We start from the raw sequence: 57671 nt of genomic DNA, 5'->3' as shown, positions 1-57671 counted from the left end.
TGTCCCTGTTTCACGCCCGCCTGATCGCCTGGCCCACGGGCATTGCTTTATGGTATTCGGTGGCGGTGCTGTACAGCCCCAGCACGCCCGATGAAAACATTTACCATGCCTTATGGAACATCCCCATTATTGGCGTACTGGCGCTGGGAACATGGACGGTAGTGCATTTAACCATCAAACCGCAAAATCCGCTAAAACTGTTAAAAGCGGAGATCGCCATGCAATTGGCGACGGTGGAATACATTTTCAGCGCGCGTCTGGCCGATGCCGGTGCGTATAGCCCCAGACCTGAAGCAGCCATGCACGCCGCTGCCGGCAGCCTTGGCAAACTGCTGGGTTTACTGGCCAACGCCGAATTGATCCATCCTGCTTTACACGAACGCCACCTGACTTATCGGGCGCTGTTGCTGGAAATAGACGGTTTGCGCCAGTTGGCGGACTGGCTTAATCAAGTGTTGGCTGCGGAATATAGGGCCCAGCCGCTGACGCCGGAAAAACTGCATGTATATCGGGCTTTACAAAGCGCCTGTGCCAGATTACGGCAAGGCGTGGCGGAATCGCGCGACGTGTCCGTAGAAATCACCAGCTTGCTAAGCGATGAGGTATTGCAAAACTATGCGCGGGAAGCTAATCCCTCGCTGTTAACCGCCTTGTGGCGGGCTCTGCAACGCATTGCCGGCTTGATGCATGATTTGCATCAACCGATAGCCGCCAAAGACAGTAAAAACATCAACGCTGAATCCGACGACAACCCTGAACATGGCTGGCTGCCAGCCTGGTTTGCTTACGAGTTTTGGGCAAGCTATGCCGACAGTTTGCAATTCGGCATTAAATTTTCCCTGGGCGCGATCCTGTGCATGCTGATCGTGGAAAGCCTGGGCTGGCCGGACATCAACACCGCGATTCCCACCTGTCTGGTCGCGGCACAAACCAGTCTCGGCGCCGACTACCGGCTCTCGCTGTTACGGGTGTCGGGCGCCGCCGTCGGCGGGATCTGCGCTTATTTTTACGTATTGGTCTTTCAATCTCAGCTCGATACCATCGTCGGCTTTGCGTTTGCCACAGCGCCATTCTGGGCGCTGGCAGCCTGGATTACCGCCGGCAGCGAACGCATCGCTTATCTGGGCCGGCAACTTGGTTTTTCATTTGCGTTGTTTGTGCTGCACGATTTCGGTCAAGTCACCGACCTATATCTGCCGCGCGACCGGGTCATAGGTATTTTGCTCGGACTTATCGTGATGGGCGTTATCGATTATGCGCTGTGGCCGCGGCGCTCGATTGCACTGGCCCGCCACCACAGCGTAGCGGCGTTGCGCACACTTGCCAGCTTCACCAAGCGCTTACCCGATGTCAGTCACCTGCTCACTTACACCTTACCCTTACGGCTATCGGCGGAAAAAGAGCTGGCCGCCGCTCAAGACTTGTTGGCACACGCGGTATTGGAACCCGATGCGCGCTTGGCCGAGAAAGTGCATGAACGAGCGGCGCTGCGGACGATTGTGAAGGACGCCGGCCATTTATCCGGCTTGTTACAAGTCCGCAAACGCTATCGCTTACTCAGCGGCCAGCGCTTCAGCCACTTTCCTGATGAATTGCAACAGCTCAGCCGGGCGTTCGATGCCGAGCTGGCAACCGCCCTGGAATATGCCGCCAGCCTCCTGCAAGGCAAACAAGCCGGCAACCGGATCGAGCTTGCCAATCATCAAGCGCGTCTAAAGCAAAGTTATATCGATCATCATCGTATCGACAATCTGGCCGACGATTTGGCCGTAGAGTGGGAGCTACGCTTTATGCTGGACCAACAAATTGTGGAGCTGATAGCCCACATCGAAAAAGCAGTGCTGGCTGCCAGGTCATATCCGCAACAATCCGGCCCGGACCTTGATCTGCAATAAGGCCGCGCAGTGCATCCAATATAGCCCCTGGGCTCCCGCCTGCGCGGGAGCGACGATATTTACTAATCCAGCCTGTTTATCACGGGTATTCCGTTGAGGTTGAGTGTGGCGAAGCCCAGGCTGGTGTGCCCTTCGACAGGCGAAGGGTAGTTAAGGGCCGGGTTAATAATCAGCAGCACCGATATACGCCAAGTTGCTCAAAATATGTTCATCTGAAAATCCAGACTTCGTTCCGCTAACCAAACCAAAGCCACGGCGACGATGGATGCTGAACCGGTTTTCATTACGACTAGCGGATAATAGCGATAGCGGCTAAAGCCGACTATCAAAGGCAAAACCGCGCCGACAATCGCCAACTGCCCTGCTTCCACACCCAAATTAAAGCCCAATAGCGGTAACAGCCGCTGCGTGTCCGGCAAGCCCATGTCCAACAACACGCTGGCGATGCCCATGCCGTGGATCAAGCCGAAAGCAAAGGCAAACCAGGTGCGGCGTTTTACCAACACCGGATAAATATTATTCAACGCTGCCAACACCACGGAGGCGGCAATGACCGATTCTACCCAGCGGGACGGCAGACAAATGTATTGCAACACCGTAAGGCTCAGGGTGAATGAATGTGCCAACGTGAAGGCGGTAACCACACCTAGCACGTCGAAAAATACCGGTCTAAAGCCTGGTTTTGGCTGCCAAGCACCCCGCTCCCACGCCAAAGCCGCCGGCAGCAACAGACTTAACAAAAATAGAATATGGTCAAAGCCGATCCAGATATGCCATAGCCCGGCGTAGCCGAATCGCGCCACGGTCCGCCACCCGGAATAATCAGCGTCCCGCACAAATTCGCTACGTTGGTGGTCAGGACTAAAGATCGCGGTATCGGTTTTAGCGGCATGAATGACGCTTATCAGCCCGCGATGCTGCGGGTCGAGATCGAAAAGCAAGCGATAGTCTATCGACAACGGCGTGGACGCAGACGGACAAGTCGCCCGGAAACTTAATACGGCGTAATGACCATCGCTGTGTTCGTCCACCCGTAAATCCCCTGCTTGCAGCGAACAGACTTGCTTAGCCGTCGTCATTTGCAAACGACTCAGCGCATAGGCATACACAATATCCCGACTATTTCGCAACTCCGCCCAGGTAATATTACCGTCGTCGTTTGCATCCAAACCCAAGGCGTAATCCAGGTCGCGCAAGGCAATATCCCATTGCCCGGAGATCTGCCACCCATCAACCTGCACCGTCATGTAACTATCGCTGGCCTTATGGGCAAAAACGCTAAAACTTGCAGTCAGCAGCCAGACCATGATTAACCCGACCCAAATGATTCCGCGCATTCGGTTCGAGCTTAACCCGTCTAAGCTTGGCGGGGCCTGCCCGTCGACAGGCCTGCCCTGAGCGCAGTCGAGAGGCCCAGGGCAAACAGTATTTAAGGGGTGAAGGAATTTTGCCGGCCCGTTCATATTCCGCTCCCCCCAATTTGCGCGAGTAGCGTTTCAAGTCGCGCATCTTGCAATTTGGACTCGGTTAAAAAAGCCAGCAGCGGCTGCGGATTTTTGCCGGCCGCCAGCGCTGCTTCCAAGAAAATGCGCGCATCCCGCGGCTCGCGCTGCACGTCCCAGTTTTTTTGCGCCAGCGCCAGCGCCGATTCAGGCTGATCAAGCACATGCAATAAAAAGCGCGCCTCATCGCCTTGATGACTGCTATCGCCGCGCATGCGGCTGGCGGCAAAGCGAGCAGTCAGCGCATCTATGTGGACAGCGGCAGTCGGCAGCCGCAGTGCTATTTCGGCTAAAGTCAGGCGCAGTAATAAGCCATCGGCGCGCGTATCGTTGGCTAATAATTCCACCACTTCTTGGAAACGATTCCGGTCCAATAAATAATCGGCATAGGTAGCCAACAGATAACCATTGCGGCGCGGTATGTGTAGCGCCTGCCGGTAATAACGGTCGGCCGCATCGGTATTGCCCATGCGCTCGGCCATTTCCGCCAGCGTGGTCAAGGCCCATTGTTGATCTGCCGGTACGGGACTGTGCGCAGTGCTTACTGCGCGCGCCAACTGGCGATAAGCAGCGTCGAGCTGGCCGGAAACACTCAGAATGGAATTCAGGCAAACTTGGCCAATCAGCGGCTCGGCTAATTTTAGTAAGGGTATACAACTGTTCAGCGCTTCGGCGTGTTGGCCTTGCACTTCCAAAATGGCCGCCCGCGTCAACCAGGCTTGCGCCAAGCGCGGCTGACGCGCCAAAGCCCGATGCAAATAGTCCAGGGCCGCCGGAAATTCGTGGCGATTTTGAAACAAGGTCGCCCGTAAGGTCAGAACCTCGGCACTCGGTTGCGCGACTGCCAGCCAAGGTGTTAGCGCCGCTTCGGCATAACCGAAATAGCGCGGATCCGATTCAGCGCGGCCCAGTTCTATATAGCGCCGGACTAAAGCTAAAGCCGGTTCCAAGTCATTAGGCTGAGCCGCGACTTGTTTGCGCAAGTCACGAATTTCCAGCCAACTGTCGCCCCTGGCCGGCAAGACTTCGACGATTTCGTCATCGGTCTTGGGTAAATAAGCTTGTGCCCCGGCGTCACTGAACATAGCAACAGACATCAATAAACCTAATCTAAGCCAGTGTTTCATCGGCTCCTCCTTCGGATGCTTAGCGGACAGGGGGCGAGCACAGCCGCCCCCCTGCCCTCTTCTAGTTATTTGGACAACTACCCATAACCAAGGAAACGGCATCGAAACAACCGGATTCGCCTGGATCGACATGGCGGCTTTGCCGGCCGCTATTGGCAAAAGCCACATAAGGAAATACTTCCTGATAGCTTCTGTCGTTGGTGTTAACGCCATCGGCGACCCGGTTATTCGGGAAGCTGTTGAATGCCGGATTCAACACCCCGACCACCGCTTGCGCGGCAATATCGGTCACATCATCGGACACCCGCCGCCCGTTCGGAAAGCCAGCGCTATCGCCCGCCAGAAACGCCATGCGTTTCCGGGCACTTAAAGGTGCGGGGCCGATGCCGGTGTTCAAGCGCAGCAAGTCCGCCACCGGTCCACGTTGCGTGGGCGAACAACCAGGGCAAATGGGCGCGGCATAAAACACCAAGGGACCCAGGTCAAAACTGGGGTTGGCCGGATTTACCCTGGGCGGCGCCGGAATCGGCACCGCACCACCGTAAGCAGCATTGACGACCCTGGCCAATAACGGATCCAACACATAACCGGCAAAACTAGCGTCGTCCTTGGGTTCGCTCATACTGAACCGGTCTTTGTCGCCGGTACCGATTAACACCTCATTGACCAAGGGATTACCCATGCGCTGAATCTGCACATAGGCATTGGCGAGTTTAGGCTTGCCGCCGGGTCTGTCGGCATACGCTTTGGTGCGAGGCCGCGAAGTAGTGGCATAAGTCCCGATCACCGCCAAGGCCTCGCCGGCGGTATGTTGCTTGCCGTCCTGGGTGAGCATGGCGATAGGCAATTCGATAGCGATGGAATTGACGTTGTAACCGGCCACATCGTCGGACGCGAAGTTTTGGTTTTCCGCGTCATTTTGGTTCTCGGCAAACACACCCGGCACACCGGCGCCGGACGCACCGGCTCTAAAGTTAAAGGTATCGAAAGTCGTGCCCAAATCGATGTAAAACGGATCGTCGACGGTGCCGGCAAACACGCTAACCCCGCCGCCTAAGTCGTAAATCCCTTGGCTCGCCAGATTTTGATAGTTGGGCATGGTGCGCGGACCGACGTTGGAGGGCACGGCATATAGCTTTTGCTGATTGGTTAGATCGATGACTTGGCGATTGACGCCCTTGCCCTTGATCAGCGTCACCGTGTAACTCTGCCGCAAACCCAATCCTTCCGAGCCAGGGCCATCCAATGCGGTAATCGCCGGCGGCACGATCAAGCTGCCCGGCGCGACCGGAGCCGGCGAATTGGCCGGGGCGACAATGCCGGTGCCGGCGCCGACAAAACCGGTAAACACGCCGGGCAAACGGTTCTCGGTTTTAAACCTGAACTGCAGCGTAATGTCTTCGTCGGCGTCGAAATTATTATCCACCTTCATTTCATACAGAACTTCCGGATCGAATGGAAAATAATTCGGGCCGTTGCTGGGTTCCAGCAAGGGATCGACATTCAATATCATCGTTACCTTGCTGGGATCGTTATAGCTAACAAAAGCGTACCAATCGGTGATGTCGGCCTTGGTATCCAATGCGGTTAACGGTGCTTCGCGGTGATTGGCAGCATCAACGGGCGGTAGGCCGCCCATCAACAATAAAGCGCTGGCGAACGTGGTCAGCGGCCAACGGCTGTAGTGGTGTAAGTCTTTCATAATCAAATTCCTCTTTAGTTAATGTCACAGCTTCAGCCAGCTGCGTTAGGGAATACGCGGAAAATCGGCAAACGGATGCGGGTAAATGGAATTTATGCCAAGCGGACCGGGCTTGCCGCGTCGGCTCGCGCCGTGGATCTAGCCTTGCCCAGCCGGCCTCCAAGCAAAAACAAGCCGGACAAACTTAGCAGCATCAGGGTGGGCGGCTCCGGCACACTGACGATCTGGGCATTGGCGACGTTGAGAATGTGTAGATCCCAAGCCGCCGTGCGATTCGGTTCCACCGGATCGCCATTGCTATCGGTTAAAGATCCCTCGCAAAACCGACCGTTCGAACAACCGAAGGCGGCGGTAAATTGCGGATCGGCATCCCGTAAAAATCCGTCGGCCAGCGCGGCGCTTACCGAAAAATTATCGTATTGAGTCAAGGTTGCCAGGTAATTCCCGGCGACAAGATTGATGGCTAAATAACTGTCGAATTCGCCGTAATTGAAATTAACCCCGTTCGACAATTGGCTGCCGCCCAAGCCGCCGTCATCCTGCTCGGCCAGTTGGTTGCCTAAGCCGTCCCACAGCGTCAAAATCGGATCGAAGCCGCCGCCCAGCCAGGACGAGGTAAACAAGGTCACCGTGCCCGGTGAACCGAGTGAAAAGGCAAAGCTCAACTTATCGTTATCGTTGGCAAAGTTGCCGTTAAAATCAAAGTCAGCGGCCTCAACCGCCGTCGCTACGGTCAGGCAGGCGCCCAACAACGCAACCGGAAATAGCTTTTTCATCGTGGTTTCCTCTCAGTCTGTGGTTAGAAATGGCAAGCCGGCGACGGATTCCAGATGCGGATGGCGATACTCGGCATTCGCGCCGGCTTGCGATGACTGATACGCGGCAAACTCGGCAGTGGATGCAAAACAGGTAAAAAATATTGGTGGCAGTGTTTATACAACGGGATTGGTTCGTACTTGGCACATCAGCATCTTTCGATAGCGAACCACACGAGTCTTAACCTCTTGCAAAATCGGCCGCTTGACTGTTTGCCATAGGCAAACCGCTGTTTTATAGTGAGCCACCCCCACTCTCTGCGCCCCTTAGATGCGGCTACCAAATCTCGGCAAACCAAGAAAAGTCCCTATGCCTTATGTCGCTTGATTCACAGTTTAAGCGTTATCCCCACATTGCCGTGCATCCAAACCAACCGATGCATCGTATAGCTTTCTAAAGGGATACGAGAGCGATGGCGGATAGCGATTTGAACGATGACGAGAACCGACAACCAATAACACCTGCCGACGAAGCCTTATTGCTGGAATGGCTTGGCCGCGTCGTGGACCAGGATCAAGCCGCGTTGGGTAAGTTGTACGACACCTTGGTGGATCAGGTCTACGGTCTGGCGTTGCGGATCACCCGGCGGGCGCAGTGTGCTGAGGAAGTGGTACAAGATACGTTCTGGCAGATCTGGCGGCAGGCGCCGCGCTTCGATGCCGAACGCGGTTCGGTAAAAGCCTGGGTGATGACGATGGCTCGCAGCCGCGCACTGGACGCCTTGCGGCAGTTGGACGGCAATCTAAACGAGCTGGAACCGGAGGCTCTGGCGCTAATCGAAGCCCCAACCGACCAAATGCCGCCGGATTTACTATCCGCAGTGCAGCAAGGCCATCGCTTGCAAACGGCCCTGGCGGCTTTGGAACCCTTGCCCCGACAATTGCTGTCGTTGGCGTTTTTCCGGGGTTTGAGCCACGACGAAATCGCCGTTTGCAGCGGTTTGCCCCTGGGCACTGTGAAATCGCATATCCGCCGGGCTCTACAGACTATGCAGCAATTATTGACAGCCGATGCCGGCGAGGTTAACTAAACAATATGACTGACAAATTCCCGCCCTTGGATAGCGCAGATGCCACCGACTTGCAGCAACTCGAAACGCTGCTGGCCGACGGTTTGGCGCCGATTCCGGTTGCCGGCGCACGCCGCAATTCGTTACGCCAAGGCCTGATGACGCAAGTCACGGCCAGCCTTGCCAAACAAGCCGGCATACTCACCGTGCGCGCCAGACACGGCGTCTGGCAAGCCCTGAAAACCGGCATCCGCATCAAACCACTCTGGGACGGCGGCCTGCAAGGCCATTCGGTTTTGATCGAATTCGCCCCCGGCGCCAGCCTGATAGCGCATCGGCACAACTGTCTAGAAGAAGGCATCGTCTTGCACGGCGATTTGCAGATGGGCGACTTACGGCTCGGTCCCTTGGATTACCATGCAGCGCCGGCCGGCAGCCGGCACGGCGGGATAAGTTCGACGAATGGCGCCCTGGCCTATTTGCGCGGTACATCGCTGGGCGATAACCGCGAGGTATTGCGGGAAGTGTTGGGCGGTCTGCTGCCGTTTGGCAAGGCTGAGTCGTTTAGCGTGTTTACCAAGCAAATAGACGACTGGCAGGAAATAGCCCCCGGTGTCTGGAAAAAACCGCTGTGGCAGGACGGGGAACGCGAATCCAGTTTTTACCGCCTGGAAGCCGGCGCCAAATGCCCGGCACACGACCATCTCCTGGAAGAGGAATGCATGATGCTGGACGGCGATTTGTTTATCGACGACTTCTTGCTGCGCGCCGGCGACTATCAACTAGCGCCGGCCGGCAGCGCACACCGCGAAGTCTATACCGACGTAGGTGCGACGCTGTTCGTGCGCGGCGGCAGAGATTACTGACCGATTTATCCGCGCCGGAATACCCTGGCGGCTTAGCCTTAGTTGATGTCTTGACTGTTTAAATAGTCTTCGTAATTACCGCTGAAATCGACGATGCCGTTCGGGGTCAATTCGATGATGCGGGTCGCCAGTGAGGACACAAACTCGCGGTCGTGGCTGACGAAAATCAGCGTACCGGGATAATTTTCCAAAGCCGCGTTCAACGATTCGATCGATTCCATATCCAAATGGTTGGTCGGTTCGTCCAATACCATCACATTGTTTTTTTGCAGAATCAATTTGCCGAACAGCATCCGGCCCTGCTCGCCGCCGGAAATGACTTTGACGGATTTGTTGATTTCATCATTGGAAAACAGCAAACGCCCCAACGTACCGCGAATGGTCTGATCGTCGTCGGTTTCCTTGCGCCATTGGCCCATCCATTCGATCAGCGGCATGTCTTCGGCAAAATCTTCGGCGTGATCCTGGGCAAAATAGCCGACGTCGGCGTTTTCGGCCCATTTCACTTCGCCGCTGTCCGGCTTCAAATCGCCAACCAAAGTTTTCAATAAGGTGGACTTACCGATACCGTTGGGACCGATCACCGCCACCCGTTCGCCGACCGCGATCATCATGTTCAGATTTTTGAACAACGGTTCTTCGCCATAACCCTTGGCCAGATCCTTAGCCTCCACCGCCAAACGGTACAATTTTTTAGCTTGATCGAAACGAATAAACGGATTGACCCGACTGGACGGCTTGACTTCATCGAGCTTGATTTTCTCCAACTGCCTGGCCCGCGACGTAGCCTGCTTAGCTTTGGAAGCGTTGGCCGAGAAACGGGCCACGAAAGTTTGCAACTCGGCGATCTGGGCTTTTTTCTTGGCGTTGCTAGCCAACAATTGCTCGCGCACCTGGGTCACCGCAGTCATGTAATCGTCGTAATTACCCGGATACACCCGCAATTCGCCGTAATCCATATCGGCCATATGGGTGCAGACGCTATTCAAAAAGTGCCGGTCATGCGAGATGATCACCATCGTTGAGTTGCGCTCGTTCAGCACGTTTTCCAGCCAGCGGATGGTGTTGATATCCAGGTTGTTGGTCGGCTCGTCGAGCAGCATGATGTCGGGGTTGGAGAACAAAGCTTGCGCCAACAGCACCCGCAGTTTCCAGCCCGGTGCCACCGCGCTCATTAGGCCGTTGTGTTGTTCCAGCGGGATGTCCAAACCCAGCAATAACTCGCCAGCCCGTGCTTCCGCGGTATAGCCGCCAAATTCAGCGAACACTGTTTCCAAATCCGCGGCGCGCATATAATCGTCTTCGCTGGCCTCCATATTGGCATAGATGGCGTCGCGTTCCGACATGGCTGCCCACATTTCCGCGTGGCCCATCATCACCACGTCCAGCACTCTTTGCTCTTCGTAGGCAAATTGGTTTTGGCGCAAGATACCCACGCGCTCGTTGGCGTCTATGCTGACGTTGCCCGAGGTGGGTTCCAAGTCGCCGCTAAGGATTTTCATGAAGGTAGACTTGCCGCAGCCGTTGGCGCCGATCAAGCCGTAACGGTTGCCGTTGCCGAATTTGACGGAAACGTTTTCAAACAGGGGCTTAGCCCCGAATTGCATGGTGATATTGGCGGTAGAAATCAAGAGAGTGTCCGAAGATTAAGAGTAAAAAGAGCGTCGCCGCCGCTTGAAGCTTGTGACGAAATAAATGAGTTGGCGCGAAAATCGGTTATTTTACCAGACTTTAATCGACGATCATTTACAGTAATGTGTCACTGACTATCCCCACATGAACACACCGCCCGCCACCACAGAACAAATTTACCCCATCTTGTATAGTTTCCGCCGCTGTCCCTATGCGATGCGGGCACGTTTGGCCATTGCCGTATCGGGATTAAGCGTCGCGCTCAGAGAAATCGAGCTCGGCAATAAGCCGAAGACGATGCTGGCTATTTCGCCGAAAGGCACGGTGCCGGTGCTGTTGTTGCCCGAGGGCCGAGTCATCGAACAAAGTCTGGATATTATGCTGTGGGCCTTGGCGCAACACGATCCGCAAAACTGGCTAAACCAAGCGCCGGAAGATACGCAGCGATTAATCGACTGGAACGACGGCGATTTCAAATACTATTTAGACCGTTACAAATACGCGGACCGCTATCCGGAACAAACACCAGCCGATTATCGTCAACAAGGCGAGGTGTTTTTAGCCGAGCTGGAAACCCGTTTGCAGCGGCACAAATTCTTATGCGGCGATAATTTCAGCCTGGCAGATGCCGCCACGCTACCATTTATCCGCCAGTTCGCCGCAGTGGATAATGCGTGGTTTGAAAATTCGCCGTATCCAGCCCTGCAACAATGGCTGAACACTTTTTTAAGGTCCAATCTGTTTGCAGCGGTTATGCAAAAATACCCGCCCTGGAACGTTGACGACCCGCTAGTCCTTTTCAGGTACGAGACCGGCCTCGTCCCATTTCAATAGGTGCCCGACATGTTAAAAATTTACAGAAAAACCATCCGCATCGACGGCTCCGGCGCACATCCCCGCCTCGAGTCACCGCCGCAGAGCAAGCTATACAATCTGCTGAGCATTCCGGCAATGATCGCCGGCGCGATATTGGGCACCGTGGTGTTTTCGGCGTTTTTTGCCTTACTGCTGATTCCGGTAGCGATAATCGGCATCAGAGGCTGGTGGTTGCTGCGAAAGCTGAAAAATGCCCAGGTTGACGGACAAAGTCTGGAAGCTGAATATACCGTGGTGTCAGACCCGGCAAAAACCTCCAAGTCGGACTGAGAAATCGCCTGCTTAGGTACAAAAAAAGCCCCCACCTTGAGCAGGGTGGAGGCTGTGGAATGTGTAGCTTTACAACGAGGAGGTACTACGAAAAAACTTAAAATCGGACCGGTTTAGCCGCTTCGATATTGCTAAACAGCGAAGCAGCGCCAAAAAACAGAGTGGAAAGAACAAACTGACCGGACAGGAAGCTGAACATACCGGTTGCAAAAAACAATCCGGTGACAATGTCTTTATACAGATTGCTTGACTTGTTCATTTTTTCCACCTTGACTGGGTTTCAGTCGATTCATTGAAGACGGTTTAACTATAAACCTCTGCTGTTTATTTACAATAAGGCATTTATTGCATGATTTGTTTCTTATTTTGAAACAAATTTAGTTACACACCACCCTTCACCAGCCAAATTGAACCTCAACTCGGTTCAAACTTAAGCTACCGATATTGATGCAGGAGGATGTAGTCATGAGCCACCATTTAAATCTACTGCGCGCCATATTCCAGGATCCGCTTAGCGGTAACATCCATTGGCGGGAAATAGAATCGCTGTTGCATCACCTGGGCGCCAACCTGCAACCCAGCCATGGTGTGCGCTTTCGCGTGATGCTGAATAATGTCGAAGGCGTGTTGCATCATCCAAACCACAGCGGCATATGCACTAAACAGGAAATCAAACATCTGCGCGAATATCTGGCAAGCGCCGGCGTCAGTCCTTCCGCGTATGAAGAACAGCGCAACAAACCACATTAGCCCAACGCCTGCCCTAAGGTTTTTAAGCATTTAACACGACCATGGTCCACAGCAAGGATTGAACAGAACGCCCGATGAAATGGATTACAAAAAGCGTATTGCTGGCGGTGTTGCTATTACCTGTATTGTCGGGAATGGCGCTATGGCTGGCAATTGATGACAAGCCAAAATTACAAACCCGAGCCGACCTGACACCGGAACAAATTGCCCGCGGCAAATTGATTTTTCGGCAAAACGATCCGCGCCGTCTAAAATCCGGCGCGATCGCCCGAGTGGCACTGGATCAACAGGAATTGGACCTGGCGATCAATTATCTTGCCAATCAATACGCTAACGGCGTAGCGGGTTTACGGCTCTATCAAGGCCGCGCCCACATCGACGCCAGCTTGCCTTTACCACGAAATCCTGTAGGCCAATATCTGAATTTGACGTTGGCGCTGAAGCAAACCAGCGACTTACCGGAAGTGGACCACCTGTCTTTGGGACAACTCCGGCTGCCCTGCATGCTAGCCAAACCCTTGGTAAAATGGGCACTCAACACTTTGCAACCGGCAGCGGATCGGCAAGCCTTCGCCGATATTGTCAAGCATGTGCTGTTTCAACCCCAGCGCCTGACGCTAACCTATCGTTGGCAAGCTGACTTGCCCGGCAAATTGCGCGGCGCCTTGCTAACGCCTGATGATCAGCAGCGTCTGCAGGCTTATCAGCGACATTTAGCGGAACTAAGCCGGACAGATAACAAAAGCCTCAGTCTCACTGATTTCAGCAAGCCGCTGTTTCAGCTGGCCGCACAACGAAGCGCCAGCAACGACCCGATTCAGGAAAACCGGGCATTGATTCTGATATTGACACTTTATGCCAATCAACAGCGCCTGACGAAAATTCTCCCGGAATCCAGACTTTGGCCCCGCCCGATTTGGCGCCAAATAACGCTGAACGGCCGCGACGACCTAGTGAAACATTACCTGGTTTCGGCGATGCTGGCGGCCTATTCCGGCACCCCGTTGGCCGACGCGGTGGGTTTGTTTAAGGAAATAGAAGATTCGCGCGGCGGCAGCGGTTTTTCGTTTAACGACCTCGCCGCCGACCGGGCCGGGACGCGCATGGGAGAACACGCTGTCGCCAGTCCGGCGCTGGCACGGAAAATCCAATCAATATTAGCCAACGCCGATGAAAATCAAATGATGCCGGCTACCGCCGATTTACCGGAATCACTAAGCGAAGCCGAGTTTATCCGCCGCTTTGGCGGCACCGATGGCGAAGCGTACAAACAACTGATGCAAGACATAGAACGGCGTATCGCGGCCTTGCCGGTGAATCGGGAATGATGGGTGAGCGAAAACCTGGCTAGCCGGCGAAGCCGCCGCAAACGGTTGATGACTAACCCACGGCCACTTTTGCTCGCGCCAACAAGGCCGTAAACTCGTCGGCGGCCATCGGCTTGCCAAACAGATAACCCTGCGCCTCGTCGCAGTCGTTTCTTAACAAGTATTGCGCCTGCTGCTCAGTCTCCACGCCTTCGGCTATCACCTTGAATTTCAGGATCTTGGCGATGGAAATAATCACCATCACAATCGCGGCGGCGTCTGCGTCGTCGGGTATGTTCGCCACAAATGAGCGGTCGATTTTCAGCTTGTCAAAGGCAAACTGCTTGAGTTGGTTCAAGCTGGAATAACCGGTGCCGAAATCGTCTATCGAAATTTGCAAGCCGGCTTCCCTGAGCTTGGCCAATATAGCCCGCTTCCGTCCCGGATTGCGGATGAACAAACTTTCCGTCAACTCCAATTCCAGGTATTCGGCGGGCAAGCCGGTTTCATTGACGATGTCGATAACTTGCGCGACAAAGTCTTCCTGATCCAATTGCCGCGCCGACACGTTGACCGCCATCGTGAACGCCGGATAGCCGCTTTGCCGCCAAATTTGGCTCTGCCGGCACGCCTCGCCCAACACCCACGCACCTATCGCCTCGATCAGGCCGATTTCTTCGGCGACCGGAATGAATTGATCGGGCGGAATCAAGCCCAGCTCGGGATGTCGCCAGCGAATCAGGGCCTCGGCGCCGACGATCCGCCCGGAATCCAGATCGATTTGCGGCTGGTAGTGAAGAAAAAATTCGTCGCGTTGCAGCGCCCGGCGTAAATCGCTTTCCAGGCGCAGCTTGGTCGACACGACAAATTCCATATTATCTTCATAAAAACAATAGGTATTGCCCTGCTCCTTGGCGCGGTACATCGCGGTATCGGCGTGTTTGATCAGCAAACCGCTGTCGGCGCCGTCGGCGGGATACAGCGAAATGCCGATACTGGAGCTGACGTAAAACTCTTGCTCCATTAACGCGAATGGCTGGGCGATAGCGATACGGATCTTGTCGGCGACGGCAGCGGCGACTTGCGGATTGCTGATATTTTCCAACAGCAGCGTAAATTCGTCGCCGCCGAACCGGGAAACCATGTCTTCCCGCCGCACACAGCCTTGAATCCGCTCTGCCGCGGCTTTCAACAACTGGTCGCCGACATCATGCCCCAAGGTGTCGTTAGTCAGCTTGAACCTATCCAAATCCAGAAACAGCACGGCATGCAGCTGATTTTGATCAGCGCTGACGGCGATCACCGAGTTCAGCCGGTCGATGAATTGCGTGCGATTGGCCAGATTGGTCAAGGGATCGTGGTAAGCCAGGCGATTCAAGGTCCGCTGGGTCAGGCTGGCTTCCAACAAATGCGCGATACGTTTACGCAATACCGCGAAATGAATCGGTTTGGGAATGTAATCGTTAGCCCCTATCGAAAAAGCCAATTCCACCGAATGGTCGTTTTCCAAAGCGGTAATCATCAGTATCGGCACCTCCGCCCCATGGGGCAGCGCGCGAATTTTGCGGCAGGCCTCGAAACCGTCCATTTCCGGCATCATCGCGTCCATCAAGATCAAATCCGCCATTTGCCGCTGGCACAACGCCAGCGCCTGCCGGCCGGTGCCGGCCAAATCCACCCGGTAGCCGTCCTTCTCCAAAACATCTTGCAAGGCAAACCGCATGGCTCTGTCGTCGTCCGCCACCAGAATTCTGGGGCCGGCCTGCGGGAGCGGATCAGCAGCCGTTTCCGCGCCCATTTCCAAACTCAACAGTTGTTCGATGAACCGGTATTCGTCGCGCAATTGCTGCAGTAAGGCCTCGCCGTTTTCAATCTGCGCTTCAGCCGCCTGCTCTTCCAGTTGCCGGGCGATCAGCGCCAGCTTTTCTGCGCCCAGGTTGCGGCTGGCACCTTTCAGGCCATGGGCCGATTCGCGTAATTGCGCGTGATTGTCCGTCGCCAGCGCCTGGGCGATTTGCTCGATTTGCGCCGGCGCGTCTTCCAGATAATAGCCCACCATCTTCACAAAACCCTGGCCGATTTCCTCGCGCAATTGGCGTAAAACCGCGTGATCCAGCGCCTCCAGCGACGGCTCCGGCGAGAGCGGCTCGGCGGTCAGGCACGGCCTGCCCTCGAACCAACTCAGCAGTTTTTCCCGCAACGGCTTCAGCTTGATCGGTTTGGCCAGATAATCGTCCATCCCGGCCGCCAGACACAAATCGCTATCGCCTTGCTGAGCGTTGGCGGTCATCGCCACGATGGGCAGCCGGCCCACGGGCTCGGGCAGCAGCCTGATGCGTCGAGTCGCCTCAAAGCCGTCCATAGTCGGCATGTGGCAATCCATCAGGATCAAATCGAAAGCCTGATGCTCCAGCCAGGACAAGGCCTCGACGCCGGAGCCGGCGATTTCGTAGCGGCAACCCAGCCGCTCCAGCATGCCCGCGGCCACCATTTGACTGGCACGGTTGTCTTCGACGATCAATATGCGCCGCCCGAGCACGACGCTTTGCTCGACCTCGGGCGCCAAGTCGGCCGCGGGTTCCTGATAATCCTGACCGGCGGTCAATATGAAATCGTATAGTTTGGAAACCTGTACCGGTTTCGCCAACTGCGCGGCCACGTTTGGCAAGCGCGGCAGATTGACGGCATTAACGGGGTCGGACAGCAACACGATTTTGACATCGGCCAGCGCCGGATCGTCAACGATCATATCCACCCAAGTGGCATCGCCGGCATCTCTCAGATCGATGATGACAAAATGATATGCCTGGTCCTGATCATTGGCGGAACGCAACATATCCACGGCTTTAATGCCGTAGCCGCTATGCCGGTAGTGAATTTTCCAACGCGCCAGACTTTGCGCCAAAAACTGGCGCATTTTGTCGTTCTCGGTCACGACCAATATCCGCAGATTGGCGAAATAGGCTTGCCGAGCCTCAGAGATGCCCTCGGTACCGCGCGGCGGATTGAAGGGTACGGTAAACCAGAACGAACTACCTTGCCCTTCCCGGCTTTGGACGCCGATTTGCCCCCCCATCAGTTGCACCAATTGCCGGCAAATCGCCAATCCCAGGCCGGCGCCTTCGTGATGACGGGTCCTGGAGCCGTCGGCCTGGACAAAGGCATCAAAAATACTGGTTTGCGCCGCCTCGGGTATGCCCATTCCGGTATCGGTCACACAAAACCGCAACGGGATGGTATCGCTCTCCGCCGCTTCGGTTTGCACATCAATGGTGATGCCGCCTTGTTCGGTAAACTTCAGCGCGTTGCCGACCAAATTAATCAGCACCTGCCGCACCCTGGACGCTTCGCCGTTCAACACCAGCGGTATATCGTCGGCTAGCGAGTAGGTGAGCTGCAGATTTTTTCGGTGCGCCTGCGCAGACATCAACTCCACGACTTCGTCCAAGGTTTCGTAAAGCACGAAGTCGACCGGCTGCCGCTTCATCATGCCGGATTCAATGCGCGAGAAGTCCAGAATATCTTCGATTAACTTCAACAGCGCTTCGCCGGCGTTGCGGGCTACCATCGAGTATTCCAACTGCTTGGGCGTCAACCCCATGTCCTGCAGCAACTCCAGCATACCCAGTACCGCATTCAGCGGCGTGCGCAGTTCGTGGCTGACATTGGCGGCAAACTCGCCCTTCAGGCGCGCCGATTCCAAAGCCGTGTCACGAGCTCGCTCCAATTGCTTTTCCCGGGTTTCCAACACCGCCATCATGGTGTTGAAGGCTTCACCCATTTCGATGATGTCGCGCGACCCGCTCAAGCGGGCCCGCACGTTTTTCGCGCCGGCCGAGGCCTTGCGCATCCTCAGCGCCAGTTGTTGAATCGGCAAAGTCAAACGCCGCGACATCGCCAATAGAAACAGCAGAAATACCGTGGCCGAGCCGCTGGACGCCATCAAAGTGGTCCAGCGAATTTTTTCTTTCATGACATTCAGCGATTGCTTGCCCATCACCAAGCGCACATAGCCGACCAATTCCGGCGTCGGCGTTTGCGCCTCGAACGGTGACGCCTCTTGCTCAGCGGTGTTACGCGCGTATACCGGCGCGGCAAAATACCAGGCTTGTTCGTTCTCATGCACCAAGGCCAGAGATTCCGGCCAGCGCGCCGCGTCGGCAGCGGGCATGGCAGGTTCGCCGCGTTCGAATAAGGGCTCCAGGGCGTTGTTATAAATGGCTACGCCGTGCACATCGGGAAACGCCAGGAAGCGTCGGGCCGGCTCCTCGGCGTTCTCCCGGCTGGCATACAGCAAAGCCAGCGTGCTCTGTGCCGCAAAGGCTTCCGTGGATTGGAGGCCTTGAGCGACCCATTTATCGCGGACGATGTAGTAAGACAGCGTGGAAATGCCGAATGCCGACAGTATCGAGATCACTACCAGACCGAAACAAAAGGTCACGGCCAGCTGTTGCAGGAAGCTCGCCCGCTTGAACCTGGGCCATCGCAAACGCTTCATTGCGTTTAAGGGACCGGGAAAACCATCGCGAATTCGCGGCGTGTCTGACTGGAAAAACGCAAACCCAGATGTTCCGCGGTTCGTAAATTGACAGCCACCAGCAAATCCCGCAGCAATTCGACCGATTCAAACTTGCCGCCCGCCTGTACTTGCTGGACGGCCAGACCGGCCAAACTGCGGCCCATGCTGAAATTGTCCGGGTATAAGGAAAATAATGCCCCTTTGCGCACATGGTCGAGATTGCTGGAAAACACCACGAAATTTTTCTCCCAGGCTTCGCGCAGTACTTCCGGTAACAAGGATTGCTCGTCCATGGCGGCGTTTTCGCGCGGCAGCCAGAGGGCAATGGAGTTGTCTTTAATCTCCAGCAAAATCTGCCGGAACTGATCCGAGGAATCGTGTAAATTGCCGGTCGGTTGCGCCACCAGCGTCAAGCCACGTTCCAGAGCCGCCCGTCCGGCACGCTCGATCTCCCAGGCGGTTTGCCGAGGATCGTAGATCACGGTAATTTTTTTCACCTCCGGCACCAATTTTTTCAAATGGTCGAACATCGCTTCCGGGGCCGGCGTCAGACTGATACCGGCCAAACCTTGCACCTCATCCGGCCGGATCATGGTCGCGCCGATCACCACCGGAAATTGGGAAGATACCGATTTGGCGACCGCCAAACCGGCGCGGCCCAAAGTCACGACCACATCGATCCTGTCGTTTTTCAGGTCCTGAATCAATTTTTCGACGGACTTGTCGCGCTCACTCAGCAGGTAATGCCCAACCGGCTTACCCAGCTCCTGTTCCATACCGCGCGCGATCTCCATGAACACCGAGCGGTAGGGCTCGCGCACATCGGGATAAACGATGGCAACGGTCGGCGCTTGCGCCCAGGCGCCGCCGCAAAAAGGCCACAGCAGACATAAGGCCAATCCGAGCTGAAAAAATAGTCTATAGAACAAAATGACTCCCGAACTACGGTGTAAACAAGACCCAAGCAACGGCGCCTCGGCTAAAAATGAAGACTGATTTCGCCGTAAAAACTGCGCGGCGCCAATGGTAAATCGTTAGGAATGGCGGCCGGATTGCCGGCCAGACTGGGTTCCCGGGCACTGACATCAAACAGATTACGCACCGAAAACGCCACTTCCAGATGCTTGGCCAAATTCTGCCGGCGTAGCGTCACATCCACCCAAGTATAATCCGCGACCGGTTTGCGCGTATCGCCGAAACTACGGTCGCGCCCCACTATCCATTTGGCTTGCGGACTGAGTTGCCAATCGGGCAAAAATTCCCAATTCAGACGCAGATAGATCTGATGATGCGGCGCATACCCGCTATCGCGGTCCAGAGCCTGGTCGCGGCTACGTTGATAGGCGTAGTTGCCGATAATTTTCAAAGTGTCGGCGGCCTGCCATTCCGCTTCCAGTTCGGTGCCGTAGCCTTGCTGGACACCGGTATTTTGCGCCGTCGAAGTGGTGGCATTGGCATCCGGTACAAAACGGATGATGTCCTTCCACCAAAAGTTAAAGAAATTCAAACCCAGGCGCAGGCTGTCCGTCGGCCGATAGTCGAAACCCAGTTCGACGTTTTCCATGGTTTCCGGGCGTAAGGCGGCATTACCGAGTTGCGCCGGGTTGTTGATGATATACATTTCTTGAAACGACGGCGCCCGAAACGCCGAACCGTACATCAGTTTTGCCGTTAAATCGTAGCGGGCTTCCCAGATCAAGGCCGCGCGCGGATTGAAGGTATTGCCGAAGTCCGAATAGCGGTCGTAGCGGGCACCGGCGGTCAAACTCCAGTCATTGGCAAAATTCCATTGGTCTTGTAAAAACAGGTATGCCACTTTCCGGTCCACTTCCGGAATAAAGGTCGCGGAGGTGCCGGAGACATCGGTCAGCGGAATCCCCGGCAGCGACGGTATCGGCGCGCCAGTAGCGGGATCGATACCAAAATTCTGACTGACCCGCGCCTTGAACAGACTGTCGTAATTAAAACCGATGCCGCTGCGTAACTGATGTCCCTGAAAACCGCCGTAAGCAAAGGTCTGGCTGATACGGACATGGCGTTCCCACACCTCAGGGTTGCCAATGTAACCGTTGGGAAAAGTGACCGGCGCGCCGGCGCCGATCTGGCCGTTGGCGCCGATAGGCAAGGTAGTGCCGGCCGGAAATAGCGTCAAATTGCGCTCGATTTCCTGACTGGTTTCGAAATAGCTGGCTTGCGTCGTCAAATCCCAGTTTTCGATGTCGGCGTTATGGTAAGTGACGTCGGCGTTCCAACGGTCGCTGGCATAACGGTTGACCGGGTCCAGGGCTTGCGCGATACCGGAGCCGTTGCCGAAATCGCTGCGGTGTTGCAGCCCGCCGCGAAACCGCCAATGGCCGCGCGACAAATCCAATCGGGCGTCGAGATTGTCGCGCGACATGTTCAACGGCCCCGGCGCCAGCGAAGCGCGGGTTCCCAACAAGCTATCAAACTGGCTTTGCAGATCGGCATCGACCATAGCGTTTTGTCCCGCAGTCTTGTGGTATTCAAAAGCCAAGGCAACGTCAAAGCCGGCCCATTCGCCGCCATGCAAGGCCCAGCCGTCGTAAGTATCGAAGCTGCCGACCCGGCCGCCGACCTCAGTACCTTCAATGTCCTGTTTAGTTTTGGTGATGACGTTGATTACCCCGGCGAAGGCATCGGCACCGTATACCGCCGATCCCGGCCCGCGCACAATTTCGATACGGGCGATGTCGCGGATCGGCATGCCGCCCCACACCTCGCTGCGGCTGCCGGTATAGGAGTTGCTGATCGGGATGCCGTTAATCATCATCAGCACTTGCTGATTGAACTGCGAATAAATGCCGCGAAACGTGTAAATCGGGTTATAGCCTATCGTGTTGCGTTCGACGTGTAGGCCGGGCACGCTTTCCAACGCTTCGTCTATGTCGGTGGCGCCTATTTGTTTGATGTCGTCGGCCGTGATAACGGTGGCAATCGACGGGGCTTTGGAAATCGGTTGTTTGTAACCGCTGGCGATACTGACCATATCCTCGGTGCCGTAGATTTGCGACAAAGCTCTTTCTTCCTCTTCCGTGGAAACCGGTTGCGCATGCGTGGACACACTGATCAGGCAAGCGCAACAAGTGACAAACAGCGGGCGGACCAACATGGCTAACTCCAGTTTGGAATTCTAGTTATTTCGGAAGTTATGCATTAACACTGGGGCTAATTTTGCCGAAGGATACCAAGGAGCGGGCGATGTTTGTTAATTTTCAGCCTATCGATTAACTCAGATCAATTCTTCCAGGTTTTCCGGCACAGCCGAAAGGATAGCAGAGACAATCAAATTCGGGCCGGCGATACCGATGGGCAGGCTAGCGATTGTGGGGTGACCCGGCCCTGTTTGCCGCAGGCGCGGGGGACCGACCACCCTCTTCCACCCGGCTGTTCCGGGCGCAGCTAACAGACGCGGGGTGATCGGTATTTGCGGATTGGCTGATTAACAAGGCCGCGATAATCCCCGCCAAAATGCCGGACACGCCCTTCCAGAACGCCGCCGGGTTACGTTCCAGCAATGCCGGACCGGTTTTGGTCAAAAACGCCGGATTGGGATGGCGTAAGTCAAAAATGAATTCAGATAAATCTTCGTAGCGCTTATACGGATCGGGATGCGCGGCCTTGCGGATCGCATCATCCACCCAGCTCGGAATATCCCGGTTGCGATACAAAGTAGCGTCGTAATTGAGTTTGTTTTGCGCCGCCCTGGATTTGCATTTGGCCACTTCCGCGCCGTAAGGCAGTTTGCCGGTGAGCATTTGATAGGTAATCACCGCCAGGGAAAACTGCTCCGAGCGCACCGTGCCCGGCTCGCCGAGGAAATACTCGGGCGCGGTATATTGCGCGGTACCGAGAATAGCATTGCCGCCGATGGGTGCGCCCATCTCCATGACGCCGGCGACCCTAGTTGAACCGAAGTCGATGATTTTCACGGTGCCGGTGCTGTCGATCATGATGTTGTCCGGCCGCAAATCCTGATGCAGCATTTCCAGACGATGAAAGCCGCGCAAGCCCTTGGCGATCTGTTCGATGATGCCGCGCACGGTTTCCAGATCCGGTTGCGGATGATCGATCATCCATTGCTTCAGGGTCTGGCCGTCGATAAATTCCGTCGCCACATAAAGAAAATTGCGCTTGCGCGTCTGCGCGCACGGCTGTAACACATGGGCGTTATTGATACGATGAGCAATCCAGTCTTCCATCAGAAAGCGTTCCAAATACGCCGGATCGCCGCGCAAGTCTATGGATGGGGTTTTAAGCACCACTTGGGCCTGGGTGTCGTTGTCCACCGCCAAGTAGATATGGCTACGGCTGCTGGCATGCAATTGCCGGACGATGGTGTAACCATCGAATTCCAACCTGGCGTCCAACGGCGGCGGAAACGGCAAATCGGTCAAGGACTGATACAACTCGTTGGCGCTGGGTAGCGGCAACTGGTCGATACGCACAATCTGCGCGGTCAGATTATCGCCGCTACCATTTGCGTAGGCCGCCTCGACGATGGCTTTCGCCGCAACGTCCAGATCGTCGCCGGCTTGCAGGATAGTTTGGGTAACGAAGCGCGGGCTGACGTATTCATAGACGCCGTCGGTCGCCAGCACCAATATATCGCCCAAACTGACGGCCAGCGTTTGATAGTCGATTTCCAAATGCGAGTCCATGCCCATCGCCCGGCTCAGATAGCTTTTTTCCTGAGACAGCCACAAACGGTGGTCGTGGGTCAACTGTTCCAGTTCGTCGCCGCTTACCCGATAAATCCGCGTGTCACCGACAGAAAACAGATGCGCGGTAGTGGATTTGATCACCAGCGCGCTCAAGGTGCAGACATAGCCGCGATCCATATCATAGCAATCGCGGCTTTGCCGGGTTTGCGCGTACAGCCAGGAATTGGTGGCCGTCAGCACCCGTTGCACCGACTTCTTCACCGACCAGGCTTCCGAGGTGCAAAAATAATCCGCCAAAAAGCCGGTCACCGCCGCCTGACTGGCGATGTGGCTAACCTCGCTGCTGCTGATGCCGTCAGCCAAGGCTATAGCAATGCCTTTGGCGCTTAACTGCGGTTCCTTGGCGATATACATGCCATGAAAATCCTGATTTAGCGGCTTGCGGCCCTTGTCGGAATATTGGCCGACTGTAATGCTTAATTTCCCGGACATGGTTTAAAGCACGGCAGCCTCAATAACTCTTGTAAGGCAGAAATTTCCCGCTCATGACGATCTTGACCCGGTCGCCTTTCGGATCGGGCTCACGCTGCAAGTCCATACTAAAATCGATGGCGCTCATGATGCCGTCGCCAAACTCTTCATGGATCAAAGCCTTAAACGTAGTGCCGTAGACATTCACCAGTTCGTAAAAGCGGTAAATCAATGGATCGGTCGGCACGGCGCTGGGCAGCGATCCCTTGTACGGCACCACTTGCAGTTGGGCGATAGCCGCGGGCGGCAGCTCCAGCAACGCACCAATGATCGCGGCTTGCTCGGCGTTCAAGGTCATTTGCCCCAGCAATGCGGCAGTGGTCCATTCCTTACTCAAACCAATCGCTTCAGCCAGTTGCGCCCAGCTCAATTGCTTGGCCAGTTTTTGCGTAACGACCAACTCGGTCACTTCGTTGCGTGTCATGTTTAGCTCCTTAGCTTGGTTAACAGCGAGAAAAAGCCCCGTGCTCAGCGGCATCGGGGCCGGATCGTTTGGCGCTTAGTTGAAAGAGCGCTTCGGCGCAGTTTTGACATGCGTGGAATACAGCGTCAAACCGGTAAACGCCAAACCGCCGACCAGATTACCCAACACGGTGGGGATCTCGTTCCAGACAAAATAATCCATGATCGAAAAATTGCCGCCCATGATCAAACCGGAGGGGAACAAAAACATGTTCACGACAGAATGTTCGAAGGTCATGCCAAAGAACAGCATGATAGGCATCCACATTGCGATCACCTTACCGCTGACCGAGGTGGAAATCATCGCCCCCACCACGCCGGTGGACACCATCCAGTTGCAGAGCATGCCACGGATAAAAATGGTCATCCAGCCGGCTATGCCGTATTTGGCATAGCCCAAGGTCCGGGCTTCGCCGATGCCGGCCAGTTTTTTGCCGACGGCGTCCGGTTCCACGGAGAAGCCGTAAGTAAAGACCACCGACATCATCACCGCCACTGTCAACGCGCCGAGAAAATTGCCTAAAAACACCAAGCCCCAGTTTCTGAGCACGCCGCTCAACGTCACCCCGGCGCGCTTGTCCAACCAGGCCAGCGGCGTTAATACGAACACGCCGGTCAGCAAATCAAACCCCAATAAATACAACATGCAAAAACCGACCGGGAACAAAATCGCCCCAAAGATTGGCGAGTTGGTTTGCACGGTAATCGACACCGCAAATACCGCCGCTAACGCCAGGATCGCGCCGGCCATGTAAGCGCGAATTAACGTGTCGCGGGTAGACATGAAGATTTTGGATTCACCGGCATCGACCATCTTTGTGACGAATTCCGAAGGGATCAGATAGGACATAACTCACCTTTAAATTGTGGGAACGACTTGAATGTCGGTGGTTCAAGCACCGACATTCGTTTAAATAAGCCTGTATGCGCAAGCTAAAGTTCCCTTGGAAACGGCGTGTTTGTGGTCAGCGAAAGTCCGGAAGGGAAAAGCAGGACAACGGCCGAGCAAACAGTATTGCGGGTAATAAAACCAGCAACGTTTCAACGCCGTTGTTGAAGGGAACCGAGGGTGCGCCATTGCACCGGGTAAATTGCAGCACGGATTGTGCCAGCGCTTTGAATGCAGGCTGACCTAGCTTTTTGTTGCCAACCTCAGCAACCCAAACCCGCATCGCGCACCAAAACGGACTGCCACCGCACCAAAACAGGAAAACACCAATCTGAGACAAGCCCGAAGACAGATGCGAAGCCAATGCCAGCAATCAGCTTCCAGCAACCGGCCCCTCGCGGCTATTTTCAGCAAAAACATCGAGTAGCGGCTATGCTTCGCCGACATTTGTCCAGTAACCGCTTCTAACGTCACCGCCTTATTTAGCCGAGCCTATGCCATCGTCGTCGCTTAATAAAAAACTGGTTCTTACTTACAGCGCTTGGAGGCAACTACTTGCGCTACTGGGATTAGCGCTGGCCTTCCTAATGGCTTGGGCGGGATTTCTAAGTAACTTTTTCATCGTCGAAGTTAGTTTTATTTTATTCGGCGCTTATGTTGCTTGGGCGCTGCTTCGCATCATCTCGACTCAATCGATTACGCTGTATCCCGACAAAATCGTCAAACACAGCTGGCTCGGCCAAACTACTATTCCAACCCATGCCTTGCTGGTGACTGATAGCCAAGACCAAGGAAATGCGAAATCCTGGCGCTTTTTTCACGGCTCCAACAAAAACCAACGTGAGTCCATTCAAATAGCAGGCAATTTTTTGTCGCCGGAGCTGCGACTATGGGTGGATTCGTATCGACGTAACATCTATCGGCTCGGCAGTTTCTCCAGCAGCCCGTTGAGCAGCAACAGCGCCTTCTGCGTGGAGTTCGATAAAGCGGTGTCGTCCTTCCGTTTCATGGCCGTGCTGACCGCCGTCTATCTGCTGGTGTACGTGATTTATGCAACGATGCTGCACTGGCAACATCCGGTATTTGACGGTTACGCACCCCAATTGCCGGCGTGGCCGGTGCGCTTGTTGTTTGTTGCCATCGCCTTGGCGGCCTATCCGTTATTGCAAACGCTGGCCAAGCCACCCATCGGCGTTTCGAACTATACGGTGCGCGTGGCGCTGGCCCAGCAACGGGCCTTTCGTTCCGCATTAATCGCTAATGGCGTGGCCTGGTTGGGCTTGCCGCTGTTTCTGCTGTGCGGCAACAGGCTGGATTTTTATCTGCTGTTGTCGATAGGCGCGCTTTATCACTACGACTTCTATCCCCGGCTATCCACCTGGGAAAACGTGTTGCAAGCCGCACCGGAAACCCGGCCGGTGCAAGCGGCAGTCCCTCGGCGTTCCATGCAAGTATCCTTGGCGTTATTGGGCGGCTTATCGCTAGCCAATTATCACGGCAACCCCGACGACTTTCGGATCCGCCAACAAGATTGCGTAGACGACCAGGGCAATCCGATTGAATGCCGAAGCAGCGGTGGTCACGGCGGCGGCTCCAGCTCCCGTTATAGTGGCAACGGCAGCGCGGACAGCCATAGTTCGGTCAGGCGCGGCGGCTTTGGTTTCTTCGGCGGCTCGCACAGTTCTTTCGGCGGCTAAGCATGCAAAGGGTCGAACTAAGACCCCGCGCCGATTGGCAGCAGCGGGTCGAGGCGGTGGGGATGAACTATCACACCCTGGACGGCGATGTTTATTGGGACGAATCGGCCTGCTATCGCTTCACAGCCAGCCAGATCGATGTCCTCGACGATGTCACCGCCGAATTGCATGCGCTGTGTCTAAAAGCAGTGCAAGCCATCATCGACCGCCATCTTTTCAAGCAACTGCTGATTCCGGATTGGGCCGTGCCCTATATCGTCGATTCGTGGGAACGCCGTGAACCCAGCGTTTACGGCCGCTTCGATCTGGCCTGGGACGGCAACGGCCAGCCCAAACTGCTGGAATACAACGCCGACACACCCACCGCGCTGCTGGAAGCCGGCGTGGTGCAATGGTTCTGGTTGCGGGATTGCTATCCGGACGCCGATCAATTTAATTCGATACACGAAAAACTGCTGGTCTTTTGGCAAGATTACCGGCAACGCCAGCCCAGCCTGCATTTTGCCGGCGTCGACAGCAGCGACGAAGACAGCGGCAATCTGGAATATCTGCGCGACACCGCTGTACAAGCCGGCCTGCAAACCCAACGCTTGGCTATCGAACAAATCGGCTGGGACGCCAGCCGGCAACGCTTTGTCGATCTGCGCAATAACCCCATCCGCGCGTTGTTCAAACTGTATCCCTGGGAATGGCTGTTGCAAGAAGAGTTTAGCCCTTACCTGCCGCAAGCCCAACCGGCGATGTTGGAACCACCCTGGAAACTGCTGCTCAGCAACAAAGGCCTATTGCCGATTTTATGGGAGCTGTTTCCCGGCCACCCCAATCTGCTGGAGGCCAGCTTCGCCGATAAACCATTGGTGGGCGATTATGTACGCAAGCCGCTGTATTCCCGTGAAGGCGCCAATATCCAGATTCGCCGCGGCGCCAGCCTCGTCGAAACCGGCGGCAGTTACGGCGGCGAGGCCTGCATTTATCAACGCTATACCCCGCTGCCCGAGTTTGCCGGCAATTTCCCGGTGATAGGCTCCTGGATCATCGCCGATCAACCGGCCGGCATCGGCATCCGTGAAGACAAAACCGAAATCACCGGCAACAATAGCCGCTTTATCCCGCATTATTTCGTCGAGAATTAACTATGGAATCGCTAGACCTCTCTCACATCCTGGCCGGCGCCAACGGCTTTTTTCTGCACTTCGTCGCGGCCGCCGCGCTAACCGGCGCGTTTGCTTTCTGTTATCTGTGGATTACGCCCTACGCGGAATTCAAACTGATCCGCGAGGGCAAAACCGCCCCGGCCGTGGCGTTTAGCGCGGCGCTGCTGGGCTTTGTATTGGCGCTGTGCGGGGCCATCGCCAACAGCGTGTCGTTTATCGATATGTTGATTTGGGCCGGCATTGCCTTATTTTTGCAAGTGCTAGTGTTTGTTGGGCTGCGGCTGGCTTTCGCGGACCTATGTAAACGCATCGCCGCCGACGAACTGGGCCCCGCCATCGTGCTGGCAGGTTTTGCTTTGGCGGCGGGCTTGTTAAGCGCGGCCTGCATGACTTATTAAAGCCGTGACTGCCGCCAAACGCATCTTAATCGTCGAAGACGAACCGGCGATTGCCGATACCTTGATTTATGTGCTGAATCAAAGCGGTTATCAAACCGAGCACGTCGGTTTGCTGCAAACCGCGCTGTCCAGACTGCAAACCGCAGCGTTCTCTCTGGCTATTCTCGATGTCGGCCTGCCCGACGGTAACGGCTTTGATTTATGCCGGCAGTTGCGTCGATTCTCGGATATCCCGGTGATTTTTCTGACCGCGCACGGCGACGAAATCGACCGCATCGTCGGTTTGGAAATCGGTGCCGACGACTATATCACCAAGCCGTTCAGCCCGCGCGAAGTGGCGGCTAGAGTTGGGGTAATCCTACGCCGACTCGGTACAGCGCACGCTAATAAGCCAGCAGTAACGGCTAACGCCCAGTTTGATTTGGATAGCCAAGCCGGCCGCATCCGCTATTGCGGGCAGTTGCTGGAATTGACCCGTTACGAATTTTTGTTGTTGAAACTATTCATCGAGCATCCGGAACGGATATTCTCCCGCGAACAACTGTTGGAAAGAATCTGGCAAGACCCCGGCGATGTGTTCGACCGCACCGTCGATACCCACATCAAAACCCTGCGCGCCAAACTGCGCTTGGCCGCCGCCGATCAAGATCCGATACGCACGCATCGCGGCTTGGGTTATAGCTTGCAAAGCCGATGAAGTTATCGGTACGGCTGTTTTTAGGCTATTTCCTGCTGGTGGCCGTGACCGGGCAACTGGTGTTAATGCTGGTGGTGAAGCAGATCGGCCCCGGCGTGCGTACCGCGCTGGAAGCCAGTTTGGTGGATACCGCCAACCTGCTGGCCGAACTGGCCGCGCCGGATTTACGGCAAGGCAGCATCGCCGACGGCCATTTCGCTCAAGCGGTCAAGCGCTATAGCACACGGCCGGTATCCGCGAGCATCTTCGGATTTCCGAAACAATCACTGGATTACCGTGTTTACATCACCGACGCGGCCGGCATCGTCCGGTTTGATTCGGCGGGTACGGCAATCGGCGAAAACTATTCGCGCTGGAACGATGTGTATCTAACCCTGCAAGGCCAATACGGCGCCCGCTCCTCGCAGGCCAACCCCGGCGACAAGACCAGTTCGACCATGCATGTCGCGGCGCCGGTGCGCGACGGCGATAAATTGATCGGCGTGGTCACCGTCGCCTACCCCACCGCCCTGCTGCAACCCATTGTCGACGCCAGCAAGCATGCCATACAACGCGGGGCCCTCTGGTTGTTCGGCGGCGCTTTACTGTTCGGCGCGATATTCAACTGGCGCTTGACCCGCGCCATCGATTTACTAGTCGGCTACGCCCGCAGCATCGCGTCCGGCGGCAAAGCCAGCCCGCCCAAATTGCGCAGCGTCGAACTGTCCACGCTGGCGCACGCTTTGGAAACCATGCGCCAGGAATTGGAAGGCAAACAATACGTCGAACGCTACGTACAAACCCTGACCCACGAGATGAAAAGCCCGTTGGCCGCCATTCGCGGCGCGGCGGAATTGCTGGAAGATCCGCTACCCGACACCGACCGCCGTCGCTTCGCCGCCAATGCCCGCGAACAAGCCGAACGCCTGGACCAATTAATCGAACGACTACTGGGACTGGCGGAGTTAGAGCAGCGCCAACAATTATCCGATCCACAGCTATTGGATTTAGGCGAATTGCTTAATAGCGTCCTGGCCGAAAAAGCCCCGCAACTGCTGCAACTCAATTTGCAAACCGCCGTGTCGCTAGACGAACCGCTACCCGTGCTGGCGGAAGAGTTTTTATTGCGGCAAGCCATCTCCAATTTATTGGATAACGCAATGGCCTTTGCGCCTGCCAAGTCCACAATCGAAATCGACGGCCACCACGACGACAAGCAAATCACCTTAAGCATCCGCGACCACGGTCCAGGTATCCCCGACTACGCGCTGGAAAGAATTTTTGAACGCTTCTACTCGCTACCGCGCCCCAACAACGGTCGCAAGAGTACCGGCTTGGGTCTGGCTTTCGTTAGGGAAGTGGCTGTGTTACATGGCGGGAAGATCAAGGTCGGCAATGCCGAGGGCGGTGGGACTGAGGTGAAGTTGAGTTTGCCGGCAAGCTATTGAGAAACTGTACAATTGCGACCACATTACTTCATATTGTTCAGATCATCATAAGATCCTAATTCCCGTAATCCACAAATCAATATGCCTCGCATTCATCAGTATTTGGAGCAAAAGTACCCAGGTAGTCGCGAGAGGGCCATCTTTCGTACTGAAATCATAAGGCTGTGTGAAGAATTCATCCAGTCTGGCTATGCTGACGACAAGTTTGAAAACGAGCTTACGAGTCACGATACGTCTAAATTCTGGTCTTGTCTCTCCGAAGCACTGATCTTTGAACAACTGACAGGAAAGCATTTTTTATCACGACGAAACATTGGCGTTGGGCCAGACTTTCTAATTGAGTGCAATGGACGAAAATTGTGGATTGAAGTTATCTGTCCCACCCACTCTGGCATCCCAGATGATTGGCTAGAAATACAATTAAACAGAGCGTCAACTGCCCCAAATACCGAAATTCTGCTTCGCTGGGCTAGCGCCTACAAAGAAAAAGCGGAAAAATTGCTTGGTAATCCATCTGGCAAACCGATGGGCTATCTTGCCAACGGCATCGTCTCGGAACAAGACTTATACGTAATTGCGATTAACGGCTGCCAACTGCGCCATGGTCCGTTTTCCGCACTGCACGGTATGAGTCAATTTCCATATGCCGCCGAAGCGGTTTTCCCAATCGGACCCTATCAAGTGCACTTCGACAGAGCGACCATGAATATCGTCGGTCAAGGCTATCAGGAGAGGCTGAACATTCCCAAGCCAAAAGGAAAAGCAGTGCCCGCAGACGCATTTCTCAATCCGACGCACAAAATGATTAGTGCATTGTGGGCTGTGGACTTTAATGGTTGCCGAATTCTTGGAAACCAACAGCCGTCTGCCATCATTCACAACCCTTGCGCACAAAATCCTCTGCCTTATGGCTTTTTGCCGTCAGACGAAGAATTTCACGCAGTCGCCACAAGCGAAGAATTTTATTCATGTTGCCGTCTCTGATCTAGGTAGCTCAGATTACGCACTAGCGTAGCCTGACTTAGATTCTAAACATTAAAAAATCAAGTACCCCACTCTCAAGCCAGCAACAATCCGGTCTTTAACGTATTTTTTCCGCGTATTTGCAAAACCGACGACCACTATCGATGGAAGACAATTCCGCGATTTCCAGCCCAAAACACATTATCGATTACCTAACGGGAATCCCGCGGCGTCATTGCATTTTGTCCGCTCGCTATGCGGTTAATGATCAAGCGGTTTTAACCGCAATGTTACAAATTGACCTTAAGCACAATGCTTTGGCGATAGACGCTCGAAAAATTAATAACATTATGGTATGCGAGCCAATTCTCATAAACCGCAAATAAGCAACGCAGAAAAATACCCAAAAAAAAACCTGGTATATGCTTTCCTCGCTGAGTCTAACTAGCAAGACCATGCGGCCGCACTAAAAACACCCCCACAAAGTCGGTTGCATTTTTTTAAGTTCACGAGGAGAGTGTTTAATGTCACTGGATTTCGAAAAGCTGACCGTATACGGCAAATCGTTTAGCGGGTTTACCCCCGATAAGGAAGCTTTGTTGCTAGAGGTTGGGTCGCAAATTAAGCCGTATCTGGCGGCGGTAACCGACGAATTTTATCAACAGTTGGCCACCATACCGGAAACGGCTTCGTTTCTGGAAGGACGAGTCGAGGGTTTGAAAAAAACCCACCGCCTATGGATGGAAGGGCTATTCACAGGCCCCTATGATAAAGACTTTACCGCACAGATGTTCAAGGTCGGTGATGTGCATGTCAAGGTTAAATTGCCTGTCGAATTCATGGCCGGAGCGATGACTTTGATCAATAACCGTCTTTTCACGCTGATAGTTGAAACCTTTGGTGACGATAAGCAATATTGCGCTCGGACGATTGCCGCGGTTAACTCGGTAACCGGCTTTTCATTGCTGGTGATGCAGCAATCCTATCAAGCCTCGAGCTTGGCGGAAGAACTGGAAAAGTTTTTGAAAATTTCCGGCATGAGCCGCACGTTATTCACCAATCTGGCCTTGGCCTACAGAGACAAATAAGGAGATCACTATGCGCGCGGATTTATTAATATCTGTTTTGACGGAATTGAATGGTTCATCGGCCGACATCGAAGCCAGTGGCGTGATATCGACTGATGGTTTAATGATGGCCTCGGTATTACCGGCTTCCATGGACGAAGACCGGGTAGGCGCGATGAGCGCCGCCATGTTGTCATTGGGTGACCGGACTGCGCAAGAGCTGGCGAGAGGCGAGTTGGAGCAAGTGCTGATCAAAGGTAAGGCGGGCTATGTGTTAATGACCTATGCCGGTTCTGAGGGTGTTCTCACCGTTTTAACCAAGTCATCGGCCAAATTGGGCTTGATATTTCTTGATGTTAAGCGAGCAGCGGTTCAGATCGCGGAGATGCTGTAAAGATTGAATTGGAGTGACGGGATTACACCCGTCACCTCGATCTTACCACCGGTCAGACTGCTTTCCGCATCCGGCAGTCGATCCCCGCCTTCAAATACCTTTACCGCTCCCCGGCAGATGTCAATACCAAAGCTAGACAGATCAAGGTGCGCGCTATGCTTCCCTGACAACTTAGCCTGGCTTTGTCGCATTGGCACTCGCTCATTGCTCCAGCGTCGCACCCACTAGACCTAAACGTCCCCGCCCTAAAAAGCTTAAGCCCCTCCTTATTTCCAACAAGGCAATAATCCGGTTTTTAACGTATATTTTCCGCATATTTGCAAAACCGATGATCACTAGCAATGGAAAACGACTACGCGATTTTTAGCCCGAAACAGATTGTCAATTATTTAACGGAGATCCAGCAGCGTAATTGCATTTTGTCGGCTCGCTATGGCGCGGATAATCAGGCGTTTTTAACTGCGATTGTGCAAATCGACCCTAAAAACAATACCTTGGCGATAGACATTGCGCCCACCCAGGCATTGACGGACCGCTTGTTACTGAGCAAGCGCGCGCATTTCTTCACGCAGGTGGATGGGATTGATGCGGCTTTTCAGGGGGTGAACATCAAACTGGCACAATGCGCGCATGGCACGGTGCTGACCATGCCCTTGCCCGATAGACTGTACTGGCGGCAACGGCGTAATTATTACCGGGTGAAAGTGCCGCAGTCGCATGCCGGCACGTATTGCCAATTCGGTTTTAAGCTAAGCGGTGCGGATGGAGAACAAACATCTGTCGTTAAAACCTTCAAACTGATCGATATTGGCTTGTGCGGACTGGCTTTATTGAATCCGGACCATGATTTGCAGCAGGAATTGCTTAGTGTTGAAGTCGTCAGTTGCACCTTATTTCTGCAAGACCACGAACACCACCACGCCGACGTTGCGATGCGCGCCAAATACAGTATCGACGTCAAAACCAATACGATAAGCACTGCGCATCGCATAGGTTTTCAATTTACCGCCATTTCGCCGACTTTTGAGAGTAGTGTGCAGATCTACATGCAATCTATCGAACGGATGCTGAAAAACATCGAGAGTCATTGAATCGGCGCTAACTCGCGCTGTTTCCGTTAATCTCTAAGTTTAGCTGGGCTCAAACTAAAAACGGCAATACCTTATTTACCAAAAGGTCCTAGGTTTGCCATTCCACCCGTTTAGACAATAGGCAATATATCGTGTCAGTCATCAGGTTATTGCTACCCGCGCAAGGGTTTGCAGAAATTAGCCTTAATCCTAAAGAATTGGAAAACCAAGGCATTGCCGTCATCACAATCGAGCCAAACACTACGGAACCGATGAATTTGTTGGCTTTAGACGTCGTCCTGATCGACGGTGACGCGGCGTTGCCAGACAATCTGGATCTGATCGATCAAGTAAAAAGCATTGCCCCTAACAGTAAGTTTGTAGCCTTGCTTAGCCATTCCAGCGCCCATGCCCTGACCTATTTGCAGGTCGGAGTGACCGGGTTGTTGAGATGGTTTCCCGACGCGGCCAAGTTGGCTGAGATCATCCGCACGATTGTGCAGGGTGAATATTACCTGGACCAAGAGATTGCCCAATTGCTGGCCATGCGGCAAATCAAACAACAGTTAGAACCCTTTGTTTCTCTCAGCTCCCGCGAGTTTGATGTGTTTTGCCTGTTAGCCGAAGGTTGCTCATTGCAAACGATAGCCGCGCAACTCGGTATCAGCAGTAAAACGGTCTCCAATTGCCAAACTCAAATCAAGCTGAAACTGGCTATCGACAGTCGGGACACACTGACAAAATTTGCCAATAGCCATGGCTTGATTATGCATAAAGGCGTATGATTCCCGATATTCGGGAATTTTTCCTATTTTTGCGAGGTGGTTTATGAAAAAGTCAGTGTTAGCATTATCTGTATTGGCCGGTTTGGGCATGTTGTCCGCTAATGCTTTGGCAGCCGATCAAGGCTTGGAAAATTGCATCCAGGCCGTCAAAAAAGAAAAAGCGGGTGAGCTGGTCAAACTGGAAAAGCTCAACGTAGCCGGTAAAGGCGCCTATGAACTGGAATTGCGCGACAACAACCGCCAGGAATGGGAATACATGTGCGATGCCGACAGCGGCAAGCTGACTGAAAAAGAAGCTGAAGTAGCCGCCCCCAATAGCCAGGCATTCAAAAAGAATGTCAAAGTCACCGAGGAAGATGCCGCGGCAATTGCGTTAAAAGCCAACCCCGGCAAGATTGAGGAAGTTGAATACGAAGTGGAGGAAAACGGCGGCTCGTCTTACGAATTCGACATCGTGAATGACAAAGGCTTAGAAACCAAAATCGAAGTGGATGCCGCCAGCGGCAAAATCATCGAAACCGCCACCGAGGAATGGGAAATCGGCGAAGAGGCTGACGAAAAACGTTAATTCCGGGGCCAGCAACTTCACAACCCTGGCAGTTTTGGGGCTCTCACTATTAGAGCCCCAGCACCCGCCGCCGAATATACCAATTAACGCCGGGTATACCGGTGTTTTACCCCAACGGGGAAATAATCCGCATCCGCAAAACCATGTAGGCTGATCTGGGGCAACTGCTTCTCGACTGGCGTGTAATGGGCAAACTCGCTGTTCAGGCGCAGTAGTTGTGCGCGGATGGAGGCAGCTATCGTCGGCGCCATCGCCGGTTCCGCCACCACACCCGGCAATAATTCCACGGCAATCTGCAGATATTTATCGCCCTCCGCATTTTCCTGGGTTTGCAGGACAAATTTGCCGGTCACCCAAGCCATGATCTCCGGCTGTTCCAATCCCACCGTAACGTTTTCAGGATAGATATTGGCGCCGTAGTAGGACACGGTAAAATCGGCACGGCCGAACACATACACAAAAGGTAAGTCGCGAGCTTGAAATCCGCTAGCCAAACCTAAATCCTCGACCGACTGCACGCCGTACTGCCGCAGAAAATCCCAGATTTGCTCATAGCTCAGCACCCCGCCCTTGTCGGCGATGTGATAGCGCAGTAAAGGTACGCTGTTTTCGCCTGAAACCACCAGCGTTCCATCGTGTACTTCGAAGAAACGGCTATGCGGATCGTATTGCACCAGGGTGGGCAAGCGCGATTCGCCGAACAACGCTCGGGCGGCTTCCGGCCGTTGCGCCAGCCAGCGGCGAATGGCAATGCTAAGCGGCGTTTCGTTACCCAGTACGCCGCCGTCGGCGGTGCCGTATAACGATGCGGAATCGAAACAAACCGATTCAGAACCGATACGCTCGGACAGCAAGCTGCGCCATTCCTCGCTAAACACCTCGCCGGCAAACACCAGCTTGGGCTTGAATTGGGCCCAGTCTATGCCCTCGGCGGCGCCGGCATCGATCACGTCCTTTACAAACGGCGGATAGCCTAATAACACGGTCTGCTCGAAGTGCGGCGCCAATTCACGCACCACCCGAAAAATCTCGGCTTTGTTATTGCCCGGCGTTGCCACCAGCAACGGATAGCCTTTGCCCGCCAAATGCCAGCAGCAAGACGTGGTAAATAATCCTCCCACCCAATTGCCCAGCGCAAAACACACCACCGCCAGTGTAGTCCGTTGATCGGCCTGAAAACTATCCTTGAACACTTGTTCGAACCGCACCGCCACATCCAGTTCATACTCGGCCGAACGCGGCCAAAACGTCGGCACACCGGTGGAGCCTGACGACACCGCCACTCGATCAGCGCCACTCAAACTGCCACCGAAACAACGCGCCGGCAAGGGATAGGCTTGCATGTAGTTAGCTTTGCTGATTAACGGTAGCTTTTGAAAATCCGCGTAATTATTAATCTGCGCGGAATCGATTTGCTGGGCTTGTAAAAACTGCCGATAAGCGGGCACCTCGGCCGCACAACGCTGAAATAAAGCCAGCATTTTTTGCTGCGGATTAAGCGCTTGATGTTTGGTAAGCAAGGTATCCAATGGCGTGGACAGAAAATGTTGAAATGCTGCCGCGGAAGACGTCGTCGGTAAATAGCTCATCGCAAACCACCTGAAAAATGCTGGAAAAGCGCTAAAGGTATATTCTTGGATTGAATGTCTGGTAAAAAGTTAACTCTGCACAGCACCTTGATGATACCGATGCAAGCACTGAGATTAGACAAGTTATTATCCTACCGCAACGATATGCCGATACCAACTAGCTGCCGGCGAAGCTTTGATTGAACTGCGCCTGGCCGGTATCTGCGCCACCGACCTGGAGCTGGTGAAGGGTTATGCCGGTTTTTCCGGCATCCTCGGCCATGAATTTGTCGGTACGGTCATCGCCGTTGCCGATGACAAACACAGAGATTGGCTGAACCGGCGCGTGGTGGGTGCCATCAACATCGGCTGCAACGCCTGCGAGGTGTGCCGACGCGACGGCCCCGAGCATTGCCTGAATCGTAAAGTGCTGGGAATACGCGGCAAGGATGGGGTATTTGCCGATTATTTCAGCTTGCCGGTTGCCAACTTGTACACCGTCCCCGACGCAGTGACTGACCAAGCCGCCGTGTTTACCGAGCCGCTGGCCGCTGCTCTACGAGTAGTAAAACAAATAGCCGCACTACCCATCACCGACATCGCGGTCGTCGGCCCCGGCCGCTTGGGTTTGTTGATCGCCAAGGTGTTAAATCTGGCCGGCTACCAGATCACGGCGTTGGGCCGGTCGGCGGCATCCTTGGCAGTACCTAAACAATGGCAACTGACGACTGGCTTGACTAACGAGATTCCAGACAACAGCTTCGACTGCGTCGTCGACGCCAGCGGTCAGGCATCAGGTTTTGCGCAAGCCTTGCGCATCGTCAAACCGCGCGGCACCTTGGTGTTGAAAAGCACCTTTGCAGCCAACGCGGCGCTGGATTTAAGCAAAGTGGTGGTTTACGAAATCAACATCATCGGCTCCCGCTGCGGCCCCTTCGCGGACGCATTAGCGCTGCTGACAGAAAACAAGCTACCCGTGGAAACCATGATAGACGGCCAATACCCACTGAGCGATGGACTTGCCGCATTCAATCACGCCGCCCAAGCCGGCGTCAGAAAAATTCTGTTACAGCCTGCACTGCATTCAGATTATTAACCTGCTTGAACTCGCCAGCACCGCCAGCGAGCGCAAGTGTAGAAGGCGTTAAGACGCCAGCAGCATATTATCCAAAGTCTTTTTCGCCAGCGCCGCCTGCTCGGCAGGCACGGAGACTTGGTTGACTACATGCCCGGCCGCCAGATTTTCCAGCACCCAACACAGATGCTGCGGGTCAGTGCGGAACATCGTCGAGCACATGCTTAAAGTGGGCGCCATGAAATGCACGCTTTTGCCTTGGGCTTTGCATTCCTGGTTCAGGCGATTAACCAGATTCAGTTCTGTCGCTACCAACCAACGGGTATTGGCTTCGGCTTCGCGGACGATTTTCAAAATCATTTCAGTGGAACCGATGTAATCGGATTTTTCGCACACTTCAAAACAGGCTTCTGGATGAGCAATAACGAGGGTTTCCGGGTGTTTTTCCTTAAAATTATCGATCTGTTCGGGCTGGAAGGCCTGGTGCACGGAACAATGACCCTTCCAAAGAATAATCTTGGCATCGCGGATTTGCTGTTCGGTCAAACCGCCCTGCGGCTTATTGAAATCCCAGGTCACCATGTGTTCCAGCGGGATGCCCATCCGGTAACCGGTGTTGCGGCCCAAGTGCTGATCCGGGAAAAACAAAACTTTTTCGCGTTTGGCAAAGCTCCAGTTGAGGATTTTTTCGGCGTTGGAAGAGGTACAGACAATACCGTCATGCTGGCCGCAAAACGCTTTTAAATCGGCGGCGGAATTGATGTAAGTCACCGGGGTGACGGTGTTTTCCACGTCAATCACTTTCGCCAACTCGTCCCAGCATTGTTGGACTTTGACCTTATTGGCCATGTCGGCCATGGAACAACCAGCCGCCAAATCCGGCAAAATCGCGATTTGCTCCGGCCGCGACAAAATATCCGCCACTTCCGCCATGAAATGCACGCCGCAAAAGACTATATATTCGGCTTCGGATTGTGCCGCTTCCCGCGATAATTTCAATGAGTCCCCGAATATATCCGCATGTTTGAATACTTCGTCGCGTTGGTAATGATGGCCCAGAATAATGCAGCGCTTGCCGAGTTTGGCTTTGGCGGCTTCTATGCGCGCGGCACATTCGGCATCATCGAGCAGGGCGTAATCATGTATGGGTAAGGCTGCAGTCATTTTTTAACCTGAAAACAAAAAGCGAGAATTTCGAAAACTTAGGCCCGGCTTTTTACAGCCGGTTCCATGGGTCATGCCGACAAAGCATGATTCAGTAAAGTGAGGCCAATCCAGCCAAAACCAAGGGTGGTGACGACAAAACTCAAAGCGGAATAGATCCGCCATATCGGCTTGGACCAAAAATCCGGATCGAATGCCGCCACCACAAACACGCCGGGATTGGTCAAGCCGCCGATCACGACCAACCAACAAGCGGTGATCGGCAACGGCACTTTTGTGCCGTAAAAGCCCAGACAAAACAGCGCCATCAACGCAAAGTCCACATGCGCCCGAATCAGGGTTTTGTAGTCTTTTAAAAACTCGCCGTCTATGCCTTTGATCGGAAACCATTTGGCAAAAGTCATCAGCCATGCGGATAACAAAATGGCGAAGATCATCAAAACGGCGCCTATCAATAATATTTCCATGATTTTTTAGTCTGTGATTGTAAAAATTAGATTGAGGTCCACGCCATTTCATTCACCAGGCCCTTATATCTTCTGATGTCGTCATTCCCGCCTGAGCGCAAACGACGATATTCGCGGGCGGAGAAGCGGGGCCCAAACCGGAAAGTGGGCGCGCTGTTCAATATAAAGCGTGCTGAAGCAAACTCATAGCCCCAGCACCGCTTTGGTTTTGTACATATTGTAAAACCACCGGCACAAACTGGCTGACCATGGACGGATTCATACCCAAAGATTGAAACGATCCGGCTAAATTCGCCAGACTGCCAAGTTGCCCGCCCATTAACCCGCCCGCAGCGCCCAGCAAAGATTGCGAGCCGGAAGCAGAAACCTGTTGCGGTACCGAGGACAAATAGCGGTCCATATCCGGTACGGCATTGCTCAATTGCGAAAAGTCACCGGGATTCATGCGTTGCTGCGCCACTGAAAAAATTGACCCCACGCCACCCAGCGCTTGCTGCGGGCTGATGCCCAATTGCCCAACCAGAATATCGATTAACCCTAGTTGGTTGGCCTGCCCCACCGCACCGGCGATAGAACCTGCTACACCATAGACGGCTGGCGACCCGCCCAAGGCAAAAGTCTGATCTGAAACCTGCTGTTGAACCGGTGCGCAAGCGCTGATGACCGCGAGAACACCGACTGCTGTAAAACCTTGCAAAACCTTCATTCTGTCGAACTCCTGAAAAACGCCGAAATACCGGACCAAGCCACATCATGGCCGCCAAAACCGGCACTGTAAATCGAAACCTGCCCAGGATACAACCTGGGCTCTTTTATCGCCGCAGGCGGACAGCCGCGGCTTCCTGTGCAAAGACGGCGTGTTATCTGCAGATAACCGAGAAACTCCCCGCAAACATTGTGGGTAAAAATCGGCAATTCGCATGAATTCAGTATAATCCTGGCTTTAGCCACAAGAACAATAAAGGTAAAAATATGCTGAATATTCAAAAAACGCTCGAAGATTACTATCTTCGTTTGCAAGCCCATCCTAAATACCTGCATGTGATGACCTTGCCGCTGATGCAACGCTGGGGCGTGTTTATCGGCTTGTTTTTGCTCTCGCAAATCCTGGTATTCGGCAGCCTGTACCTTATTTTTGACAAAGTAGTGGTGATCGGCTTTCTGGCCAGCGTCCTGGCTGGATTGGCTACCGGCATCGGCGCCTTGCCGGCCTTGTTCTTTAAAAATATTTCCGACCGCCTATTCAACGGCTTGCTGGGCGCCGCAGCGGGCGTAATGCTGGCGGCCACCGCGTTTTCGCTACTGGTGCCCGGCTTGGATTACGGTGAGCAAATCTGGCCCGGCAAAGGCTTATGGATCGTATCGGCCGGCATGCTGATCGGCGCGCTGTTTTTACATTTTGCCGACAGCCGATTGCCGCATCTGCATTTTGATTCAGTCAGCGATCATTCCCTGGATTCGCTGCAAAAAATCTCTTTATTCATCATCGCCATCACCATCCATAACTTCCCGGAAGGCATGTCGGTCGGCGTCAGCTTTGGCTCCGGCGATATGAACAATGGCTTGGTATTGTCTATTGCCATTGCCTTGCAAAATTTGCCGGAAGGCCTGGCAGTCGCCCTGCCCCTAGTCGGCCTGGGTTACAACAAATGGAAAGCCGTCGCCATCGCCACGTTGACAGGCTTGGTGGAACCGGTGGGCGGCCTATTGGGCATTACCATGGTCACGGTATTTTCGTCGATATTGCCGATTGCAATGGGGTTTGCAGCCGGTGCGATGTTGTTCGTCATCAGCGAAGAAATCATCCCGGAGACGCACGCCAAAGGCCGCTCGCGCATCGCTACATTTTCATTAATGGCCGGTTTCATCATCATGATGATCCTGGACAAAATACTGACATAAACACCGCCTAAACCAAGTGCGCCACCCAAAAAGCAGCAGCTTTTTGGGTGTTTTATCTTCCGATCAAACTCCTCAGTGCCGAATGGAATACCTAACCGCATTCATCACCCAAATAAGCACCTTAAACTTTGCGGAATTGCTCGCGACCGGCGGCACCAGCTTTGCACTGATAGCCGCCGCAGAAATTGGCGATAAAAGCCAACTGGTATGCATGACCCTGGCCTCCAAGCACAGACCGACTCCGGTGTTATTAGGAGCGATTGCCGCGTTCGCGCTGCTGAACACTTTGGCGGTGGTTTTTGGTGCGGCGATTGCGACATGGTTACCGGAATATCTGGTCGCGGCCACCGTCGCCCTGCTGTTTGCCGCATTCGGTCTGCATGCTTTGCTCAACCACGACGAAGACGATGACAACGAAGAAATCGTCGAGAAAAGTGGCCACGGCATTTTCTTTACGACCTTTTTATTGATCACCGTCGCCGAATTTGGCGATAAAACTCAATTGGCTGTCGTTGCATTCAGCAGTACCGCGCAACCGATTGCAGTTTGGCTGGGCTCGACGCTGGCGCTGGCGTTTACGTCCGCGCTGGGCGTGCTGGCCGGACGAACCGTGTTGCAAAAAATCCCCCTGTCTTTGCTGCATAAAGCCAGCGGCGTGTTTTTCCTGATTTTGTCGGTAATTGCGGCCTATAAAGCTTACGAAAGCTTGCTGGCTGCGGGTTTGCTCTCCCAACTTTAGCCAAATTCCAGACTTGCAGCAATTCATGGCATTTCCCAATTACCGCTGGCTAGACGTTGCGGCAATACTCGGCTTGGCGGGGCTGTATTGCCTATTAGCCAAAATTGTACTGTCTTATTTCTCAGAGACCGGTAACATCACCCTGGTGTGGTTTTCCGGCGGATTGGGATTGGCCGCCTTATTGCTGAAAGGCCTTCGCTATTGGCCAGGCATATTTCTCGGCGCGTTCGCCGCCGGCTTGATGGTAGACGACTCGCTCCCACTGTCTTTTGCCATTGCAACGGGCAACACACTGGAATCGGTGACAGCCGCCTACCTGCTAAAACACCAACAGCGTTTTTCTTTAGACTTAACCGAGCCAGGTCACTTTATCTGGCTAACCCTGACCGGCGCCGCTTGCTCTTTGATCAGTGCAGGTATTGGCCCTTTGGCTTTACATCAGGCCGGTTTCATACCACTAGCGGCTATCCCGCAATCGATTTTACATTGGTGGATGGCGGATGCTTTCGGCATTGTCACGGCCACGCCGATATTATTGGTTTGGCGGAATTGGCCAAACCAATGGCTTGCTGAAAAACGTGGCCTGGAAGCATTGCTGCTGATCATTCTGACCTTGTTCGCCGGCCAAGTAGTATTTCTCGAAGCTTTCCAGCCTGTCTTTGGAAAAATCGCCCGCGGTTACTGGATGTTTCTGTTTGCCATTTGGGCCGCCCTCCGTTTCAATCGTCATGGCGTGACACTGATTGCCGGCTTGATTACCATCCAAGCGCTATTCGGAGCCGCACATCATCTGGGCTTTTTCGGCGACGATTTTGAGAAAAGCGAGTTGCTGAACCTATGGTTTTATATATTGGTACTGTCCTGGACCGGCACGACTTTGGCACTAACCCTACACAAACAGCAACTGATTACCACAGGACTGGCAGATAGCGAACGGCGTTTGAAGGCAATAATCGACTACTCCCCAGTGCCCCAGGCCATTTACGACGCCAAAGGCAATTTCACATTGCTAAATCCGGCTTTCAACAAAGCTTTCGGTTACACGCTGGACGATATTAAATCGCTAGACGAATGGTGGCCCAAAGCCTATCCCGACCCCGCCTACCGCCAGAACATTATGGAAACCTGGCTGGAGTTGACTGATAAATCCCGTCGCGTGCAAAGTTTCGAAACCCTCCAAGCGGAAATTCATTGCAAACACGGCGAACGGCGCACGGTGCTCGCCGGCTCGGTATCACTGGGCGAATCGTATGTCGGAGACAATCTGGCCATTTTGTTCGATATTACCGAGCAACTAAAATCCGAAAAAGCACTGACCGAATCCCATTTACTGTTGCAGACCATCCTGGAAACCTTACCAATCCGTGTATTCTGGAAAGACCTGAATTCTCGCTATTTGGGCTGTAACGCGCTATTTGCGGGGGATGCCGGACAATCCAGTTCCAGCGATTTAATCGGCAAGGACGACAGTCAACTGAATTGGCGAGATCAAGCCGCAAGTTACCAAGCAGATGATCGCCAGGTGATAACATCGGGGGTAGGCAAACTGGCGTATGAAGAACCCCAAACCACACCTGCCGGCAATACCATTTGGCTACGCACCTCGAAAATACCCTTGCGCAATTCCGATCATGCAATGATCGGCATTTTGGGGATCTACGAAGACATTACCGAAAACAAAGTCCGCGAAGACGCTTTAGCCCAATCGGTTTCCTTGCTAAAGGCTACGCTGGAAGCCACGGCCGACGGCATTTTGGTGGTCAGCCTGCAAGGTCAGATCGTCACTTACAATCAGCGTTTTTTTGAACTGTGGCAGTTGCCCAGCACGGCTGTTGGAGAAGATAAAGACGATATAAAACTTTTGCATTTAGCCGTTAAGCAGCTAAAAAATCCCGATGCGTTTTTCGACAAAGTTCAGGCTCTTTACAATCACCCCGCGGCAGAAAGTTACGATCTGATCGAGTTTACCGATGGCCGGATTTTTGAACGCTATTCCAAGCCACAAAGTATCGCCGACAAAATTGTCGGCCGCGTCTGGAGTTTTCGCGACATCAGTAATCAACATCGTACGGAACAAGCGCTGCAAAAGAAAGAATACTATCAACGCGCATTGCTGGATAACATTCCGCATGCGATTTGGCTAAAAGATACCGATAGCCGCCTGCTGGCCGTCAACCAGGAGTTCGCCAACGTATTTTCCGCCGTCAACCCGGAGGCGCTGGCGGGCAAAAACGATTTCGACATTGCCCCGCCGGAACTGGCCGAAAGCTACGTCGCCGATGACCGGCGCGTGATGGCTTTGCGAGACAAATTGATTGTCGAAGAGGAAATTGTCGATCGCGGCGTGCGCAAATGGTTCGAGACCTATAAAGCGCCTGTAATGGATGAACAAGGTCAGTTACTGGGTACGGTTGGTTTTGCCCGCGACATCAGCGAGTTGCGCAAAACCGAAGAGTACCTGAGGCTTGCGGCCCTGGTTTATCACAACAGCAGTGAAGCGATGATAGTGGTGGATAGCGATAACACCATCCTCAGCGTCAACCCCGCATTTACCAAGATGACTGGGTATACGGAGGCTGAAGTTGTCGGTAAAAATCCCCATATTCTCAGTTCCGGCGAACATGATACGGGGTTTTACCGAGAATTATGGACCACGCTGCAAACGACCGGTGCGTGGCGCGGAGAAATAAAAAATCGCTGTAAGGATGGTCACTTGTTTGTCGAAGAGCTAGCCATCAACACCATTTATGATGCGGAAGGCAAGCCGCTACGCCGGGTCGCCCTGTTTTCCGACATCACTCAGCGTAAACAGTCCGAGGAACAAATTTGGCGACAAGCCAACTTCGATCCGCTCACCGGCCTACCTAATCGGCGGATGTTCCGCGACCGGCTGGAACTGGAAATCAAAAAAGCCCACCGCATGGGCCAATTGTTTGCACTGTTGTTTATCGACCTGGACCGCTTCAAGGAAATCAACGATACGCTGGGCCACGATATGGGCGACAACTTGCTGAAGGAAACCGCACGGCGTTTACAGACCTGCGTGCGGGAGTCCGATACCGTGGCGCGCTTGGGGGGCGACGAATTCACGATTATCTTGAGCGAGTTGGACTGTATCGAAGTGTCCGAACCGATAGCTAAAAACCTGCTGCAAAAACTCAGTGCACCCTTTAGCTTGGACGGCGAACTGGCTTATGTCTCTGCGAGTATCGGCATCACGTTTTATCCAAACGACAGCACCGACTTAAGCCAATTACAAAAGAATGCCGATCAGGCCATGTACGCTGCTAAAAACCAGGGCCGTAACAACTACCATTTCTTTACCCAAGCCTTACAGGACGCGCTGGAAGCCCGCGCCGCAATGCTCGGCGACTTACGTACCGCGCTGGCCAATACCCAATTTTTGCTGTGCTATCAACCCATCGTCGACTTGCTGAGCGGCGAAGTGCATAAAGCGGAAGCCTTGCTACGCTGGCATCACCCAAAACGTGGCTTGATTAACCCGGCAGAATTTATACCGCTGGCGGAAGAAACCGGTCTAATCAGAGAAATTGGCGATTGGGTATTCGAAACCGCCGCACGGCAAGTACAAACGTGGCGAACCACTATCCATCCCGAATTTCAAATCAGCGTCAACAAATCGCCAGTACAATTTCAAAGCCCCGAGCATGCCCCTCAAGATTGGTTCAACTATTTGAATCGACTGGGATTGTCTGGCCAAAGTATTGTGGTGGAAATCACCGAAGGCTTGCTGTTGGACGCCAATCTGTCTGTACACAATCATTTGATGGCGTTCCGCGACGCCGGCATGCAAGTCGCTATAGATGACTTCGGCACCGGGTATTCCGCATTGTCTTATCTGAAAAAATTCGACATTGATTATTTGAAAATAGACCAGTCGTTCGTGCGCAATTTATCGCAGGATTCGAACGACTTCGTACTTTGCGAAGCCATCATCGTTATGGCGCATAAATTGGGCTTGAAAGTCATCGCGGAAGGGGTGGAAACCGAGCAGCAACGCGATTTGCTGACCGCTATCGGCTGCGATTACGGTCAGGGTTATCTGTTTGCCAAACCGCTACCGGCGGCATTGTTTGCACAGCAATTCGGTAAATCAGCATAGCGGATTCTCAGCCGTTCCCCGCCGCCGATGCAGTTATCTTGGTTATCGCACTCGCTGCCGTAAGGCGGGAGCCCGATCAATAAAAACGCCGCTATTCGATAGACCGGCTTAAACGGAAATGCCGGCCACCGATACATTGGGGGGATTAATAATTCAGCATTATGGCTATTGCAGGCCGCCGCATGCTAAACCGCACTAATCACCACGCCATCCGGCTTCAAGCTCAAGGTTAAGTCACCGCGCAATAAGCCCTGCAACTCCCGGCCGGCCATGTTGTAACGCCAGCCGTGCAACAACAAGCAATCCTCATCGCCGGACAGTAATTGCTCCAGATCCTTGCGGGTAGCCAATATGATGGGATTCAGCGAGTTTTCCTCAGCACGGATCCTGACCACCGCGCTGAGTACATCCAGTATCGCTTCGTGCTGTTGGGTTTTCTTGCCGGCTTGATCCTTTTCGGCCAAGGGTTTGGGCGGACGTTGTTTGGCACTGTCGATCAATTCGCAAATCGTTTTGCCGTAACGATTGACGGTACGGTCGTTGATGTTGCGGATCTTGGCTAGATCGGCCAAGGTCACGGGTTGTAATTTGCCCAGTTCCAGCAGCAAATCATCCTGCAACAACCAACTGCGCGGTTTGTTTTCTTGCTGGGCGGTACGTTCGCGCCATTCGGTAAGGCTTTGCATGATAGACAATTGCTTACCGGTCAGCTTGTTTTTGCCACGAATCTTCAACCAGGCATTTTCCGGCGAGAGTTGGTATAGCTCCGGATCGTTCAACAGCGCAAAATCACTTTCCAGCCAATTTGCACGCCCTAACTTATCCAGTTGCTCGCACATGATTTTGTAAATCTTGCACAGGTAAATCACATCGTCGGCGGCATACTGAATTTGATCCTGGCTCAAGGGCCGCTCCGACCAGTCGGTACGAGTATGCGCCTTGCTGAGATTGACGTTTAAAAAGCTGGATACCAGCATCGCATAACCCGGATTTTCCTGAAAACCCAGCAGCGGCGCGGCAATCTGCGTATCGAAAATCGGGCCCGGAATTTTGCCGGTAATCTGGTAAAAAATTTCCAGATCCTGCCGGCAGGAATGCAACACTTTGACAATATTGGGATTGTAAATCGCCTCTAACAGCGGCGTTAAATCGGCAATCGCTAACGGATCGACACAAGCCACCCAGCCCGGCGCGGCTATTTGCAGTAAACAAAACTTGGGGTAATAGGTTTTCTCGCGAAGAAATTCGGTATCCAGGGCGATCCAGGGCTCCTGGCTGATCAGTTGGCAAAGGCTATCGAGTTGATCCGGGCGGTTGATATATTGAATAGTCATAGTCGCTATGGCAATTAACAGGGCTTGCCGAAAAACGGCGTGACTGCGTATTTTACCCCGTCGGGGCCTTATTGACTGAAATATTCCGGCATTGGCCGACGCGATGCAAATCAGGAATTTTTCCTTTTTATTGCCGACAATGGAACCCCCGGCCCTGCTTGTTTACCATGCCGCTTTTGTTTTGTATTCTCAGGTAAATTTATGAAAAAAGTTGCGCTCGGCGTGCTGCCATTGTTCAGCATGCTGCCCTTAGCCGAAGCCATAGCCGCGGAAGTTGCGACCAATCTGGAAGAAGTGGAAGTTGTGGCGGTAACGCCTTTACAATTCGGCGGCGTCGATATCAATAAAATTCCGGCGAATGTGCAAACAGTGTCAGCCGAGAAATTGCAGGAAGCCCAAGCCCTGTCTCTGGCGGACTACATGAACCGCTATCTCGGCAGCGTCAACATCAACGATGCGCAAAACAACCCCCTGCAACCCGATGTGCAATACCGCGGCTTCAGCGCCTCACCGCTGATGGGCTTGCCGCAAGGCCTGGCAACGTATGTCAACGGTATTCGTTTCAATGAACCGTTCGGCGATATGATCAACTGGGACTTAATCCCTAACGGCGCCATACAGAATATTAGCCTGCAACCGGCATCGAACCCGGCGTTTGGTTTGAATGCGCTGGGCGGCTCGATCAACATCAACACTAAGACCGGTTTCTCGGCACCCGGCCACAGTTTCGAAGCCCAAGGCGGCTCCTGGGACCGCCATTCCGAAGAACTCACCAGCGGTTGGAACAACGGCACCTGGGGCTATTTCCTGGATGCCAAGTATTTCAACGAAAAAGGCTGGCGCGCCCACTCCCCGAGCGAAGCCAAACAAGGCTTCGGCACCCTGAGTTGGCGCGGCGTTAAATCCGGCCTGGACTTAAGCATCGCCGGCAGCGACAACACCTTGCGCGGCAACGGCGCCCTTCCCCAGGAAATGCTGGCATTCGGCCGCGATCAGGTATTTACGCATCCCGACATTACCCGCAACCGGATGATGCTGGTGTCGCTAGCCGGCGATACCTGGCTGAACGACCACAATCAATTATCCGGTACGATGTACTACCGCCGGAACAAGATCGGCACTTATAACGGCGATGGTAGCGAATTTGGCACCTGCTTGGACGAAGGTGGTGGTGAAAATGCCTTTTTATGCCAGGAAACCGATGGCGAACTGGCAGACGAAGGACTTTTCGATTTAGCGGGCAATAACATAGACGCCACCCCAGGCGTCGAGGGCGGCACCATCAACACTTCCAGCACGCTACAGCAATCGTTCGGCTTTGCCTTGCAAAACGCTTTCGACCACAAAATATTCGGCCGCAACAACCATCTGGTAGGCGGGGCCAGTTTCGACCACGGCAACGCCCGCTATCATGCCGACACCCAGCTGGGTTCGTTAACCGCTGATCGCGGGGTGTCAGGGGGCGGCGTATTGCTGCAAGACGCCCATGTCCGCCTGACTACGGAGACCGATCATTACGGCGTATTTTTAACCGACACCTATTCCTTGACCGACAAACTGGATCTGACCGTCTCCGGCCGTTACAACCAATCCCATATTAAACTGCGCGACCATGTCGGCGACGACCTGAACGGCTCGCACTCATTCGACCGCTTCAATCCGGCCGCGGGTCTGACCTACGCCTTCATGCCGGAATTGACCTTTTTCGGTAACTACAGCGAATCGTCGCGGGTGCCGACACCGATGGAGTTAAGCTGCGCCAACCCGGACGACCCTTGCCGTTTGCCGAATGCTTTCGTATCCGATCCGCCTCTCAAGCAAGTAGTCGCCAATACCTTCGAAACCGGGGTGCGCGGCCGGTTGAAAAACTTGCTGCCCGGCTACATGGACTGGAATTTGGCTTTATTCCGCACCATCAACAATAACGACATCATCTTCAAGAGCACCGGCGGTGTCGGCAGCAATGTCGGTTATTTCGACAATGTCGGCTCTACCTTACGCCAAGGTGTAGAAGTGGGATTGGCGGGTAATTTTTACGAGCGCTGGCGCTGGTCTAGCCATTACACCTATATCGATGCCAGCTTCGAAACGCCGTTTCTGGGCAGCAGCCCCAACAATCCGCTGGCGGATGGCGACGGCAATATCCAGGTACAGGCCGGCGACAAGCTACCCGGCATCCCAGCCCATCAGTTCAAGTTCAGCACCGACTTCGACATCGTCTCCGCCTGGACTCTGGGAATGGATATGAATTACAACAGCTCGCAATATCTGCGCGGCGACGAAGCCAATTTGACGGCCAAGCTGCCGGGATTCGTCGTATTTAATTTGCGTAGCGAATACCGCTTCAACAAAAACGTCGCGCTGTTCGGTAAAGTGAGCAATTTGTTCGACCGCCAATATGCCAATTTCGGCACCTGGGGCAATACCGGGGATGTACTTGACGGCGTGGGATTGCCAGGCGACCAACAAAGCCGCTTCGTTGGGGTCGGCGCACCGCGCGCCGCTTGGATAGGCATTCGCCTGACGATGTAGTCCAAACCTGGCCGCAGGAAAACGGCTGAAATTAGCCGTTTTCCTCGTCCAGCTGATTGTTGTTACGGGTTTGCCTGAATTTATTCGGTTTGATGCGTTTGATGTTGAGGCGATGCGGTCCTATGGACGCTTCGGTCAATAACTGAAAAATATCCGCCGGCATGCCGTCCGGTAACTCCACCAACGTATACGTATCGCGAATGTCGATCCTGCCAATGCGTTTTTTATCTACGCCGGACTCTTCGACCAATACCGCCTGAATATCGTCGCGGCTAACTTGGTGCTGGCTGCCGACGGCCAGGCGATAACGCACCATTTTGCCGTTTGCATGCGGACCGCGACTGTGAGGTTGCGGTAGAGGGACCAACAACCTGGGCTGCTGAGTATGAGTATGCGCGGGATACAGGTTTGGTTGGCTTAGGTAAACCAAGGCCGCGGCGCAAGTCAATAGGTCTATATCCAATTCGGCCGCTGTACGCTGAATCAGCTCCCGTTGCTGGGTCAGGTCTTCTTCGCTGACTATGCGCTGCAAGCGCCTTTTAAACTTATCTTCCTTACGACTTTCGGCAGAGAAAGCGTTCATAGTGCCTTACAATCTATCCAGATCGATTTCCACAAAAGCCTCGTCGCGCAAGCGCCGCAACCATAATTCGGTTTCTTCCTCGATTTTACGCTTACGGATTTCCTCGCGAATCTTGTCTTTTTTGAATTGCTCGCTGTTGTCCTGATTTTCGCGCCCCAAGACCTGAATCATGTGCCAACCGAACTGGGTTTGCACCGGCTGGCTAATCTCGTTAATCGCCAACTTGTTCATCGCTTCCTCAAAAGGCGGCACTAATGCGCCCGGACCCACCCAATCCAGCGAACCGCCGTTAATCGCCGAGCCTTTGTCGTCGGAATGCGCGCGCGCCAAATTGGCAAAATCGTCACCGTCATTAATCCGTTCTCTCAGCGCTATCAAACGCTTCTGCGCTTCGGCGTCGTCCACCAATTCATTGGTTTTGATCAGAATGTGCCTGACCTTGGTTTTGGTAACGATATGCTGTCCGGCACCCTCAGTTTCCAGCATTTTAATGATATGAAAACCGCTGGGACTGCGGATCGCTTCCGAGACATCGCCCTGGTTCATCGTCGTCACGACTTCCGTAAACAGGGATGGAATCTGGCCGATGCTGCGCCAACCCAGATCGCCGCCCTTCAAGGCGTTATCGTCGTCGGAGACACTAACCGCAACTTGTTTGAAATCCTTGCCGCCGCGTAATTCGGCGATGACTTGATCGGCCTTGTCCTTGGCTTTTTGAATCGCGGAGGCCGAAGCCGCTTCCGACACCGCGATCAGAATATGCCCTAAATGATACTGGGAATTGCTCTGGCCGGCTTTGCTCTGCGTTTCCATGTAATGCAACACTTCGGCATCGGTAACTTTGACCCGCGAACCGATTTCCCGGCCACGTAGCTGGTTGATGATAATTTCGTTGCGCAGATTATCTTCGAACGCTTTGTAGTCCATGCCTTGCTTGGCCAACTCGTTACGAAAACTTTCAACAGACAGGCCGTTCCGGCTGGCTATATCAGCAACTGAAGTACTGAGCATTTCATCGCTGACCTGTACGCCCGATTTAGCCGCCAGTTGCCGTTGCAACTTGTCAACCACCATGCGTTCCAACACCTGTTTGCGCAGCACATATTCGGGTGGCATCGTTACGTTGTTACTCCGCAATTTACTGACGATGGCCCCGACTTCGTTATTCAGTTCGCGTTCCAGAATCACATCTTCTTCCACCACCGCCACTATCCGGTCCAATACTTGGGCTTGACCCGGAGCCATATAAGCACCCAGGAGCAAACAGAAAATCACTATCCCTTTTTTAATCATGCGTTGCTTACTCAAAATAGCTGGCTTTGCGATAGCCTTTCAGGTTGGTTTGCAGGAAGGTATCGACATTGTCACCGAAGCTGGACAGACCTTTCAGTTCCAACTGTACGAAAAACGCCGTTTCCGGTTTGGTGCTAGGATCGATAAAGGCGATGGTATTGGCACCGTTGATAAAGCGCCTACCCAGAATACGGAAGCGCCAGCAACAGTTTTCCCGCTCCACGCCAATGAAACTTTCCGTGGTTTTATCGAAATTCAAAGAGTACTGCCAGCGACCGAAGCCGTACCATTCGCCAAACAAAGGTAAGCGGAACGATACGTCGGTTTGCGAGATGGTTTGTAAGCTGTCCAAGGGGTTACGACGGTACCGATAGCCAAGGTTCACAATCTGGTTCGGTTGCATATTGTATTTTAACGCCACCTGGCCGCGCGCGAAGCCGTTGGCTTCCGGATCCCATTGGGTACCGGTCATATACGACCAATGTTTGCTGAATTGGCCGCTCAGTTCTCCGACAAAATTGGAGGTATTACTGGTCTCAATCGGCTGCCCAGGCATCGTCACGGTTCTGTCCTGGAAATACATAATCTGTCCCAAACTGACTTTTAAAGGCTCCAAACCGGTATTGGAATCGATAAACCGCGAAACGGTGGCCAGCGTGATCTGATTGGCGTCCTGAATCCTGTCCCCACCGGCGAAACGGTTTTCCCGGAACAAGCTGTAAAAATTGGTATCGTACAGAGCGGTATCGAAGACCGGAATATTGCTTTGATCCTTGCGCGGGATATACAGGTAAAAGGCCTGCGGCTCCAAGGTGTGCAGATACTGCGAACCACCGAAATTAAGGTCTTTTTCGAAATTCATACCGCTGCTAACCGAGAAGATCGGCAAGGTCCGGCTGATAGTACTGGGCTGCCCGGCTAAGGTTTGGTTACTCAATTGATACTGCGTGTATTGGCCGGTGATTTTCGGGATGAAATACCCGGCGCTACTTTCCAATGGCAAGCTGAGTGACGGGGCAATATTAATCCGCTGACCGTTAACCAGATCAGTGTGATAGAAATGGGTAAACTCGTTATTCATCGCCAGCGTAACCGGCAAACCTTCAAACGCATGCGCCACATTGAAATTGACGCGAGGCAGCATATCGTAGGGCATCGCGGCATCGGGAATGGTTTTATCCACCGATTGATAATGATATGCCCCTACCGACAAACCTAGAGCGGTGCCGGCAACAGCCCCGCCGTAACTCAGTAATGCGGTACTGGGCAAATAACTGGTATTTTGGAAACCCAAGGCATTATTCAAGTCGTTGAAATAGGTTTTGTCGGACACGTAGTTCAAATCCAACAAGGAATTTAAACCCGGCAACAAGGTAGATTGATCCTTCCAGCTTGCCGAGTAACGGGCCTTGTTGACCAATTGATCGTTGGGCATATATTCCGCAGAAAACGTACCTCTGGATATATCGGTCAGATAGCGGAATTTATTGCGTAACTGCTCACCACGCTTACTCATGTAACGCGGCGTGACAATATCGTCGAAGTTGGGGGCGATATTCCAATAAAACGGCACGGAAACGTCAAAACCGTTCCGTTGCGTACTACCCCAAGTTGGCGCCAACAGGCCCGACAGGCGGCGATTGTCGGTAGGGAAGGAAATATAAGGCGTGTACAACACCGGTACGCCTTTAAATTCCAGCCAGGCGTTTTTCGCTGAACCTTGTCCGCTGTCCCGGTTAATTTTCATCCGCGAAGCATGCACAATCCAGTCCTGATTGCCCGGCGCACAACTGGTAAACGCGGCATCGTTATAACGCGACAAGCCTTTACTCTCGCGATAAACCACCCCGGCGTTGCCGCGAAACGGCGCCTCCGCGACGATAAATTGCGCCTTGCGCAAGCGTGCTTCGTCTTTACCCAGGCTCAACGAGGCGGTCTCGCTGGAAAAAGCCAGCTGGTCTTCGCTGTATAACACGCTACCTTGTGCGTCCAAGGTTTCGGCAACCGTATCGTAACTGGCCTTGTCGGCAACCAAATGCTGATCCGCGCGCACCATATCCACATTACCGGCAAAATTAAGCACTTCGCCGTCGAAGACTTCCGAAAAATCGGCATTAATATCGGTAGTTGCTGCGTCGCGGACTTCGGCGGAGGTGGCTCTGATTTTGCGTTTTTTAGCACCCCACACTTCGCAGCTTTGCCAAGGATCTTTATCAAACTCGGCCCGTAAGGTTTGAAAATCCCGCTCTTGTTTGCGATCAAAGGTAGGCGTAAACCAAGACGAACCGGACTCTTCACTGCTGCCGCCTTCGGCTACGACATGGGCCTCGCCTTTCGGATCGGCACCCACCAGATTACAGTTCCAACCGCTCTTATCATCACCGGTTTTGCAAGTCCAACCGGGCACTTTGCCGGTATTGGCATTGGCTGTCTCGGTTTTGGGCTCGACTTTTTCCAGCACCGGTTTTTGATTTTCAGTCACTTTAACCCGTAACTTTTGCGGCTCGGCAACGGCTTTTTCCACCGCCTTTTCAACCACCTTAACTTTTTCCGGCTCGGGTTCCGGCTTGATCGCTTGCTGAACCGGCGCGGGCACGACGGGAACCGGCGGCTGCGCGACGGTTTCGGGCGGAGCGGGCTTGGTTTGAGCGGGTGGGGTGGGTTTAATCACTTGCGGCTGAGCGGCTGGCTCATTACCTGCGGGTGTTTGGTTTAGACAGGTCCATTCACCATTTTTGGTTTGCTCACAATTCCACGCCGCATTATTGGCAGCAGAGGCGACGCCCGTAAAAAACAATAATGCTGAAGAAATTGTATAAAACCGATAATTCATGTCTTGGCGAATGCGGCTAAATTGACTTAGCGGAATGGAAATCGAATAAAATGCTTGTCATCATTTTACCTTAGGTTGACCCGCAATTAATAAAAATGTACGTTTCCAGCTCAGACCGCCGCTTGGCGGAGCTTGTCGATTGGCTCAATAACGACGTCGCTCTTGATATACAACAAATCACCCCGGCTTCCAGCGACGCTAGCTTTAGGCGATATTTCCGAGTTGAGCACCGGGACGGCTGCCACATTGCCATGGATGCACCACCGGACAAGGAAAATACCGAACCGTTCGTACGCATCGCCGGATTGCTGAAACCGAGCGATATTCATATCCCGAATATCTATCAACAGAATAGCCGACAAGGTTTTCTGTTGCTGGAAGACTTAGGCTCCACAAGCTTTCTTGACCGCTTACAAACCGGCGATGCAGAACTGTTGTATCGACAAGCCATGGACAGCTTGTTCAAACTACAAACCGGCGTAAATCCGCTCGATTGCGGCTTGCCGGTTTACGACAGCGCTCTGCTACTGCGGGAACTCGGTATTTTTTACGAATGGTTTTTGGAAAAACTATTGGGCATTACGATTCCCCATACGCTCGCGACATCTCTCAACGCTATCTTGATCGATTCGGCACTTGAACAGCCGCAAGTCTGCGTGCACCGCGACTTCCACTCGCGCAACCTGATGGTGCTGGAACACAACTCACCGGGCGTTATCGACTTTCAAGACGCCGTCGTAGGCCCTATCAGCTACGATTTGGTGTCGCTGCTGCGCGACTGTTACATCGCTTGGCCCGAACAGCAAGTCATCAGCTGGGCCCAGCAATATCATCAACGCCTGTTGTCAGCCGGACTGCTGAAAGCCGATTTCAATCAATTCAAACGCTGGTTCGATCTGATGGGCATGCAGCGTCACCTGAAAGCCGTCGGCATTTTCGCCAGACTGCATCTGCGCGATGGAAAATCCGATTATTTGGCCGACATTCCACGCACCCTGGCTTATATCACCAGGGTTTGCGAGCTCTATCCCGAGTTAACCGAAATGCAGCGGTTTCTGCAAGAACAGGTGCTGCCGCGTGTCGAGGCATCTGCATGAAGGCAATGATTTTAGCGGCCGGGCGCGGCGAAAGAATGCGGCCCTTGACCGACCACACCCCCAAACCCTTATTGAAAGCCGCCGGTAAGGCGCTGATTGAATACACCCTGGAAAACCTGGCAGCCGCCGGCTTTACCGAAATCGTCATCAACATCGCCCATCTAGGCGCGCAGATTAAAGACTATTGTGGAGATGGTAAGCGCTGGAATGTTTCGATTGAGTATTCAGATGAAGGCGAAACCGCGCTGGAAACCGCCGGAGGCATTGCCAAGGCCCTGCCTTTGCTGGGCAATGAGCCGTTCCTGGTGCTTAACGCCGACATTATTTGCGATTATCCCTTGGCCAACTTGCGAACCCAAGCCATTGATCTGGCTCATTTGGTGATGATCAATAATCCGCCGCATCACCCGGAAGGTGATTTTTCGCTGAATGCCGACGGTGTATTGTCGGAACAAGGCTTGAACAAACTCACCTTCAGCGGTATCGGCGTTTATCACCCCAAGCTGTTTGCCAACATCCCGGTCGCCCCGTTAAAACTAAGACCGGTGTTAAACCTTGCCATGCAACAACAGCGGATTAGCGGCGAGAAGTTTTCCGGCCTGTGGATGGACATAGGCACACCGGAACGCTTGGCTGAACTGAGTTAGCATCACTCGCGCCTCAGGGGCCTACATGCCGAGGATGGCATATATTAGAACGGTTTGACGACGGCCAGCAAGACTATGGCGACTAAGAACAATACCGGGATCTCGTTGATCCAGCGGAAATACACATGCGAATGCCGGTTGCGATCATGCTTGAAATCCAGCAGCCACTTGCCGCAAAACACATGGTAAACCACCAGCAAACCCAACAAACCCAACTTTAGATTTAGCCAACCGCTGCCGGAATATAGCATCCAGGCATAATCACCCAACATCCACACGCCGAAGATAAAGGTACAAATCATGCCCGGCGTCATGATGCCATAGTACAGTTTGCGTTCCATGACTTTGAAGCGCTCGTTGCTGATACTGTCGTCGCTCATTGCGTGATAAACAAATAACCTGGGCAAATAAAACAAGCCGGCAAACCAAGTCACCATAAAAATCAAATGTAAAGCTTTTAACCAGAGCATGAGGTTCCCGAGACTGACTAACGTAAAATTTCGGTGGTCACCGGCGCGGGCATGCCCGGTAACGCGGTGGGAGGCGCGACAATCAGCACCCGATTACTGTTTTGTTGCGCTTGTCTTTCCAAGGCTGCCGCCTGGCGTTGTTCCGCTTCAACTTGCTGCTGCTGCGCAATCGCACTTTGCTTTAGGGCATTTGTCGATTCGGTTTGGTTTTTCAGTATCGCATCGCGTCTTTCAGCTTCCAGTTTGGCGGCTTTGGCAGCTTCCTGTTCGTTTTGCAGGGCTTCCAGCTTGGCTTTGGCCGCTGCCTCTTGTGCTTCATTGGCTTGAATATCCAACTGCACGGTTTTATCGCTGGTTTGGCAAGGTTTGGCCTGATAAATGGTTTTGCCGTCCTTGCCGATACATTTAAAGACTTCCGCGCTTGCCGAGTGATAACTCAGAACCATCGCCAGCAAAATTAACACCCTCATCGCACACCTCGTCAAAACGCCATTTGCTCGGGCCATAGTTTAGGGTAAAAATTCAGTCTGTTTTCAATAGTTAGGAAAAATCCTTGTGCCAAAATAGCTTATGTCGTTTTCCGGCTAGGGGCTGTTGCCGTTTTACATGGGTAACCAAATAAAAGCGCAGGCCAAAGCGACAACGCCTTCAAAATTGCGTTTCAATTCGTCATATCGCGTCGCGATGGCTCTGAAATGTTTCAATCGCGCAAAGACATTTTCAACGAGGTGGCGATATTGGTAGAGGCACCAATCCATTCCGTCATTCCCGACGATTGAATTTTGTTTT

At 53.6% G+C, this 57671-nt stretch carries 48 protein-coding genes and 2 pseudogenes (1 of these 50 running past the window's edge); 27 read left to right on the top strand and 23 right to left on the bottom strand.

The features are described from left to right. Positions 1-1895, top strand: the 3' portion of a protein-coding gene (locus QLH52_RS15980) for an FUSC family protein (RefSeq protein ID WP_319962223.1). Its footprint begins 379 nt before the window's first position; only the last 1895 of its 2274 coding nucleotides appear in the window; its start codon lies beyond the left edge, outside the window; its stop codon occupies positions 1893-1895. Between the two features lie 197 nt (positions 1896-2092). Here QLH52_RS15980 and QLH52_RS15975 read toward each other — a convergent pair whose 3' ends face one another. The 4 genes from QLH52_RS15975 to QLH52_RS15960 all read right to left on the bottom strand — a co-directional run bounded on the left by QLH52_RS15975 (position 2093) and on the right by QLH52_RS15960 (position 7002). Then, positions 2093-3232 carry a HupE/UreJ family protein gene (locus QLH52_RS15975; RefSeq protein ID WP_240618111.1) on the bottom strand — a complete coding sequence of 380 codons (1140 nt, stop codon included), beginning with the start codon at positions 3230-3232 and terminating at the stop codon, positions 2093-2095. A 122-nt stretch (positions 3233-3354) separates the two neighbouring features. After that, on the bottom strand, positions 3355-4524 hold the full coding sequence (locus QLH52_RS15970) for a tetratricopeptide repeat protein (RefSeq protein WP_101054996.1): 1170 nt from the start codon (positions 4522-4524) through the stop codon (positions 3355-3357). A 61-nt stretch (positions 4525-4585) separates the two neighbouring features. Then, complete coding sequence (locus tag QLH52_RS15965) at positions 4586-6226, bottom strand: DUF4331 domain-containing protein (RefSeq protein ID WP_101054994.1); 1641 nt, start codon at positions 6224-6226, stop codon at positions 4586-4588. 92 nt (positions 6227-6318) lie between these two features. Next, positions 6319-7002 (bottom strand): DVUA0089 family protein, encoded by a 684-nt coding sequence (locus QLH52_RS15960; RefSeq protein ID WP_101054992.1) that lies wholly within the window; start codon positions 7000-7002, stop codon positions 6319-6321. Between the two features lie 452 nt (positions 7003-7454). Between QLH52_RS15960 and QLH52_RS15955 the strand changes: the two genes are divergently transcribed. The 3 genes and pseudogenes from QLH52_RS15955 to QLH52_RS24650 all read left to right on the top strand — a co-directional run. Continuing rightward, entirely contained in the window at positions 7455-8072 is a 618-nt protein-coding gene (locus tag QLH52_RS15955) for a sigma-70 family RNA polymerase sigma factor (protein ID WP_319962222.1), read from the top strand. A 5-nt stretch (positions 8073-8077) separates the two neighbouring features. Continuing rightward, positions 8078-8509, top strand: a pseudogene (locus QLH52_RS24655) (cupin domain-containing protein); the annotation flags it as partial. 192 nt (positions 8510-8701) lie between these two features. Beyond that, positions 8702-8917 (top strand): annotated as a pseudogene (locus QLH52_RS24650) (cupin domain-containing protein); the annotation flags it as partial. Positions 8918-8955: 38 nt separating this feature from the next. Here the strand turns inward: QLH52_RS24650 and QLH52_RS15945 are convergent. Next, the gene (locus tag QLH52_RS15945) at positions 8956-10548 is read right to left on the bottom strand and encodes an ABC-F family ATPase (RefSeq protein ID WP_101054986.1); all 1593 of its coding nucleotides are present in this window, start codon (positions 10546-10548) and stop codon (positions 8956-8958) included. Between the two features lie 145 nt (positions 10549-10693). On the opposite strand from QLH52_RS15945, the gene QLH52_RS15940 reads away from it, so the two are divergent. Together QLH52_RS15940 and QLH52_RS15935 are read left to right on the top strand one after the other, a co-directional pair. Further along, positions 10694-11383 carry a glutathione S-transferase gene (locus tag QLH52_RS15940; RefSeq protein WP_319962221.1) on the top strand — a complete coding sequence of 230 codons (690 nt, stop codon included), beginning with the start codon at positions 10694-10696 and terminating at the stop codon, positions 11381-11383. Positions 11384-11392: 9 nt separating this feature from the next. Then, on the top strand, positions 11393-11695 hold the full coding sequence (locus tag QLH52_RS15935; protein ID WP_033155483.1) for a hypothetical protein: 303 nt from the start codon (positions 11393-11395) through the stop codon (positions 11693-11695). A gap of 97 nt (positions 11696-11792) precedes the next feature. Here the strand turns inward: QLH52_RS15935 and QLH52_RS15930 are convergent, their stop codons facing one another. Then, positions 11793-11954, bottom strand: a complete 162-nt coding sequence (locus tag QLH52_RS15930) for a hypothetical protein (protein ID WP_165385978.1) — start codon at positions 11952-11954, stop codon at positions 11793-11795. Positions 11955-12160: 206 nt separating this feature from the next. On the opposite strand from QLH52_RS15930, the gene QLH52_RS15925 reads away from it, so the two are divergent. After that, positions 12161-12445, top strand: a complete 285-nt coding sequence (locus QLH52_RS15925) for a hypothetical protein (RefSeq protein WP_033155484.1) — start codon at positions 12161-12163, stop codon at positions 12443-12445. Positions 12446-12519: 74 nt separating this feature from the next. Continuing rightward, entirely contained in the window at positions 12520-13773 is a 1254-nt protein-coding gene (locus QLH52_RS15920; RefSeq protein ID WP_319962220.1) for a hypothetical protein, read from the top strand. Positions 13774-13825: 52 nt separating this feature from the next. On the opposite strand, the gene QLH52_RS15915 is transcribed toward QLH52_RS15920, so the two are convergent. From QLH52_RS15915 to QLH52_RS15890, 6 genes are all read right to left on the bottom strand, one after another. Continuing rightward, a complete protein-coding gene (locus tag QLH52_RS15915; RefSeq protein WP_319962219.1) occupies positions 13826-18193 on the bottom strand; it encodes an EAL domain-containing protein in 4368 nt (1455 codons plus the stop codon). Between the two features lie 62 nt (positions 18194-18255). Next, a complete protein-coding gene (locus QLH52_RS15910; RefSeq protein ID WP_033155487.1) occupies positions 18256-19200 on the bottom strand; it encodes an ABC transporter substrate-binding protein in 945 nt (314 codons plus the stop codon). A 50-nt stretch (positions 19201-19250) separates the two neighbouring features. Beyond that, a complete protein-coding gene (locus QLH52_RS15905; protein ID WP_033155488.1) occupies positions 19251-21401 on the bottom strand; it encodes a TonB-dependent receptor plug domain-containing protein in 2151 nt (716 codons plus the stop codon). A gap of 205 nt (positions 21402-21606) precedes the next feature. Further along, positions 21607-23445, bottom strand: coding sequence for a bifunctional protein-serine/threonine kinase/phosphatase (locus QLH52_RS15900; RefSeq protein ID WP_319962218.1), 1839 nt, complete (start codon positions 23443-23445; stop codon positions 21607-21609). A gap of 19 nt (positions 23446-23464) precedes the next feature. Further along, entirely contained in the window at positions 23465-23908 is a 444-nt protein-coding gene (gene cynS, locus QLH52_RS15895) for a cyanase (RefSeq protein ID WP_101054970.1), read from the bottom strand. A gap of 75 nt (positions 23909-23983) precedes the next feature. After that, positions 23984-24796, bottom strand: coding sequence for a formate/nitrite transporter family protein (locus QLH52_RS15890; protein ID WP_101054968.1), 813 nt, complete (start codon positions 24794-24796; stop codon positions 23984-23986). Positions 24797-25329: 533 nt separating this feature from the next. Here QLH52_RS15890 and QLH52_RS15885 point away from each other — a divergent pair. From QLH52_RS15885 to QLH52_RS15835, 12 genes are all read left to right on the top strand, one after another. Continuing rightward, complete coding sequence (locus QLH52_RS15885; RefSeq protein ID WP_319962217.1) at positions 25330-26532, top strand: hypothetical protein; 1203 nt, start codon at positions 25330-25332, stop codon at positions 26530-26532. A 2-nt stretch (positions 26533-26534) separates the two neighbouring features. Continuing rightward, positions 26535-27665, top strand: a complete 1131-nt coding sequence (locus QLH52_RS15880) for a glutathionylspermidine synthase family protein (RefSeq protein WP_319962216.1) — start codon at positions 26535-26537, stop codon at positions 27663-27665. Positions 27666-27667: 2 nt separating this feature from the next. Next, entirely contained in the window at positions 27668-28084 is a 417-nt protein-coding gene (locus QLH52_RS15875) for a DUF350 domain-containing protein (protein WP_319962215.1), read from the top strand. Positions 28085-28088: 4 nt separating this feature from the next. Further along, positions 28089-28781, top strand: coding sequence for a two-component system response regulator CreB (creB, locus tag QLH52_RS15870; protein WP_319962214.1), 693 nt, complete (start codon positions 28089-28091; stop codon positions 28779-28781). Beyond that, on the top strand, positions 28778-30208 hold the full coding sequence (creC, locus tag QLH52_RS15865) for a two-component system sensor histidine kinase CreC (protein ID WP_319962213.1): 1431 nt from the start codon (positions 28778-28780) through the stop codon (positions 30206-30208). Before creB ends, creC begins: the two co-directional genes overlap by 4 nt. 81 nt (positions 30209-30289) lie before the next feature. Beyond that, on the top strand, positions 30290-31192 hold the full coding sequence (locus tag QLH52_RS15860; protein WP_319962212.1) for a hypothetical protein: 903 nt from the start codon (positions 30290-30292) through the stop codon (positions 31190-31192). Between the two features lie 143 nt (positions 31193-31335). Next, positions 31336-31557, top strand: coding sequence for a flagellar regulator YcgR PilZN domain-containing protein (locus tag QLH52_RS24645; protein WP_425257604.1), 222 nt, complete (start codon positions 31336-31338; stop codon positions 31555-31557). Positions 31558-31695: 138 nt separating this feature from the next. Next, entirely contained in the window at positions 31696-32259 is a 564-nt protein-coding gene (locus QLH52_RS15855) for a protoglobin domain-containing protein (RefSeq protein WP_205450894.1), read from the top strand. Between the two features lie 10 nt (positions 32260-32269). Further along, complete coding sequence (locus tag QLH52_RS15850; protein ID WP_033155499.1) at positions 32270-32632, top strand: roadblock/LC7 domain-containing protein; 363 nt, start codon at positions 32270-32272, stop codon at positions 32630-32632. 341 nt (positions 32633-32973) lie between these two features. Then, positions 32974-33723: a flagellar brake protein gene (locus QLH52_RS15845; RefSeq protein WP_319962211.1), complete on the top strand. Its 750-nt coding sequence runs from the start codon at positions 32974-32976 to the stop codon at positions 33721-33723. A 131-nt stretch (positions 33724-33854) separates the two neighbouring features. Further along, entirely contained in the window at positions 33855-34487 is a 633-nt protein-coding gene (locus QLH52_RS15840) for a response regulator transcription factor (RefSeq protein WP_319962210.1), read from the top strand. 43 nt (positions 34488-34530) lie between these two features. Beyond that, positions 34531-35055 carry a PepSY domain-containing protein gene (locus tag QLH52_RS15835; protein ID WP_319962209.1) on the top strand — a complete coding sequence of 175 codons (525 nt, stop codon included), beginning with the start codon at positions 34531-34533 and terminating at the stop codon, positions 35053-35055. An 83-nt stretch (positions 35056-35138) separates the two neighbouring features. Here QLH52_RS15835 and QLH52_RS15830 read toward each other — a convergent pair whose 3' ends face one another. Next, positions 35139-36644, bottom strand: a complete 1506-nt coding sequence (locus tag QLH52_RS15830) for a phenylacetate--CoA ligase family protein (protein ID WP_319962208.1) — start codon at positions 36642-36644, stop codon at positions 35139-35141. A gap of 175 nt (positions 36645-36819) precedes the next feature. Between QLH52_RS15830 and QLH52_RS15825 the strand changes: the two genes are divergently transcribed. Further along, positions 36820-37719: an alcohol dehydrogenase catalytic domain-containing protein gene (locus QLH52_RS15825; RefSeq protein WP_319962207.1), complete on the top strand. Its 900-nt coding sequence runs from the start codon at positions 36820-36822 to the stop codon at positions 37717-37719. A 48-nt stretch (positions 37720-37767) separates the two neighbouring features. On the opposite strand, the gene nadA is transcribed toward QLH52_RS15825, so the two are convergent. The 3 genes from nadA to QLH52_RS15810 all read right to left on the bottom strand — a co-directional run bounded on the left by nadA (position 37768) and on the right by QLH52_RS15810 (position 40035). Beyond that, positions 37768-38862, bottom strand: coding sequence for a quinolinate synthase NadA (gene nadA / locus QLH52_RS15820; RefSeq protein ID WP_319962206.1), 1095 nt, complete (start codon positions 38860-38862; stop codon positions 37768-37770). A gap of 71 nt (positions 38863-38933) precedes the next feature. Next, the gene (locus QLH52_RS15815) at positions 38934-39329 is read right to left on the bottom strand and encodes a hypothetical protein (protein WP_319962205.1); all 396 of its coding nucleotides are present in this window, start codon (positions 39327-39329) and stop codon (positions 38934-38936) included. 157 nt (positions 39330-39486) lie between these two features. Further along, entirely contained in the window at positions 39487-40035 is a 549-nt protein-coding gene (locus QLH52_RS15810; protein WP_319962204.1) for a DUF2780 domain-containing protein, read from the bottom strand. Between the two features lie 266 nt (positions 40036-40301). Between QLH52_RS15810 and QLH52_RS15805 the strand changes: the two genes are divergently transcribed. The 3 genes from QLH52_RS15805 (at position 40302) to QLH52_RS15795 (ending at position 46093) form a co-directional block, all read left to right on the top strand. After that, positions 40302-41231, top strand: coding sequence for a ZIP family metal transporter (locus QLH52_RS15805; protein WP_033155506.1), 930 nt, complete (start codon positions 40302-40304; stop codon positions 41229-41231). 82 nt (positions 41232-41313) lie between these two features. Further along, positions 41314-41970 (top strand): TMEM165/GDT1 family protein, encoded by a 657-nt coding sequence (locus tag QLH52_RS15800; RefSeq protein WP_319962203.1) that lies wholly within the window; start codon positions 41314-41316, stop codon positions 41968-41970. A gap of 25 nt (positions 41971-41995) precedes the next feature. Then, on the top strand, positions 41996-46093 hold the full coding sequence (locus QLH52_RS15795; protein WP_319962202.1) for an EAL domain-containing protein: 4098 nt from the start codon (positions 41996-41998) through the stop codon (positions 46091-46093). Positions 46094-46278: 185 nt separating this feature from the next. Here the strand turns inward: QLH52_RS15795 and rnd are convergent, their stop codons facing one another. Then, entirely contained in the window at positions 46279-47427 is a 1149-nt protein-coding gene (rnd, locus tag QLH52_RS15790) for a ribonuclease D (protein WP_205450934.1), read from the bottom strand. 201 nt (positions 47428-47628) lie between these two features. Here rnd and QLH52_RS15785 point away from each other — a divergent pair, with 201 nt between their 5' ends. Continuing rightward, positions 47629-49959 carry a TonB-dependent receptor gene (locus QLH52_RS15785; RefSeq protein WP_319962201.1) on the top strand — a complete coding sequence of 777 codons (2331 nt, stop codon included), beginning with the start codon at positions 47629-47631 and terminating at the stop codon, positions 49957-49959. A 31-nt stretch (positions 49960-49990) separates the two neighbouring features. Here QLH52_RS15785 and QLH52_RS15780 read toward each other — a convergent pair whose 3' ends face one another. Genes QLH52_RS15780 through QLH52_RS15770 form a run of 3 tightly spaced genes read right to left on the bottom strand, consistent with a single transcriptional unit; the run spans position 49991 to position 54506 of the window. Further along, a complete protein-coding gene (locus tag QLH52_RS15780; RefSeq protein WP_319962200.1) occupies positions 49991-50542 on the bottom strand; it encodes a DbpA RNA binding domain-containing protein in 552 nt (183 codons plus the stop codon). Positions 50543-50548: 6 nt separating this feature from the next. Then, a complete protein-coding gene (locus tag QLH52_RS15775) occupies positions 50549-51835 on the bottom strand; it encodes a peptidylprolyl isomerase (protein WP_319962199.1) in 1287 nt (428 codons plus the stop codon). 7 nt (positions 51836-51842) lie between these two features. Further along, positions 51843-54506, bottom strand: a complete 2664-nt coding sequence (locus QLH52_RS15770) for an LPS assembly protein LptD (RefSeq protein WP_319962198.1) — start codon at positions 54504-54506, stop codon at positions 51843-51845. 257 nt (positions 54507-54763) lie between these two features. On the opposite strand from QLH52_RS15770, the gene QLH52_RS15765 reads away from it, so the two are divergent. Next, positions 54764-55765 (top strand): aminoglycoside phosphotransferase family protein, encoded by a 1002-nt coding sequence (locus tag QLH52_RS15765; RefSeq protein ID WP_319962197.1) that lies wholly within the window; start codon positions 54764-54766, stop codon positions 55763-55765. Then, complete coding sequence (gene murU, locus QLH52_RS15760; protein WP_319962196.1) at positions 55762-56412, top strand: N-acetylmuramate alpha-1-phosphate uridylyltransferase MurU; 651 nt, start codon at positions 55762-55764, stop codon at positions 56410-56412. Before QLH52_RS15765 ends, murU begins: the two co-directional genes overlap by 4 nt. Before the next feature lie 44 nt (positions 56413-56456). Here murU and hemJ read toward each other — a convergent pair whose 3' ends face one another. From hemJ to QLH52_RS15745, 3 genes are all read right to left on the bottom strand, one after another. Then, positions 56457-56882 (bottom strand): protoporphyrinogen oxidase HemJ, encoded by a 426-nt coding sequence (gene hemJ, locus QLH52_RS15755; protein ID WP_319962195.1) that lies wholly within the window; start codon positions 56880-56882, stop codon positions 56457-56459. A gap of 17 nt (positions 56883-56899) precedes the next feature. Beyond that, positions 56900-57352, bottom strand: a complete 453-nt coding sequence (locus QLH52_RS15750) for a DUF4124 domain-containing protein (protein WP_205450955.1) — start codon at positions 57350-57352, stop codon at positions 56900-56902. 132 nt (positions 57353-57484) lie between these two features. After that, a partial coding sequence (locus QLH52_RS15745; protein WP_341850221.1) for a transposase occupies positions 57485-57671 on the bottom strand: 187 nt, incomplete at its 5' end.

This window comes from Methylomonas defluvii, from assembly GCF_033949435.1.
GTDB lineage: Bacteria > Pseudomonadota > Gammaproteobacteria > Methylococcales > Methylomonadaceae > Methylomonas > Methylomonas defluvii.
This window is presented reverse-complemented; position numbering and strand designations above follow the sequence as displayed.

Bases quoted from the DNA above. Each gene is read 5' to 3' on its own strand.
- QLH52_RS15975 (WP_240618111.1), bottom strand. From the start codon at position 3,232: ATGCGCGGAATCATTTGGGTCGGGTTAATCATGGTCTGGCTGCTGACT.
- QLH52_RS15970 (WP_101054996.1), bottom strand. From the start codon at position 4,524: ATGAAACACTGGCTTAGATTAGGTTTATTGATGTCTGTTGCTATGTTC.
- QLH52_RS15965 (WP_101054994.1), bottom strand. From the start codon at position 6,226: ATGAAAGACTTACACCACTACAGCCGTTGGCCGCTGACCACGTTCGCC.
- QLH52_RS15960 (WP_101054992.1), bottom strand. From the start codon at position 7,002: ATGAAAAAGCTATTTCCGGTTGCGTTGTTGGGCGCCTGCCTGACCGTA.
- QLH52_RS15955 (WP_319962222.1), top strand. From the start codon at position 7,455: ATGGCGGATAGCGATTTGAACGATGACGAGAACCGACAACCAATAACA.
- QLH52_RS15940 (WP_319962221.1), top strand. From the start codon at position 10,694: ATGAACACACCGCCCGCCACCACAGAACAAATTTACCCCATCTTGTAT.
- QLH52_RS15935 (WP_033155483.1), top strand. From the start codon at position 11,393: ATGTTAAAAATTTACAGAAAAACCATCCGCATCGACGGCTCCGGCGCA.
- QLH52_RS15930 (WP_165385978.1), bottom strand. From the start codon at position 11,954: ATGAACAAGTCAAGCAATCTGTATAAAGACATTGTCACCGGATTGTTT.
- QLH52_RS15925 (WP_033155484.1), top strand. From the start codon at position 12,161: ATGAGCCACCATTTAAATCTACTGCGCGCCATATTCCAGGATCCGCTT.
- QLH52_RS15920 (WP_319962220.1), top strand. From the start codon at position 12,520: ATGAAATGGATTACAAAAAGCGTATTGCTGGCGGTGTTGCTATTACCT.
- QLH52_RS15905 (WP_033155488.1), bottom strand. From the start codon at position 21,401: ATGTTGGTCCGCCCGCTGTTTGTCACTTGTTGCGCTTGCCTGATCAGT.
- QLH52_RS15900 (WP_319962218.1), bottom strand. From the start codon at position 23,445: ATGTCCGGGAAATTAAGCATTACAGTCGGCCAATATTCCGACAAGGGC.
- cynS (WP_101054970.1), bottom strand. From the start codon at position 23,908: ATGACACGCAACGAAGTGACCGAGTTGGTCGTTACGCAAAAACTGGCC.
- QLH52_RS15890 (WP_101054968.1), bottom strand. From the start codon at position 24,796: ATGTCCTATCTGATCCCTTCGGAATTCGTCACAAAGATGGTCGATGCC.
- QLH52_RS15885 (WP_319962217.1), top strand. From the start codon at position 25,330: ATGCCATCGTCGTCGCTTAATAAAAAACTGGTTCTTACTTACAGCGCT.
- QLH52_RS15880 (WP_319962216.1), top strand. From the start codon at position 26,535: ATGCAAAGGGTCGAACTAAGACCCCGCGCCGATTGGCAGCAGCGGGTC.
- QLH52_RS15875 (WP_319962215.1), top strand. From the start codon at position 27,668: ATGGAATCGCTAGACCTCTCTCACATCCTGGCCGGCGCCAACGGCTTT.
- creC (WP_319962213.1), top strand. From the start codon at position 28,778: ATGAAGTTATCGGTACGGCTGTTTTTAGGCTATTTCCTGCTGGTGGCC.
- QLH52_RS15860 (WP_319962212.1), top strand. From the start codon at position 30,290: ATGCCTCGCATTCATCAGTATTTGGAGCAAAAGTACCCAGGTAGTCGC.
- QLH52_RS24645 (WP_425257604.1), top strand. From the start codon at position 31,336: ATGGAAGACAATTCCGCGATTTCCAGCCCAAAACACATTATCGATTAC.
- QLH52_RS15855 (WP_205450894.1), top strand. From the start codon at position 31,696: ATGTCACTGGATTTCGAAAAGCTGACCGTATACGGCAAATCGTTTAGC.
- QLH52_RS15850 (WP_033155499.1), top strand. From the start codon at position 32,270: ATGCGCGCGGATTTATTAATATCTGTTTTGACGGAATTGAATGGTTCA.
- QLH52_RS15845 (WP_319962211.1), top strand. From the start codon at position 32,974: ATGGAAAACGACTACGCGATTTTTAGCCCGAAACAGATTGTCAATTAT.
- QLH52_RS15835 (WP_319962209.1), top strand. From the start codon at position 34,531: ATGAAAAAGTCAGTGTTAGCATTATCTGTATTGGCCGGTTTGGGCATG.
- QLH52_RS15830 (WP_319962208.1), bottom strand. From the start codon at position 36,644: ATGAGCTATTTACCGACGACGTCTTCCGCGGCAGCATTTCAACATTTT.
- nadA (WP_319962206.1), bottom strand. From the start codon at position 38,862: ATGACTGCAGCCTTACCCATACATGATTACGCCCTGCTCGATGATGCC.
- QLH52_RS15815 (WP_319962205.1), bottom strand. From the start codon at position 39,329: ATGGAAATATTATTGATAGGCGCCGTTTTGATGATCTTCGCCATTTTG.
- QLH52_RS15810 (WP_319962204.1), bottom strand. From the start codon at position 40,035: ATGAAGGTTTTGCAAGGTTTTACAGCAGTCGGTGTTCTCGCGGTCATC.
- QLH52_RS15805 (WP_033155506.1), top strand. From the start codon at position 40,302: ATGCTGAATATTCAAAAAACGCTCGAAGATTACTATCTTCGTTTGCAA.
- QLH52_RS15800 (WP_319962203.1), top strand. From the start codon at position 41,314: ATGGAATACCTAACCGCATTCATCACCCAAATAAGCACCTTAAACTTT.
- QLH52_RS15795 (WP_319962202.1), top strand. From the start codon at position 41,996: ATGGCATTTCCCAATTACCGCTGGCTAGACGTTGCGGCAATACTCGGC.
- rnd (WP_205450934.1), bottom strand. From the start codon at position 47,427: ATGACTATTCAATATATCAACCGCCCGGATCAACTCGATAGCCTTTGC.
- QLH52_RS15785 (WP_319962201.1), top strand. From the start codon at position 47,629: ATGAAAAAAGTTGCGCTCGGCGTGCTGCCATTGTTCAGCATGCTGCCC.
- QLH52_RS15780 (WP_319962200.1), bottom strand. From the start codon at position 50,542: ATGAACGCTTTCTCTGCCGAAAGTCGTAAGGAAGATAAGTTTAAAAGG.
- QLH52_RS15775 (WP_319962199.1), bottom strand. From the start codon at position 51,835: ATGATTAAAAAAGGGATAGTGATTTTCTGTTTGCTCCTGGGTGCTTAT.
- QLH52_RS15765 (WP_319962197.1), top strand. From the start codon at position 54,764: ATGTACGTTTCCAGCTCAGACCGCCGCTTGGCGGAGCTTGTCGATTGG.
- murU (WP_319962196.1), top strand. From the start codon at position 55,762: ATGAAGGCAATGATTTTAGCGGCCGGGCGCGGCGAAAGAATGCGGCCC.
- hemJ (WP_319962195.1), bottom strand. From the start codon at position 56,882: ATGCTCTGGTTAAAAGCTTTACATTTGATTTTTATGGTGACTTGGTTT.
- QLH52_RS15750 (WP_205450955.1), bottom strand. From the start codon at position 57,352: ATGAGGGTGTTAATTTTGCTGGCGATGGTTCTGAGTTATCACTCGGCA.